49 protein-coding genes (2 of these 49 cut by a window edge) are annotated in these 57,671 nt (G+C 42.4%); 25 read left to right on the top strand and 24 right to left on the bottom strand.

The features are described 5' to 3' along the window. Both waaA and L1272_RS01400 read left to right on the top strand, forming a co-directional pair. Window positions 1–819: the 3' portion of a lipid IV(A) 3-deoxy-D-manno-octulosonic acid transferase gene (gene waaA / locus L1272_RS01405; RefSeq protein WP_235372602.1), read on the top strand. Its footprint begins 441 nt before the window's first position; 819 of the gene's 1,260 nt are visible here — the last part of the coding sequence; its start codon lies beyond the left edge, outside the window; the stop codon is at window positions 817–819. 50 nt (window positions 820–869) lie between these two features. Next, window positions 870–1,412, top strand: a complete 543-nt coding sequence (locus tag L1272_RS01400) for a DUF1415 domain-containing protein (RefSeq protein WP_054561196.1) — start codon at window positions 870–872, stop codon at window positions 1,410–1,412. Window positions 1,413–1,486: 74 nt separating this feature from the next. Here the strand turns inward: L1272_RS01400 and L1272_RS01395 are convergent, their stop codons facing one another. The 4 genes from L1272_RS01395 to purL form a co-directional block, all read right to left on the bottom strand. Further along, complete coding sequence (locus L1272_RS01395) at window positions 1,487–1,822, bottom strand: YdbL family protein (protein WP_054551056.1); 336 nt, start codon at window positions 1,820–1,822, stop codon at window positions 1,487–1,489. A gap of 9 nt (window positions 1,823–1,831) precedes the next feature. After that, a complete protein-coding gene (locus L1272_RS01390) occupies window positions 1,832–2,014 on the bottom strand; it encodes a YnbE family lipoprotein (RefSeq protein WP_054551055.1) in 183 nt (60 codons plus the stop codon). Then, window positions 2,007–4,490 carry a YdbH domain-containing protein gene (locus L1272_RS01385; protein WP_235372601.1) on the bottom strand — a complete coding sequence of 828 codons (2,484 nt, stop codon included), beginning with the start codon at window positions 4,488–4,490 and terminating at the stop codon, window positions 2,007–2,009. Before L1272_RS01385 ends, L1272_RS01390 begins: the two co-directional genes overlap by 8 nt. 175 nt (window positions 4,491–4,665) lie before the next feature. After that, a complete protein-coding gene (gene purL / locus L1272_RS01380) occupies window positions 4,666–8,550 on the bottom strand; it encodes a phosphoribosylformylglycinamidine synthase (RefSeq protein ID WP_194441824.1) in 3,885 nt (1,294 codons plus the stop codon). 311 nt (window positions 8,551–8,861) lie between these two features. On the opposite strand from purL, the gene mltF reads away from it, so the two are divergent. Together mltF and L1272_RS01370 are read left to right on the top strand one after the other, a co-directional pair. Then, the gene (gene mltF / locus L1272_RS01375) at window positions 8,862–10,331 is read left to right on the top strand and encodes a membrane-bound lytic murein transglycosylase MltF (protein WP_138599644.1); all 1,470 of its coding nucleotides are present in this window, start codon (window positions 8,862–8,864) and stop codon (window positions 10,329–10,331) included. Between the two features lie 102 nt (window positions 10,332–10,433). After that, window positions 10,434–10,604 (top strand): hypothetical protein, encoded by a 171-nt coding sequence (locus L1272_RS01370; RefSeq protein ID WP_165385080.1) that lies wholly within the window; start codon window positions 10,434–10,436, stop codon window positions 10,602–10,604. On the opposite strand, the gene tadA is transcribed toward L1272_RS01370, so the two are convergent. Next, window positions 10,605–11,102 carry a tRNA adenosine(34) deaminase TadA gene (gene tadA / locus L1272_RS01365; protein ID WP_194441825.1) on the bottom strand — a complete coding sequence of 166 codons (498 nt, stop codon included), beginning with the start codon at window positions 11,100–11,102 and terminating at the stop codon, window positions 10,605–10,607. It abuts the gene before it with no gap. 180 nt (window positions 11,103–11,282) lie between these two features. On the opposite strand from tadA, the gene L1272_RS01360 reads away from it, so the two are divergent. Next, window positions 11,283–12,587 (top strand): inosine/guanosine kinase, encoded by a 1,305-nt coding sequence (locus L1272_RS01360; RefSeq protein WP_054551050.1) that lies wholly within the window; start codon window positions 11,283–11,285, stop codon window positions 12,585–12,587. 6 nt (window positions 12,588–12,593) lie between these two features. Here L1272_RS01360 and glsB read toward each other — a convergent pair whose 3' ends face one another. From glsB to ftsY, 5 genes are all read right to left on the bottom strand, one after another. Beyond that, a complete protein-coding gene (gene glsB / locus L1272_RS01355) occupies window positions 12,594–13,514 on the bottom strand; it encodes a glutaminase B (RefSeq protein ID WP_166340525.1) in 921 nt (306 codons plus the stop codon). A gap of 80 nt (window positions 13,515–13,594) precedes the next feature. Beyond that, window positions 13,595–14,458, bottom strand: coding sequence for an RNA polymerase sigma factor RpoH (rpoH, locus tag L1272_RS01350; RefSeq protein WP_054551048.1), 864 nt, complete (start codon window positions 14,456–14,458; stop codon window positions 13,595–13,597). 272 nt (window positions 14,459–14,730) lie between these two features. Next, on the bottom strand, window positions 14,731–15,717 hold the full coding sequence (gene ftsX / locus L1272_RS01345; RefSeq protein WP_054551047.1) for a permease-like cell division protein FtsX: 987 nt from the start codon (window positions 15,715–15,717) through the stop codon (window positions 14,731–14,733). Then, window positions 15,714–16,391 carry a cell division ATP-binding protein FtsE gene (gene ftsE / locus L1272_RS01340; protein WP_194441826.1) on the bottom strand — a complete coding sequence of 226 codons (678 nt, stop codon included), beginning with the start codon at window positions 16,389–16,391 and terminating at the stop codon, window positions 15,714–15,716. Before ftsE ends, ftsX begins: the two co-directional genes overlap by 4 nt. 53 nt (window positions 16,392–16,444) lie before the next feature. After that, on the bottom strand, window positions 16,445–18,451 hold the full coding sequence (gene ftsY, locus L1272_RS01335) for a signal recognition particle-docking protein FtsY (RefSeq protein WP_194441865.1): 2,007 nt from the start codon (window positions 18,449–18,451) through the stop codon (window positions 16,445–16,447). Between the two features lie 209 nt (window positions 18,452–18,660). On the opposite strand from ftsY, the gene rsmD reads away from it, so the two are divergent. The 13 genes from rsmD to L1272_RS01270 all read left to right on the top strand — a co-directional run bounded on the left by rsmD (window position 18,661) and on the right by L1272_RS01270 (window position 33,916). Next, complete coding sequence (rsmD, locus tag L1272_RS01330; protein ID WP_194441827.1) at window positions 18,661–19,278, top strand: 16S rRNA (guanine(966)-N(2))-methyltransferase RsmD; 618 nt, start codon at window positions 18,661–18,663, stop codon at window positions 19,276–19,278. A gap of 145 nt (window positions 19,279–19,423) precedes the next feature. Then, entirely contained in the window at window positions 19,424–19,639 is a 216-nt protein-coding gene (rpsU, locus tag L1272_RS01325; protein ID WP_002957797.1) for a 30S ribosomal protein S21, read from the top strand. A 21-nt stretch (window positions 19,640–19,660) separates the two neighbouring features. Continuing rightward, window positions 19,661–20,107 carry a GatB/YqeY domain-containing protein gene (locus L1272_RS01320; RefSeq protein WP_054551044.1) on the top strand — a complete coding sequence of 149 codons (447 nt, stop codon included), beginning with the start codon at window positions 19,661–19,663 and terminating at the stop codon, window positions 20,105–20,107. Between the two features lie 136 nt (window positions 20,108–20,243). Then, window positions 20,244–21,995, top strand: coding sequence for a DNA primase (gene dnaG, locus L1272_RS01315; RefSeq protein ID WP_194441828.1), 1,752 nt, complete (start codon window positions 20,244–20,246; stop codon window positions 21,993–21,995). Between the two features lie 123 nt (window positions 21,996–22,118). Continuing rightward, window positions 22,119–23,978, top strand: a complete 1,860-nt coding sequence (gene rpoD, locus L1272_RS01310; RefSeq protein ID WP_054551042.1) for an RNA polymerase sigma factor RpoD — start codon at window positions 22,119–22,121, stop codon at window positions 23,976–23,978. A 65-nt stretch (window positions 23,979–24,043) separates the two neighbouring features. Continuing rightward, window positions 24,044–24,925 (top strand): 50S ribosomal protein L11 methyltransferase, encoded by an 882-nt coding sequence (gene prmA / locus L1272_RS01305; RefSeq protein ID WP_138619134.1) that lies wholly within the window; start codon window positions 24,044–24,046, stop codon window positions 24,923–24,925. Between the two features lie 270 nt (window positions 24,926–25,195). After that, on the top strand, window positions 25,196–26,167 hold the full coding sequence (gene dusB, locus L1272_RS01300) for a tRNA dihydrouridine synthase DusB (protein WP_054551040.1): 972 nt from the start codon (window positions 25,196–25,198) through the stop codon (window positions 26,165–26,167). Window positions 26,168–26,188: 21 nt separating this feature from the next. Then, window positions 26,189–26,479, top strand: coding sequence for a DNA-binding transcriptional regulator Fis (fis, locus tag L1272_RS01295; protein ID WP_002957804.1), 291 nt, complete (start codon window positions 26,189–26,191; stop codon window positions 26,477–26,479). A 179-nt stretch (window positions 26,480–26,658) separates the two neighbouring features. Continuing rightward, window positions 26,659–28,245 (top strand): bifunctional phosphoribosylaminoimidazolecarboxamide formyltransferase/IMP cyclohydrolase, encoded by a 1,587-nt coding sequence (gene purH / locus L1272_RS01290; protein ID WP_138619132.1) that lies wholly within the window; start codon window positions 26,659–26,661, stop codon window positions 28,243–28,245. A 99-nt stretch (window positions 28,246–28,344) separates the two neighbouring features. After that, window positions 28,345–29,166 carry a class I SAM-dependent methyltransferase gene (locus L1272_RS01285; protein ID WP_194441829.1) on the top strand — a complete coding sequence of 274 codons (822 nt, stop codon included), beginning with the start codon at window positions 28,345–28,347 and terminating at the stop codon, window positions 29,164–29,166. Window positions 29,167–29,181: 15 nt separating this feature from the next. Next, the gene (purD, locus tag L1272_RS01280; protein WP_194441830.1) at window positions 29,182–30,468 is read left to right on the top strand and encodes a phosphoribosylamine--glycine ligase; all 1,287 of its coding nucleotides are present in this window, start codon (window positions 29,182–29,184) and stop codon (window positions 30,466–30,468) included. A 92-nt stretch (window positions 30,469–30,560) separates the two neighbouring features. Next, window positions 30,561–33,059 (top strand): EAL domain-containing protein, encoded by a 2,499-nt coding sequence (locus L1272_RS01275; protein WP_235372600.1) that lies wholly within the window; start codon window positions 30,561–30,563, stop codon window positions 33,057–33,059. A 47-nt stretch (window positions 33,060–33,106) separates the two neighbouring features. Next, window positions 33,107–33,916 (top strand): DUF2797 domain-containing protein, encoded by an 810-nt coding sequence (locus tag L1272_RS01270; protein WP_188728008.1) that lies wholly within the window; start codon window positions 33,107–33,109, stop codon window positions 33,914–33,916. Here the strand turns inward: L1272_RS01270 and L1272_RS01265 are convergent. Further along, window positions 33,913–36,417 carry an EAL domain-containing protein gene (locus L1272_RS01265; RefSeq protein WP_194441832.1) on the bottom strand — a complete coding sequence of 835 codons (2,505 nt, stop codon included), beginning with the start codon at window positions 36,415–36,417 and terminating at the stop codon, window positions 33,913–33,915. The genes L1272_RS01270 and L1272_RS01265 overlap by 4 nt on opposite strands. A 78-nt stretch (window positions 36,418–36,495) precedes the next feature. Between L1272_RS01265 and L1272_RS01260 the strand changes: the two genes are divergently transcribed. Further along, complete coding sequence (locus L1272_RS01260) at window positions 36,496–36,786, top strand: hypothetical protein (protein WP_194441833.1); 291 nt, start codon at window positions 36,496–36,498, stop codon at window positions 36,784–36,786. Here L1272_RS01260 and L1272_RS01255 read toward each other — a convergent pair. The 6 genes from L1272_RS01255 to L1272_RS01230 all read right to left on the bottom strand — a co-directional run bounded on the left by L1272_RS01255 (window position 36,783) and on the right by L1272_RS01230 (window position 41,722). Beyond that, the gene (locus L1272_RS01255; protein ID WP_138601705.1) at window positions 36,783–37,703 is read right to left on the bottom strand and encodes a histone deacetylase family protein; all 921 of its coding nucleotides are present in this window, start codon (window positions 37,701–37,703) and stop codon (window positions 36,783–36,785) included. The two genes, L1272_RS01260 and L1272_RS01255, sit on opposite strands and share 4 nt — an antisense overlap. A 68-nt stretch (window positions 37,704–37,771) precedes the next feature. Further along, window positions 37,772–39,319 carry a serine hydrolase gene (locus tag L1272_RS01250; RefSeq protein ID WP_194441834.1) on the bottom strand — a complete coding sequence of 516 codons (1,548 nt, stop codon included), beginning with the start codon at window positions 39,317–39,319 and terminating at the stop codon, window positions 37,772–37,774. Further along, window positions 39,316–39,831, bottom strand: coding sequence for a gamma-glutamylcyclotransferase family protein (locus tag L1272_RS01245; protein WP_175082464.1), 516 nt, complete (start codon window positions 39,829–39,831; stop codon window positions 39,316–39,318). The genes L1272_RS01250 and L1272_RS01245 overlap by 4 nt, the downstream gene beginning before the upstream one ends. Before the next feature lie 7 nt (window positions 39,832–39,838). Further along, window positions 39,839–40,459, bottom strand: coding sequence for a LysE family translocator (locus L1272_RS01240; RefSeq protein WP_194441835.1), 621 nt, complete (start codon window positions 40,457–40,459; stop codon window positions 39,839–39,841). Between the two features lie 6 nt (window positions 40,460–40,465). Further along, a complete protein-coding gene (locus L1272_RS01235) occupies window positions 40,466–41,248 on the bottom strand; it encodes a hypothetical protein (protein ID WP_054551028.1) in 783 nt (260 codons plus the stop codon). A gap of 3 nt (window positions 41,249–41,251) precedes the next feature. Beyond that, entirely contained in the window at window positions 41,252–41,722 is a 471-nt protein-coding gene (locus L1272_RS01230; RefSeq protein WP_054551027.1) for a CreA family protein, read from the bottom strand. Window positions 41,723–41,825: 103 nt separating this feature from the next. On the opposite strand from L1272_RS01230, the gene L1272_RS01225 reads away from it, so the two are divergent. Together L1272_RS01225 and L1272_RS01220 are read left to right on the top strand one after the other, a co-directional pair. Further along, a complete protein-coding gene (locus tag L1272_RS01225; protein ID WP_166340506.1) occupies window positions 41,826–42,413 on the top strand; it encodes an outer membrane beta-barrel protein in 588 nt (195 codons plus the stop codon). A 10-nt stretch (window positions 42,414–42,423) separates the two neighbouring features. Further along, window positions 42,424–42,753 (top strand): 5-carboxymethyl-2-hydroxymuconate Delta-isomerase, encoded by a 330-nt coding sequence (locus tag L1272_RS01220; protein WP_194441836.1) that lies wholly within the window; start codon window positions 42,424–42,426, stop codon window positions 42,751–42,753. A gap of 1 nt (window position 42,754) precedes the next feature. Here the strand turns inward: L1272_RS01220 and L1272_RS01215 are convergent, their stop codons facing one another. Beyond that, the gene (locus L1272_RS01215) at window positions 42,755–44,884 is read right to left on the bottom strand and encodes a winged helix-turn-helix domain-containing protein (protein WP_194441837.1); all 2,130 of its coding nucleotides are present in this window, start codon (window positions 44,882–44,884) and stop codon (window positions 42,755–42,757) included. 330 nt (window positions 44,885–45,214) lie between these two features. Between L1272_RS01215 and L1272_RS01210 the strand changes: the two genes are divergently transcribed. Further along, window positions 45,215–48,235, top strand: coding sequence for a TonB-dependent receptor domain-containing protein (locus L1272_RS01210; RefSeq protein ID WP_235372599.1), 3,021 nt, complete (start codon window positions 45,215–45,217; stop codon window positions 48,233–48,235). Window positions 48,236–48,283: 48 nt separating this feature from the next. Here L1272_RS01210 and zapE read toward each other — a convergent pair whose 3' ends face one another. After that, window positions 48,284–49,393 (bottom strand): cell division protein ZapE, encoded by a 1,110-nt coding sequence (gene zapE, locus L1272_RS01205; protein ID WP_194441839.1) that lies wholly within the window; start codon window positions 49,391–49,393, stop codon window positions 48,284–48,286. Between the two features lie 58 nt (window positions 49,394–49,451). On the opposite strand from zapE, the gene rsuA reads away from it, so the two are divergent. Beyond that, on the top strand, window positions 49,452–50,150 hold the full coding sequence (rsuA, locus tag L1272_RS01200) for a 16S rRNA pseudouridine(516) synthase RsuA (protein ID WP_187489807.1): 699 nt from the start codon (window positions 49,452–49,454) through the stop codon (window positions 50,148–50,150). A 154-nt stretch (window positions 50,151–50,304) separates the two neighbouring features. Further along, on the top strand, window positions 50,305–51,879 hold the full coding sequence (locus L1272_RS01195; RefSeq protein ID WP_138601746.1) for a methyl-accepting chemotaxis protein: 1,575 nt from the start codon (window positions 50,305–50,307) through the stop codon (window positions 51,877–51,879). A gap of 61 nt (window positions 51,880–51,940) precedes the next feature. Here L1272_RS01195 and L1272_RS01190 read toward each other — a convergent pair whose 3' ends face one another. Beyond that, entirely contained in the window at window positions 51,941–52,723 is a 783-nt protein-coding gene (locus tag L1272_RS01190; RefSeq protein WP_194441840.1) for a YggN family protein, read from the bottom strand. Between the two features lie 105 nt (window positions 52,724–52,828). Continuing rightward, entirely contained in the window at window positions 52,829–55,258 is a 2,430-nt protein-coding gene (locus tag L1272_RS01185; RefSeq protein ID WP_194441841.1) for a zinc-dependent metalloprotease, read from the bottom strand. 160 nt (window positions 55,259–55,418) lie between these two features. Here L1272_RS01185 and L1272_RS01180 point away from each other — a divergent pair, with 160 nt between their 5' ends. After that, a complete protein-coding gene (locus L1272_RS01180; RefSeq protein ID WP_138619101.1) occupies window positions 55,419–56,387 on the top strand; it encodes a class 1 fructose-bisphosphatase in 969 nt (322 codons plus the stop codon). 146 nt (window positions 56,388–56,533) lie between these two features. Here the strand turns inward: L1272_RS01180 and L1272_RS01175 are convergent, their stop codons facing one another. The 3 genes from L1272_RS01175 to cgtA all read right to left on the bottom strand — a co-directional run. Continuing rightward, window positions 56,534–56,911, bottom strand: a complete 378-nt coding sequence (locus L1272_RS01175) for a DUF3718 domain-containing protein (protein ID WP_054551017.1) — start codon at window positions 56,909–56,911, stop codon at window positions 56,534–56,536. A 79-nt stretch (window positions 56,912–56,990) separates the two neighbouring features. Then, entirely contained in the window at window positions 56,991–57,470 is a 480-nt protein-coding gene (gene folA, locus L1272_RS01170; protein ID WP_082389164.1) for a type 3 dihydrofolate reductase, read from the bottom strand. A 79-nt stretch (window positions 57,471–57,549) separates the two neighbouring features. Further along, on the bottom strand, window positions 57,550–57,671 hold the end of the coding sequence (gene cgtA, locus L1272_RS01165) for an Obg family GTPase CgtA (protein WP_054551016.1). The gene runs 1,033 nt beyond the window's last position; only the last 122 of its 1,155 coding nucleotides appear in the window; its start codon lies off the right edge, out of view; its stop codon occupies window positions 57,550–57,552.

Below are 57,671 nucleotides of genomic sequence, written 5' to 3'. Positions count from 1 at the left end.
CTTGTTTTAAATGCCCGGCTTTCAGCTAAATCACAGCAAGGCTACCAAAAGGTAATGCCTTTAACTAAGGTGATCATGCACTCTATTAGCGATCTAGCCAGTCATAATCAAGATGATGCAAAACGCTTTATTGAACTTGGTTTAAAGCCTGAAAAGGCACGCGTATTTGGCTCAATTAAATTTGATATCATGCCTACAGATGAGCAATTAAATAAAGTCGCAGCACTTAAAAACCAATATAACAACGAGCGATTTATCTGGGTTGCAGGCTCTACTCACCCTATTGAACACGAGCTTATTTTAACTGCTCATAAGAAGCTGTTAAAAGCGTTACCCAACGCTCTTTTGATTATTGCTCCACGTCACCCAGAGCAATTTGATAAAGTCGCTGAAGTTTTAAAAAGTTCAAATTTGAGCTTTAGTCGTCGCAGTGAAGATGACTATAACAACCAACAAGTTGTGTTAGCTGACACGTTAGGTGAATTACAATGCTTATATGGTGTGGCAAACATCAGCTATGTTGGCGGTAGTTTAATCGAGCGAGGCGGCCATAATCCGTTAGAGTCAGCAGCGTTTTCTGTTGGCGTATTAGCAGGCCCTCATACCTATAACTTTGACCATATTTATCCTGAGCTGATTAGTGCTCAGGGAGCTAAAACCGTTACCGATGAAAATCACCTTGCTGACACACTTGTCGCTTTGAGTAGTGATGTACAAAAGACGATAAAGCTCGGTCAGCAAGCTGCGAAATGCATTGCTAACAACCAAGGCGCCATCAGTAAAACGGTTAATTTAATTGAGCTTTACTTAGAAAAGTAAGATAGAAAAGTAAAATAGAATAGAGAAATAATGTGACTTCAAAGCAAGCGATGAATCGCCCAGAAATACAAATGCGCGAATGGGTATCAAGCGTAATCGTAAAATACAATTTCTGCCCGTTTGCCCGTAAAGAAGTTGAAAGCAATTGCATTCATTATCAAATTAGTCAGTCTATTACGCTTGATGATGCAGTAATGGATATGCTTGAGCAATGTAGCGCGTTAGACCAACAAGCAGAGCGCGAAACCACTTTGTTGATGTTTGAGCAAGGCTTTAAAGATTTTGAAGAGTTCTTAGATTTAGTCGATTTAGCCAATGCGCTTTTAGCTGCGCAAGGCTATGAAGGTAAGTATCAAATAGCCAACTTTCACCCTGACTATGTATTTGCTGATAGCGATGACAGCGATGCTGCAAACTATACGAATCGTGCACCTTACCCAACACTGCATTTAATCCGTGAAGCCAGCATGAGCGAAGCGTTAGACAGCTACGATGAACCTGAATCGATCCCAGAGCACAATATTAAGCTTGCAAGACGCAAAGGCATCGACTTTTGGCAGCAGCTGCTGCAAAACTGCATCGATAAGCGCTAACACCTACCGGCGTTATAAAGATAAAAGCCAGCAATGCTGGCTTTTTGTTTTTTATAGCGATTAAATTTAGTGAGTTATTTTTTTACCCACTCACCGTTCACTTCAATGTAGTGACCCGGCTTCGTTTTCTCGATAGTTTTAGCAGCTGCAAGGGCTTCAACTTGCGCTAACGAAAGATTGTTCTTTTTCGCAAGTTTTAAATATTGCTCTTTACGCTTTGCATTAATTTCATCAACGACCGCTTTTGCTTCGCTGTTATTAACCACTAAACCTAAATAGCCGGAGCTGTCTTCACCCACTAGGCCTTGGCTTTTTGCATCATCAAGGCTGATAGCCCAAGCAGAGAAAGATAAACAAACAGCACTGATCAAGGTGATCACATTTAGTTTTTTAAGTTGTAATTTACGCATGTGTGCTCCTTAGAATAATTCGCTGTCATCACTGAATAAGGTATCTAGTTCTTTATCCACTTTTACGCGGATCTCATGGTCAACTTTTACATTTAAGTTGATTGTAATCGGCTCTTTTGCTGCCACCTCAACACGGTGGGTACAGGCACTCAGCATGCCTACCGCCGTGAGCATTACTAACCACTTAGCCATCATTGCTTCCTTTTTTTGCATACTCTTTCTCAACTCTTTGAGTAATTTCATCACTTAAACGCAGCGCTCTAAGTAAAGTAAATACATTCTCTTCATGATTATAATTAAAGTTCACTGCTTGCTGCTGCGCTTCATTATAACCCTCTAAATTTACACCTAAATGTAACCAACCATCCGGTTTGAGATTAACATTGCTGCGTAGTTTTTTAATATCTAAATTCTCAAGTAAACTCAGCGTGGTACTCAGCTCTTGTTGCTGCGCTTTTACCGCTTCAAAGCCCGCATTATTAGTGATCAGTAATTTACCATCACCCTGATTAACTAACTGCCCTTGCTTTACCTCGATGCCCTGTTTATTTATTACAACGGGTAAGGTGCCTGCTAAGCGCCCACTTAAGCTAATTCCTGATTCAGCATCAAGGGTGACCAATTTACTGGCATCAATATTTTCAAATTTAACAGTCGCGGTTTGGCTATCACTGAGTGGGCAGAACTTATTCACCACAAATGCCCCACCCATAACCTGACCAGTTAGATTAGCTACGCAAGGCTGATTAGCTGTTACCTGCAACTGACCTTGTATATTTTTGACCACGGCACCTGCGCGCAGTTCATTGAGTGTAAATTTAGTCGCTACAATATTAAGCTGCCCTGAATTAAACGTGCCGTTCAAATTCACTGCGAAATCATTCGCTAGATAATCATTATAAAGCGCAGTGAATTTACTTATTTGCACGCGCCCTTGTGCTTGTTGAAGGTTTACATCCCCTTTTATATTGCCCGAAACGACTCCATCAGTGACTGTAGCAAGCGGCTCAAACTGAGCAATTATCGGGTTTAGCTTGGATACTGCCTGCTCTGGTATCACTAATTCAAATGGGTGAGCAACCTCAGACATATGATGGCTAACAAGCGCTTCAAAGCCATCTGCAAACACATGATGCGTTGCCTGCAAGGCGCGGCTTTGAAGAGCTTTTGACACAACAGACAACTTATTTAAGCTAAGCTCTGCTGTTGATAATTTAGCGGCCGTGGTTTTGGCATCAATATCAGCAAATAACTCCCCCACACTGAGATCTGTACTAAGAGTAAGCTCATTGCTAATTTTTGCTGCGTTCATATCATCATAAGTTAATGATTTAACCTTGCTATTAGCTTTAACAACGAGGTGCTGCTGGGCATTATACTCAGCGTTAATTGCGCTGCTAAAATCAGTTATCTGAGCACCCGAAATTAGGGCATTTTTAACACTTATATTAGTTTTCAGTTTAGCTGTAGGGCTAGTAAATAACCCTTCAATATTTAGCTTTCCTTTAGCCCCAATATCTTCAACCCCAAAACCCTCAGTCAAGGCGCCATCAGACTGAAAATCTAAAAATGCAGGTAGTGAATCCACCGACAGTTGATAATCAGCGCTAACGCTGCTTTCATGCAAATGCGCGTTGAACTTAAGCTCATCTATATCTTTACTATTGAAATCAATGCTAACTTGACTATTAAGTGATGCCAGCGGATCCTGTAAAGAAAGGGATGTATTACTGACTGTCACCTCACTTTGCCCTTCTATAGCTTGCAGCTTTACAGTTGGGATTGATAGCAACTTACTTTCTACACTAACTGGTTTTTCAATGTGTAACTGCCAAGTAAGCGGTAACTGCGCTTCAACAAATGATTGATGCTGCTGGTCTGCGATGGTGTTTAAGCAGTCTCGCTTTGCACTAAGTTGATTTTGTAAAGCTGATAAATCCGCGTATAAATGCTGTTGATTTAATTGATACTTAGCACTCAATTGCCCTTCACTAGCAAAACCTAGGTCACACTCCCCTACAGCATGCTGATAACTTGCATTGATTGAGCTTTCAATTGCAACTGTAATTCCATCAAACTTAATCTGTGATTGAGTGGTAAAATGGCTGCTTGTTGGCAATGTTACGAACCGCTCAGCCACTTGCTCATCAAAGGTGATGTTGGCTTTGACTTCATAATTAGATATTACAACGTCAGCATTGAGATCCCGTGAAATCGTAAAATGATTTAGGCGTTTTTCTTGTATCGCCAACCTAACAGGATTTTGGGTAAACGGTGAGACTACATCAAGCTGCTCAATACTTATTAGCGGTCTTTGCTCGGGTAATACCAAAGCAAGCTTTTTAAATTCAGTTTGTGAAGTGTCAGGTTGGTGATTATTACTCTGATTGCTAATTATAAGATTGGCTCGAGAAATACTAACCTGTTGCTTATTCGCAATAATGCCAGCTAACTCAATTTGCTGCCCTTGGTAGGTTAAGCATAATTTCTCGATATTCAAATCAAGCTTGCGAGTTAATGACCAATCAATGCAGTGAAGCTCAGCGCCATTTTTACTGAGCATAGGTGTTAAATACCACGATGTCAGTGGTAACCTGAACAGATACGCCAACAGCACCATGCTTAGCACGATACCTAGTAACCCAACACACGCTCGCTTAAAACTCAAAAAACTCTCCTTGCTTCTCGCTTCTCGCTTCTCGCTTCTCGCTTCTCGCTTCTCGCTTCTCGCTTCTCGCTTCTCAGATCATTATAAACAAAAAGGCCACACATGATAGTGCAGCCTTTTTAGTTTAAAGGGTTTGTATGAACCTAGCTTGTATATCTAGGTACATAACTAAGTTCTAGCCAACGTTTTTACGAGCGTTGCGGAACATACGCATCCATGGGCTATCCTCAGTCCACTCATCTGGGTGCCATGAGTTAGCAACAGTACGGAATACACGCTCTGGGTGCGGCATCATAACCGTTGCACGGCCATCAGTAGAGGTAATACCTGTGATACCTTCTGGCGAGCCATTCGGGTTAGCTGGGTATTGCGTTGTTGGGTTACCGTAGTTATCAACAAACTTCACTGCCACAGTACCTGATTCAAGCGCTGCTTTAACTGCATCACCGTTTGCGAACTCAGCATGACCTTCACCGTGAGAAACAGCGATAGGCATACGTGAACCTGCCATACCATTAAAGAATACCGATGGGTTTTCTTGCACTTCTACAAGGCTAAAGCGAGCTTCAAAACGCTCTGACTTATTCGTTACGAAACGTGGCCAGTGCTCAGTGCCCGGGATCAATTCTTTCAATGTTGAAAGCATTTGACAGCCATTACACACACCTAAGCTGAATGTATCTTCGCGGTGGAAGAAGCTTTGGAACTGCTCACGCGCCATCTCATTAAATAAGATTGACTTAGCCCAGCCTTCACCAGCACCTAATACGTCACCGTACGAGAAACCACCACATGCCACTAAGCCTTTAAATTGCTCAAGTGTTAAACGACCTTCAAGAATGTCGCTCATGTGCACGTCAACCGCAGCAAAGCCTGCACGGTTAAATGCCGCCGCCATTTCTAAGTGAGAGTTAACACCTTGCTCACGTAAAATAGCCATTTTCGGCTTCGCACCAGTTGCAATGTAAGGTGCTGCAACATCTTCGTTTAAGTCAAAGTTTAGTTTTACGTTAAGACCTGGGTCTTTTGCGTCAAACTTAGCGTCAAACTCTTGCTTAGCACACTCAGGGTTATCTCGACGTGCTTGCATTTGGTAAGTTGTTTCTGCCCAAATAGTACGAAGCTCAGTACGCGTGTGGTTAAGAACCACATCATCACCACGAGTGAATACCACACGGTCATCAGCGTTTAGTGCGCCAATTTCATGGCTGATAGCTGCTAAGCCGTGGTCTGCAAGAACGGCTTTCACTGCGTCTAAATCAGCGTTTGCCACTTGGATAACCGCACCTAGCTCTTCATTGTAAAGCGCTTCGATGTCTGAACCTGTTAAGCCAGCAAGGTCTACTGTTACACCCGTGTGACCAGCAAATGCCATTTCAGCAACCGTAGTGAATAAACCACCATCTGAACGGTCATGGTAAGCAAGTAGCTTGTTATCAGCAACAAGCGCTTGCATTGCTTCGTAGAAGCCTTTTAATAGTGCTGGGTTATCAACATCAGGCGTTACATCACCTAGTTGCTTATAAACCTGTGCAAGGCTTGATGCGCCCATACGGTTTTGACCCGCACCTAAATCAACTAATAATAGTGATGACTCACCTTTATCAGTACGTAGCTGTGGCGTTACTGTTTTACGAACATCTTCAACACGACCAAAGGCAGTAATGATCAATGATAATGGTGCAGTAACCGATTTTTGCTCGCCGTTTTCATCCCATTGAGTTTTCATCGACATTGAGTCTTTACCCACAGGAATAGTTAAACCAAGTGCCGGACAAAGCTCTTCACCCACCGCTTTAACAGCTTCGTAAAGACCCGCATCTTCGCCTGGGTGACCTGCTGCAGCCATCCAGTTTGCAGATAGCTTGATATTTTCAAGGCCACCTATGTTCGCACACGCGATGTTCGTTAGTGACTCAGCCACAGCTAAACGAGCAGAAGCACCGTAGTTTAAAAGTGCAGCTGGTGTACGTTCACCTAATGACATTGCTTCACCGTGGTAAGTATCAAACGCAGCGGCTGTTACCGCACAGTTTGCTACTGGCACCTGCCAAGGACCTACCATTTGGTCACGCGCAACTAAACCCGTTACCGTACGGTCACCAATGGTGATTAAGAATGTTTTCTCAGCAATCGTTGGTAAGCGTAATAAACGCTGTGCAGCGTCTGCAGCATCAATGTTAGCAACGTCTAATGGTTGAGATTGCGCTTTTTTCGATTCAACTTCACGGTGCATTTTTGGTGCTTTACCAAGTAAAACATCAAGCGGAAGATCAACAGGGTTGTTACCGAAGTGGCTATCTTCAACCGTTAAGTGACGCTCTTCTGTTGCTTCACCAATAACAGCGTATTCTGCACGTTCACGTTTACAGATTGCTTCAAAGCGCGCGAAGTCTTCTGCCGCAACTGCTAATACGTAACGCTCTTGAGATTCGTTACACCAAATTTCGTGTGGTGCCATACCCGGCTCATCGTTAGGAATGTCACGAAGTTGGAATTTACCACCACGACCACCGTCGTCTACAAGCTCAGGGAATGCGTTAGAAAGACCACCTGCGCCCACATCGTGGATGAAAGCGATTGGGTTTGCATCACCTAGCTGCCAACATTTATCAATAACTTCCTGACAACGACGTTCCATTTCTGGGTTTTCACGTTGTACCGATGCAAAGTCTAAGTCTTCGTTTGATTGTCCTGATGTCATACTAGACGCAGCACCACCACCTAGGCCGATGTTCATTGCCGGACCACCTAGTGCAATTAGCTTAGCACCTACAGGGATTTCGCCTTTTTGAACATGCTCAGAACGAATGTTACCTAAACCACCTGCAAGCATGATTGGCTTGTGGTAACCACGTACCTCGATACCATTATGGCTTGATACTTTCTCTTCGTATGTACGGAAGTAACCAAGTAAGTTAGGACGACCAAATTCGTTATTGAATGCCGCACCACCTAATGGGCCTTCAGTCATGATATCAAGTGCATTTACGATACGACCAGGCTTACCAAAGTCTGTTTCCCATGGCTGCTCGTAGCCAGGAATTCGTAGGTTAGATACAGTGAAACCAACTAAACCTGCTTTAGGCTTAGAACCACGGCCTGTAGCACCTTCATCACGAATTTCACCACCAGAACCTGTTGATGCACCTGAGAATGGCGCAATCGCTGTTGGGTGGTTGTGCGTTTCAACTTTCATCAAGATTTCGATGTTCTCTTGATGGTATGCGTACTCGCCTTCGTTATTTGGGAAGAAACGACCTGCTAGCGAGCCCTTCATTACCGCTGCGTTATCTTTATATGCAGATAGTACGTTTTCAGGGTTTTGCTCGTAAGTGTTTTTGATCATTTTGAACAATGATTTTGGCTGTTCGATACCATCAATTGTCCAATCGGCGTTAAAGATTTTGTGACGACAATGCTCAGAGTTTGCTTGTGCAAACATGAATAATTCGATGTCGTTCGGGTTACGCCCTAACTTTTGGAAGTTTTCTACCAAGTAATCAATTTCGTCATCTGCAAGCGCAAAACCTTGCTCAACGTTTGCTTTAGCAAGCGCTTCACGGCCACCACCTAAAATGTCAACTGATGACATTGGACGCGGCTCATCGTGACGGAATAATTTAGCTGCATCAGCCATATCCGCGTGCGTTGCTTCAGTCATACGGTCATGTAATAACGCTGCAACTTCAGCTGTTTGCTCAGCTGATAAGTTACCTTCTACGTAGTATGCAATACCACGCTCAACACGGTGAACTTGGCTTAAGCCACAGTTATGTGCGATATCAGTTGCTTTTGATGCCCAAGGCGAGATAGTACCTGGACGCGGCGTTACAAGAATTAACGTGCCAGCAGGGGTATGCTCGGCAATTGTTGGACCATAAGTAAGCAGTTTTTCCAGCTTGGTTTGCTCATCAGCTGAAAGCTCGGCTGTAAGATCAGCAAAATGCATGAACTCAGCATAGACGTCAGTGACTGGAAGTTGTGCCTGTTGGCAACGCGCTAAAATTTTCTGAACTCTAAAATCGGAAAGTGCTGGTGCACCACGAAGGATCAACATAGGTATTTTCATCCGGGGTTAGGGATTGAACGATATTTTAGGCGCATATTATAGTGCAAATAACGTCTAGATTTAACTCAAAATTACGCTTTTATTTAAATAATCTTCATAACCGCTTTTAAGGTTGCAACAATTAACTAGCTTAGTCGTCTTTATTTCTCTGCAGGTTCTTGTTCTGTATGACTTATCTACCAGCTGCCTTGTTATAGTTATTAATTTTTAAATAGATCTATAACACTATTCGCCAAGTGACGTGGCTTAGAAGTTTTGTTATAACACTAAGATAATGGTTTAAGGGGCATTTATAATTTATGCAAAAGTTACTCGCTATTTTTAGTTTAGTGCTCATGTTATGTGCGTGCGATATGCAACAGCAACCGTCGCAACTTGCTCATATCAAGGCGCAGAACAAAATTAGAGTCGGCACATTAGCTGGCGCGAGTAATTACTATCAGGCTCCACAAGGTGTGCAAGGCTTTGAATATGAGCTCGCCCAAGAATTTGCTGACTATGTTGGTGTTGAGCTTGAAATGGTGCCTTTTTTTAATCTATCCGATATGTTCGCACGCTTAGAAAGTGGCGATTTAGATATTATAGCGTCAGGTCTTACCTATAATACGATTCGGGCTGAGCATTACCGCTTCGGCCCAACCTATCGCACAATAAGCCAAAAATTAGTTTATAAACAAGGCCGTAATAGACCCCGTGAATTTGCGGATTTAACCGGCAATCTGACTGTTCTCGCCAAAAGCAGTCACTCGTTGGCACTACAACAATTAAAACAACTTAATCCAGAACTTAGCTGGAACGAAACAGAAGATATGGATGAAGAAGAGCTTCTGCAAGCTGTTATCGACGGTGAAATTGATTACACCCTAGCAGACTCGCACACCTTATCGCTGTTTCGCCGCTACCACCCAAACTTGAGTATCGGCTTTTCGGTTACCCGTAATGATCCTATCGCTTGGTTACTAAGAAAAGATGGTGATGACTCTTTATATGCCCTCATGGTGCCATTTTTTGGCGACGTAAAACAAAGCAACCAGCTTTATGTGTTAGAAGAAAAATACTTCGGCCATGTTCGCCAGTTTAATTATGTGAACACACTTGCTTATATCGAAGCCATAAAAGACACCTTACCCAAATATCAACCTTGGTTTGAGCAATACGCAGGTAACATAGACTGGCGATTACTGGCAGCTTTGAGTTATCAAGAATCGATGTGGAACCCAAGGGCTAAGTCACCAACTGGTGTTCGCGGTATTATGATGCTAACCCAAGCAACGGCAAAACAGGTCGGCGTAACAAATCGCCTAGAGCCTGAGCAAAATATTAAAGGCGGTGCGCAGTATCTTGCCAAAGTAATTTCTTGGATCCCTGAACGCATTCCGCAGCCCGACAGAACTTGGTTTGCCTTAGCCTCTTACAATGTTGGCTGGGGACACGTCAACGACGCACGCATTATTACCGAGCAAGAAGGTGCAAGCCCCGATAAGTGGGCTGATGTTAAAAAGCGCTTACCGCTTTTAATTAAAAAGCGTTACTATCGAAAAACCAAATATGGTTATGCCCGTGGCGATGTTGCAGTAAAATACGTTGATAATATTCGTCGCTATTACGACGCACTGGTTTGGCTTGATGAAAATGATGCGATTGCTAACCCAAGCGAAGAAGAGCAAAGCACTGAAGAAGCTAAACCTGAAGCGCAAGCGAGCGAACCAAAGCCAAATGACAACACGCAACAAACCGACTCAGAGCAGCAAGAATTAGAAAACAACTAACCTCAAGCACCGAAATCTGTTTACTTGTCATCAAATGATCATTATCTTTTAGTAGAAATGGAACGGACCATGCCATGCTTTACTCTCACTTAAGGAGCACTCATGTTAAAAAGAAGACGCACGACACATAAGTTCAAGCGTAATGTTATTTACTCAACGGCGACCCGCCGTCGTATCATGCTACGTAATACACACAAAAAAGTTATTTGGCGTCGCCGCTTATTTGCGATGCAGTTAATGGAAGCACAAGTTCCTGCAACGCCGGTTGTATAACTAGGCGTTGCGAGCAGCCAGCTTTGCCGCCTTTTTCTCTTCTCTACGACGCTTAAAAAACGCTGAAATTACCGCCCCACACTGCTCACTCAGTACATCACCGGTTACTTCAACTTGATGATTAAGCCTAGGTTCTTGCAGCAGATTCATAATTGATCCTGCCGATCCCGTTTTGGCATCTTTAGCACCAAATACCAATCGCTTAATACGGCTATGCACCAACAGACCTGCGCACATAGAACAAGGTTCTAACGTTACATACAGGGTGCAATCGATTAATCGGTAGTTATTAAGAGCTTTACCTGCTTCGCGGATTGCCATCATTTCAGCATGAGCGGATGGGTCGTTATCGATAATTGAGCGGTTATAACCATAGGAGATCAGTTGATTGTCTTTTACCAGCACAGCACCAACCGGAATTTCATTAATAGCAGCCGCTTCATTGGCGTAGTTTAATGCTTTTTCCATCCAATATTGGTCGCTAAATTGTTCGCTCATATATCACACAAATATTGTAAAACTGTGAGTAATTATACCTAGTTAGTGAAAAATGTCGGCATTAAATACTGCTACACTTAAAAATTAACGCAAAATTTAGTGGCTTTTTCATGGCTCAATGGACCCATATTGCGCTATAATCTCGCGCTTTTTTTATTTAGCTTACAACACGGGTAGCAAATGAAATTTCCTGGACGCCGCAGGCATAAACATTATTTTCCGGTGGAAGCCAAAGATCCACTGACGAATCAACTTAACTCAACCGACCGACTACAACGTAGTTATATTACGGGTATCGACCAAATTGTGGTAGATATTGAAGCGAAAGTTGATCAAGCTTTCCTAGATGAATTTCAATTGCGCCGTGGCATGTCGCAAGTGATCGATAACGATATTACCAACGCACTATACGACAGACTAAAACTCGACAATATGATCGATTATGAGTTTGCCGGTGGTACGGTAGGTAACACCATGCACAATTACTCTACCCTAGCTGATGACCGATCAGTACTTTTAGGGGTAATGAGTGAAAATATCAAAATCGGCAGCTATGCATACCGTTTTTTATGTAACACTTCTAGCCGCGTTGACCTTGACTACCTTCAGCCTGTAGATGGCCCTATTGGTCGTTGTTTTACTTTAATTGACGAGACCGGTGAACGTACCTTCGCAATCAGCGCGGGGCTTATGAATCATCTGCGCCCTGAATCAATCGATCAGGCACTTATTGAGAATTCATCAGCACTGGTGATCAGCGCATACCTAATGCGTACTCAAGGTGATGAAACCATGACAGAAGCCACCATGCAGGCAGTGAAATATGCCAATGATGCAGGTGTCCCTGTGGTTTTAACCCTTGGTACTAAGTTCTTGATTGAACAAGACCCTACTTGGTGGGCTGACTTTGTAAAAGAGCATGTTGATATTCTTGCTATGAACGAAGAGGAAGGCCTTGCGATTACCGGCTTTGAAGATCCGCTTCTAGCTGCCGACAAAGCGCTTGATTGGACTGATTTAGTTATTTGTACAGCTGGCGAAAAAGGCTTGTTTATGGCCGGTTACGTCGACGACTCATTCAAGCGTGAAACAGAATACCCGTTATTACCAGGCGCGATTGCTGACTTTAACCGTTATGAATTTTCGCGCGCAATGCGTAAAGACGACTGCCAAAACCCTATTCGTGCGTACAGCCATACAGCACCGTTTATGGGCGGCCCAGATAGTATTAAAAATACCAATGGCGCAGGCGATTGTGCTCTGGCTGCGGTACTGCATGACCTATCAGCAAACGTTTACCACAAACTTAATGTGGCAAACTCAGCGAAGCATCAGCAACCTGCTATGACCTACTCATCGCTTGCACAAATTAGTAAATACGCTAACCGTGCAAGTTATGAAGTACTTGTTCAGCACTCGCCACGTTTATCGCGTGGTTTACCTGAACGTGAAGATTGTTTAGAGCAAGTTTACTGGGATCAATAATCTCCACTAAAAAATCGAAATATCCAGTTTCTGGGATAAACGCTCAAGAGCCGCTATCCCAGCCACTGAGTTACCATACGAGTTAAGTCTAGGCGCCCACACAGCCACAGTAAATTGATTTGGTAACACAGCTAAAATAGTACCCGATACCCCTGACTTACCCGGCATACCAACACGGTAGCCAAAATCCCCAGCTGCATCGTATAAACCACTGGTAAACAGTAACGAGTTTAACTGCTTATTTTGCCTTGCACTAAGTACTTCATGGCCATTGGCATCTTTACCTTGGTTTGCTAAGTAATTGTAAGCTTTTGCTAATTCTACGCAGTTTAGCTCTATGGCACAGAAGTTAAAGTAAGCCCATAACACATCATCAACTTCATTATTAAAGTTGCCGAATGACTTCATTAGATGCCCCATCGCGGCGTTGCGATGACGAAACTCATATTCAGAATTTGCCACTTTCTTATCAATAACAACCTGAGCATTTCCTGATAACTGACGAAATGACTCAAGCATAGAGTGCATCGGCGCAGATAAACGGCTATATAACGCGTCACAGGTGACAATCGCGCCGGCATTAATAAATGGGTTGCGTGGTATGCCCTGTTCAAACTCAAGCTGTGTAAGTGAGTTAAAAGCGGTGCCTGATGGCTCTTTACCGACTCGCTGCCAAAGCTCATCACCATAACGCTGAAGTGCTAAGGTTAAGGTCATTACTTTCGAAACAGATTGAATCGTAAAACGCGCACCACAATCACCCGCGCAATAGGTTTGCCCATCAACTGTATGGATAGCAATGGCAAACTGGTTTGGCTCAACTTCTGCAAGCGCAGGAATATAATCAGCAACCTTACCTTGGCTCAGTAATGGTTGAACTTCTTTTGTGATTTCATCTAATACATGTTGATAATCAATCTGTGACATACCGCGTCCTTTAAAACAAAAAGCCCCGCATTTGCGAGGCTTTATAGTCTACTAAAGATGGTTTGCTATAGCGATTGCTATTAGCTCATAGCTGATTGCAGTTTTTTCATCGCTGTTTTTTCTAGCTGGCGAACACGTTCTGCTGAAACGTTATATTTCTCAGCAAGCTCTTGTAATGTTGCTTTATCGTCAGCTAACCAACGTGCACTTACGATGTCTTGAGAACGTTCATCAAGGGTTTTTAACGCGCTGAATAAACGTGCATGAGACTGTTCTTGCCATTGCTGCTCTTCGATATCATCAGCAAGGTCAGCACTGCCATCTGTTAAATACTGTACTGGCGAGTATGTGCTTGTTGGTGCGTCGTCATTGTCGTCGCCCGTTAAGTCAAAGCCCATATCTTGGCCACTCATACGTGATTCCATCTCACGTACTTCTTTTTCACTTACACCTAGCTCATTAGCAACGGTGCTAACCTCAGCTTGGTTAAACCAACCTAAACGTTTTTTGTTTTTACGCAGGTTGAAGAATAATTTACGTTGCGCTTTTGTTGTTGCAACTTTCACGATACGCCAGTTTTTCAGTACGTATTCATGAATTTCAGCTTTGATCCAGTGTACTGCGAATGAAACTAAGCGAACACCTACACTTGGGTCGAAACGTTTTACCGCTTTCATCAGACCGATGTTACCTTCCTGAATTAAATCAGCTTGCGGTAAGCCATAACCTGAATAGCTTTTCGCAATATGAGCAACAAAGCGTAGATGCGACATAATGAGTTGCTTCGCAGCTTCAAGATCACCTTCTTCCTGAAGACGTGTCGCCAACTGCTTTTCTTTCTCTGCATCAAGCATAGGAATAGTGCTAACCGCTTGAAGGTAGCCGTCCATACTTGCGCTCTGTTGACCTGCAGTAAGTGCCATTGCGTATAAATCTTTACTCATTTTTCACCTCAGTGATAAACATTTGAAACCATCTTAGCACTCTTTAAGCGAGAGTGCTAACTTCAATTAAAAACTTTTTTAAAGTTCAAATCAAGTGGTTTTTTTAAGATAATTTTATTTTACTTTAAGGCGCTGAATAAGCGATGAATTCTAGCTTTTAAAGGTATTTTGAAAGATATATAGCCCACCATTCAAAATCTAAACAAACAGCATAAAGGCTTAATATGACAAATTAACGACAAGCAAAAGCGCTAAAATAATAGCGCTGATAGCTACACTTTATCGGGTTCAATTTCTTTTATATAGCGGTTAACTGATAGGTAAGAACCAACAAATCCTAACCCTGTTGCAAGAGCGACTAAAATGCCAAACTCTGTGAGTGTTAAACCAATTAAGTCAAAGCTGGTTTCATAAACACCCGCAACATCACTTACAGCAGCACCAAGCCACCACATCATTAATGCAACACAAATAAAAGAGAACAAACCGCCAATAATACCGTACCAAATCCCTGTCCATAAAAATGGCGCATGAATAAAGGTGTTTGTCGCCCCAACTAACTTCATCACCTGAATTTCATCTTTCTTATCCATGATTGATAAGCGGATAGTATTACCAATGATCAGGGTGACGGAGGTTAATAATAGTAGAGCAATGGTGATCACGCTTTCTTTTAATAAACTTAAAAGTGCATTTAATCGCTCAAGCCAAGCAATATCGAGTTTACCAAAATCCACTTCTCTTTCGCCTTCAAGCTTTTGCAGTAATTGTTTTGCTGTATTTGGCTGACGGTATCGTGCTGTCGGCGTTACGATAACAACATCAGGTAACGGGTTCGCATCTAAATATTCAAGTGCTTGGCCAAATCCTGATACTTGTTTAAATTCAGTGAGGGCATCGCCCTTTGATATAAACTCTACTTTATCTACTTCAGGGTAGAGTGCTAAACGCTTAACCAAGGTTTGCGTTTGCTGTTCGCTCATAGTTTCTTTTACGAATAACGAAATCTCTGCTGCATCTTCAAAACCACTGCTCACTTGCGAGACATTTTTAACCACTAAATAAAGCGTCGCTGGCAGTGTTAAGCTTAATCCTAATACGGCAATGGTCATCAATGAAGCTAAAGGCGTTCGCCACATTTCACCGAGGCTATGCACACCTTGGCGAATAAGATTAATAAAGAAGAAATAAGGCGCTGCTAAAAATGACTTTTTCTGACGTTCGTTTTGGCTGTTGCGGCTTTTAAACAATAAACTCATAGTGCCACCTCAGCTAACGGATCCTCAATCATGCGGCCATCTTTCAGTGTTAGACTGCGATAACGCATACGCGCAATTAAGCCAATATCATGGGTTGCAATCAGCACGGTTGTGCCATGATTATTAAAGTCTTCGAATAAACGTAATATGTCCATTGAAAGCTCAGGGTCTAAGTTACCGGTTGGTTCATCAGCTAATAGAATTGGCGGTGAATTAACGATAGCGCGAGCAATACCCACACGCTGCTGCTCACCACCTGATAAGGTTGCAGGATTACACTTCGCTTTATCAAGTAACCCGACTTTATCAAGCGCACCATGAACACGCTTAGCTATTTGCTTGTGGTGCGTACCTTCAATAATTAAAGGTAAGGCAACATTATCAAACACTGAGTAACGTTCTAGTAAGCGGTGATTCTGAAAGATGATACCAATATCGCGGCGCACGTAAGGGATCTGACGTGATTTAACAGCATTTAAATCAACACCATTAATAAGCACCTGCCCTGCCGATGGACGCTCCATCAAACTAATAAGCTTCAATAGGGTACTTTTACCTGCGCCACTGTGCCCAGTTAAAAAGGCCAGTTCGCCAGGCTTAATATGAAAGCTGACTTTTTCAAGGGCACGATGGCCACCTGGGTATGTTTTACTGACTTGCTGAAAATTTATCATTTTAGTTATCAATCATCTTGCAGCGAAAAAGGGAGCAAACTCCCTTTAGTTAATTATGCGTCATCCTCGTCTTGGCTAAATAGTGCATCAATAAAGTCACTACTATTAAAGGTACGTAAATCATCAATACCTTCACCAACACCAATGTAACGAATTGGGATATTAAATTTATCTGCAACGGCGAAAATCACACCACCTTTAGCGGTACCATCTAGTTTAGATAAAGTAATGCCCGTTAAACCAACACATTCATTAAATAATTTAACTTGGCTAATTGCGTTTTGACCTGTGCCTGCATCAATAGTTAGCATAACTTCATGCGGCGCATCTGGGTCAATTTTCTTCATTACACGGGCAATTTTCTCAAGCTCTTGCATTAGGTTATCTTTATTTTGCAAGCGACCTGCTGTATCAGCGATTAACACATCAACATTACGGGCTTTTGCCGCCTGAAATGCATCAAAAACCACTGACGCACTGTCTGCACCTGTATGCTGGGCAATCACAGGAATGCTATTACGCTCACCCCATACTTGCAGCTGCTCAACCGCTGCAGCACGGAATGTATCACCCGCAGCAAGCATCACTGACTTACCTTCGTTTTGGAACTGCTTCGCTAATTTACCAATCGTGGTAGTTTTACCTACCCCATTTACACCCACCATTAAGATAACAAATGGCTTTTTGTCACCACTTACAACCAGCGGCTGCTCAGCGGTTTTAAGCATACTTGCCATTTCTTGCTTCATTAACTCATATAAAGCATCGCCATCTTTTAACTGCTTACGATCAGCGGCATCGGTTAGGTTATCAATCAACTTCATTGTTGTATCAACACCTAAATCGGCTGTTAGTAATTGTGTTTCTAGTTCTTCAAATAACTCATCGTCAATTTTCTTACCACTAAAAATAGACGCAAAGCCAGAACCAATATTAACGCGAGTTTTTAATAAACCTTTTTTAAGGCGTGCGAAGAAACCTTCTTTCTTTGGTTTTTCAGCAGCGGCTTGAGCTACTTTCTCTTGCTCTAAACGCTCCGCTTCTGCTTTCTCTGCCGCGATACGCTCTTGCTCTAAACGCTCCGCTTCCGCCTTTTCTGCTGCGATACGTTCTTGCTCTAAACGTTCCGCTTCTGCTTTTTCTGCAGCAATGCGTTCTTGCTCTAAGCGTTCCGCTTCCGCCTTTTCTGCTGCGATACGTTCTTGCTCTAAACGTTCCGCTTCTGCCTTTTCTGCAGCGATACGTTCTTGCTCTAAGCGCTCCGCCTCTGCCTTTTCCGCTGCAATGCGCTCTTGTTCTAAACGTTCAGCTTCCGCTTTCTCTGCCGCGATACGCTCTTGCTCTAAGCGCTCCGCCTCTGCCTTTTCTGCAGCAATACGTTCTTGTTCTAAACGCTCAGCTTCCACCTTTTCTGCTGCGATACGTTCTTGCTCTAAACGATCCGCTTCTGCCTTTTCTGCCGCGATACGTTCTTGTTCTAAACGCTCCGCCTCTGCCTTTTCTGCTGCAATGCGTTCTTGCTCTAAACGCTCAGCTTCCGCCTTTTCTGCTGCGATACGTTCTTGCTCTATACGTTCAGCTTCTTCCTTTTCTGCTGCAATGCGTTCTTGCTCTAAACGCTCCGCTTCCGCCTTTTCTGCCGAAATACGCTCTTGCTCTAGGCGCTCCGCTTCCGCCTTTTCTGCAGCAGCTTGCTCTGCTTCACGCTGCGCCTGTTCTGCGGCAGCACGTTCTTGCTCTAATTTCATTGCTGCTTCTTGCTCAGCAAGTCGAGCTTGTTGTTCTTGACGTTGCTGCTCTGCCGCTTGCTGCTCTTGAGCTAAACGCTCAGCTTCTGCCTTTTCAGCAGCAATGCGTTCTTGCTCTAAACGCTCAACTTCTGCCTTTTCTGCCGCAATGCGTTCTTGCTCTAAACGTTCAGCTTCTGCCTTTTCGGCTTCAATTCGCTGTTGTTCTTCTATTTGCTTCTGGTTATCAGCCTCTTTTGCTGCTTGCTCTGCTTGTTGCTTATCTGATTTGCCAAAACCAAACCAAGACAGGAATTTACTTTTTTTTGCCATACTTGCTAATAACCACTTATAAAAATCTGATAAACTTACATGAATAATAGTTTGGTGACAGTTCAGCTTTTTAGCCAAACATAAACAGGTACCATCTATCGCTAAGGTCGCAATACTATCACTTTTAGCGCAGTAGAAAAATGACACGCTAGCTATTGCATACAATATTATCTGAGCTAGGGGTCAGTTACCAATGATTAGTGAGTTAAATGAGAAAAAAATCAACAGCTAACCGCCAAGCAAAAGCAGCGAACAATAAATCAGCAAATGGTTTTATTCGTATTATTAGTGGGCAATTTCGTGGTAGAAAATTACCAGTAAAAGATGTGCAAGGCTTGCGTCCAACCACAGACCGTATAAAAGAAACAGTATTTAACTGGCTCATGCAAGATACCCGAGGCGTAGCTGTTCTTGACTGCTTTGCTGGTTCTGGCGGCTTAGGGTTTGAAGCTTTATCGCGCTTTGCTGATCATGCTGTGTTTTTCGAACTAGATAAAAGTGCCGCTAGCCAGCTAAAAGAAAACATTAGCACGCTTAAATTGGATAATGCCGTCGTAAAACAAGGCAATAGCCTTTCATTATTAGAACAAAACACGCAAAACGAGCAATTTGATCTAATTTTTGTTGACCCGCCATTTCGACAAAACTTGGCTGAAAAAAGTTGTTTTTTACTCGAAAAAAATAACTGGTTATCTGCCCAAGCACTTATATATGTTGAGGTCGAAAGCGAACTAAGCGACCTAAGCTCACCAGATAACTGGATGCTTTTAAAAGAAAAAACTGCCGGACAAGTAATTTGTCGGCTATATCAACGCCAGACAAATTAACACTGTTTTGCAAACCTAGTTTCTGTTAATATTATTCTTTACATGTGGTGTTGCTTCGGATTACAATACCGCACCATTTTTGAACCACTTGGTCGTTATTCGATCAACTTGAGCAACGCTCATTATTTAGGTAGGTGAATTTTTAATGCCAGTAATTAAAGTAAGAGAGAACGAACCGTTTGACGTAGCACTTCGTCGCTTCAAGCGTTCATGTGAAAAAGCAGGTATCCTTTCAGAAGTTCGTCGTCGCGAGCACTATGAAAAACCAACAGCTGAGCGTAAGCGTAAAAAAGCTGCTGCAGTAAAGCGTCACATGAAGAAGCTTTCTCGCGATAACGCACGTCGCGTTAAATTATACTAATCAGTATTTGGTCTTGTATAAATGAGCCTTTTATTAACGCTAAAAGATGCGCAAAAAGATGCGATGAAGGCAAAAGACAAAGAACGTCTTAAGCCTATCCGCATGGTACTTGCTGCAATCAAGCAACGTGAGATTGACGAGCAAATTACGCTTGACGACGACGGTATTACCGCTGTTTTAGTAAAGCTTGTTAAGCAACGTCGCGATTCTTACACCCAGTACATTGATGCGGGTCGTGAAGATTTAGCTGAAATTGAAGCCAGTGAGATTAAAGCACTTGAAGAATTCTTACCTCAACAATTGAGTGAAGAAGAAATCATTGCTCTTATTGACTCGGCTATAGCTGATACAAACGCAGCGGGTATGCAAGACATGGGTAAGGTAATGGGAGTTATCAAAAGCAAAGCTGAAGGTCGTGCCGATTTAGGTAAGATTTCTGGCTTAATTAAGCAACGATTAACTGCTTAACCCCCACATACAGATGTATGATTCAAGCAAACCGAGCCTAGTGCTCGGTTTCTTGCTTTTAGTCTTTCATAAACACAGTAATTGTGTTCAAATCTTATTTTACAACGCATAGATAGCGCAGGAAAATACAACAGCTATGGCCGGAAAGATCCCTCGACAGTTTATTGATGATTTACTCGCTCGCACAGATATTGTTGAGTTAATTGATTCGAGAGTTGGCCTTAAAAAAGCAGGTAAAGACTATCAAGCCTGTTGCCCATTCCATAACGAAAAATCACCTTCATTTACCGTTTCTCAAGATAAACAGTTTTACCACTGCTTTGGTTGTGGTGCCAATGGCAATGCAATTTCATTTGTCATGGAATACGACAAATTAGAGTTCGTTGACGCCATTGAAGAATTAGCGAGTATGCTCAATTTAGACGTACCTCGCGAACAAGGCACAAGCTCAGGCCCGCAACGCACTGCAGAACAAAAGCGCTCTGATTACGATTTAATGTTACATGCTGCTCGCTTTTACCAACATCAATTAAAGCATCATGCCAACTCGAAAACGGTTATCGATTATATCAAGGGTCGTGGTTTAAGCGGTGAAACAGCGAAAAAATTCATGATTGGTTATGCGCCTAGTGAATGGGAAGCGCTATGCCAGCAACTTGGCCGCAATAAAGAACAAAAAGAGCAGCTTGTAGAACTAAAGCTAGCCTCTGAAAAATCGCCTGGTCGTCAATTTGACTTCTTCCGTGATCGACTCATGTTTCCTATTCGCGATAAACGCGGTCGGGTGATTGCATTTGGTGGCCGTGTTATGCAAGCGGATCAAGGTCCTAAATACCTTAATTCACCAGAAACCCGTATTTTCCATAAAGGCTTTGAGCTTTATGGTTTATACGAAGCCAAGCAAGCTCACAAAAAGCTTGAACATATTTTAATTGTTGAAGGTTATATGGATGTTGTTGCTTTAGCTGAGCAAGGCATCGAATATGCCGTTGCCGCCCTTGGCACAGCAACGACCGCAGAACATATGCACACTTTATTTAGAACCACAGATAAAGTGATTTGCTGCTACGACGGTGACCGTGCAGGTCGCGATGCAGCTTGGCGTGCACTAGAAAATGCACTGCCTTATCTTGGTGATGGTAAGTCGTTAAAGTTTGTGTTTTTACCAGATGGTGAAGACCCTGATTCACTGGTACAACAAGAAGGTAAAGACGCTTTTGAAGCTAGGTTAAGCGAAGCGGATGATTTTACTAAGGTGCTGTTTAATAAGCTCAGCCAAGAGATAGACCTAACTCAAGACGCAGGTAAAGCAAAGCTCCTTAGTGATGCCCTGCCACTAATTGAAAAAATCCCTAGTGATTTTTACCAAGAAAATATTTTGGAACATCTTGGCCGCTTAATTGGTCGAACAAGAGAGCAATTAAATACTCGCGTTAAGTCGCCAAAGCAACAGCATGCGATTGAGCGTAAATTTAAAATAACGCCGATGCGCCAAGCGATTGGTATTTTATTGCAACACCCAAATTTGGCGACCAGCATTGCTTATATGCCAGAGTTAGCTGAGATGAAAATAGCCGGTATTGAGCTATTTTTACGCATTCAGCACTTAGCACTAGAACGTGAAGGTATCACCACCGCACAAATTTTAGAGTCATTTAGGGATGGCGCTGAATATGACGCGCTGGTGAAATTAGCCACTTGGCAGCATCAAATAAATGACGATCGTTTAGAGACGGTTTTTAAAAATACTTTTAAATTTATTGAAGACCAGTGTTTAAATTATCGACTAGAGACCCTATTAATAAAAGACAAGACCCAAGGCTTAAGCAGCGAAGAAAGGCTGGAATGCCACTTACTAACGCAAGCGTTAAAAGGCAGCAACAGCTAGTCAGAATTGAATAATGCTGTTATACTGTGCTATTCACTGCGTCTAGTTAGTTTTCGTGTCGCTTAATTAGTAAGCGAGCTGGCGCCTGTTGTATCAACTTTCAGAGTGGAAGAATAAATCTCTATGGATCCAACTCCTCAGTCACAATTAAAGCTTCTGATTCAAAAAGGTAAAGAGCAAGGTTATTTAACTTTTGCAGAAGTTAATGATCACCTTCCACAAGACATTATCGACTCAGATCAGGTAGAAGATATCATTAGCATGATTAATGATATGGGTATCAAGGTAAGTGAAAACGCACCTGATGCCGATGAATTAATGATGCAAGAAACAACGACAGACGAAGACGCAGCAGAAGCCGCGGCAGCTGCACTTGCGACTGTAGAAAAAGAGATCGGTCGAACAACTGACCCTGTACGTATGTATATGCGTGAAATGGGTACTGTTGAACTTCTTACGCGTGAAGGCGAAATCGTAATCGCTAAGCGTATTGAGGAAGGTATTAACCAAGTACAGATTTCAGTTGCTGAATACCCAGAAGCAATTACTTATCTACTAGAGCAATGGGACAAATTCGAAGCTGAAGAAATGCGCTTAAGCGATATTATCTCTGGCTTCTTTGATCCTAATAATGAAGACGAATCACAAATTTCTGCAACACACATCGGTTCTGAGTTAAACGAAGAGCAACTCGACGAAGAAGACGACGAAGACGATGATGACGAAGATAGTGATGATGATAACGATGATGATAACGATGGCGACACAGGTCCAGATCCTGAAGAAGCCCGTATTCACTTCGAAAACTTACGTGAGCTTTATAACAAAGCACGCGAAACGTTCGAAGAAAAAGGTCGCTCACACCCTGACTCACTTGTAGCTATTGCAGAAATCGGCGAACTATTTAAAACATTTAAATTAGTGCCAAAACAGTTTGACCGCATGGTTAACAACATGCGTGAAATGATGGACCGCGTTCGTGTACAAGAACGTATCATCATGAAGCAAGCTGTACAAATTGCTAAGTTACCGAAAAAGAACTTTATCAAGCACTTTGCAAATAACGAAACAGACACAAGCTGGATCGACCTTGAGATTGCTGCAAACGAGAAATACTCAGTAGCACTTGAATCAGTTAAACCAGAAATCATTCGTTGCATCAGCAAACTAAGTGCGATTGAAGAAAGCACTGGCCTTAGCATCGAACGAATTAAAGACATCAACCGTCGTATGAGTATTGGTGAAGCGAAAGCTCGCCGTGCGAAGAAAGAAATGGTTGAAGCGAACTTACGTCTTGTAATTTCAATTGCGAAAAAATACACCAACCGTGGTTTACAATTCTTAGACCTTATCCAAGAAGGTAATATTGGTCTAATGAAAGCGGTTGATAAGTTCGAATACCGCCGTGGTTATAAGTTCTCAACTTATGCAACATGGTGGATCCGTCAAGCAATCACACGTTCGATTGCTGACCAAGCACGTACCATTCGTATTCCTGTGCACATGATTGAGACGATCAACAAGTTAAACCGTATCTCTCGTCAAATGCTACAAGAGATGGGTCGTGAGCCGAGCCCAGAAGAATTAGCTGAGCGTATGTTAATGCCTGAAGACAAGATCCGTAAGGTACTTAAGATCGCTAAAGAGCCAATTTCAATGGAAACACCAATCGGTGATGATGAAGATTCGCACTTAGGTGACTTCATTGAAGATACCACAATCGATTCACCTATTGATTCAGCAACCATGGAATCACTACGTGGCGCAACAAACGATGTACTAGCGGGCTTAACAGCACGTGAAGCTAAAGTATTACGTATGCGTTTCGGTATCGACATGAACACTGACCATACATTAGAAGAAGTAGGTAAACAATTTGACGTAACACGTGAGCGTATCCGTCAAATCGAAGCGAAAGCGTTACGTAAATTACGTCACCCTTCTCGCTCTGACTTACTAAAAAGCTTCTTAGATGCTAAGTAATTTAGTATCGCGTTATTAACTAAAAGGCCGCTGTTGCGGCCTTTTTTTCTATTCGAGAGATATTCATGGCTTGGATCCAAATTCGCATCAATGCAAACGCAGACAACGCTGAATTAATCAGCGACTTACTCATGGACACTGGCAGTGCCTCAGTCACTTATGTTGATGCCAAAGATACTCCTATTTATGAGCCAAAGCTTGGTACTGTGCAGTTATGGGCTGATACCACAGTGATTGGCCTGTATGACGCAAACCATGATATGGACAGCGTTGTAGCAACATTAAATGCTGAAGCAACACTCGCCGATAAGCTCGTTTATAAAATTGAACAGCTTGAAGATAAAGATTGGGAACGTGAATGGATGGATAACTTCCACCCTATTCAATTTGGTGATCGCTTATGGATCTGTCCAAGTTGGCGCGATATTCCCGACCCTGATGCGGTTAATGTATTGCTCGACCCTGGCCTTGCTTTTGGCACAGGTACCCATGCAACCACTGCGCTTTGTTTAAAGTGGCTAGAAAGCCAAGATTTAACAGGTAAAACCGTGGTCGACTTTGGTTGTGGCTCAGGTATTTTAGGAATTGCGGCGATCAAACTCGGGGCAGAGCGTATGATCGGTATCGATATAGATCCTCAAGCCCTTGAAGCAAGCCGCGATAATGCAAAACGTAATGGCGTTGCAGATAAACTTGAAGTGTATTTACCTGAAGATCAACCAGAGTTTACAGCCGATATTGTGGTTGCAAACATCTTAGCTCAACCACTTCGTGAACTACATGAAGTGATTTTAGGTCTTTTAAAACCGAATGGTAAAATTGCTATGTCAGGAATTTTAGAAGAACAAGCTCAGTCTGTAGCCGATGTTTATGCCCCGTTTTTAGCACTTGATGAAGTGGCTGTTGAAGGTGAATGGACCCGTGTCAGCGGCGTCAAAAAAGCTTAAACAGCACTAGAGCATTTACTCAAACATAATAGGTAAAGCCTATATTTAACAGGCTTTACCTTATTTTTACAGTTAATCGTTTCGCACTTTTTTGCGAGTAAAAAAATTTCTGTTTAAATATCAAACAAATCAACCTACCCGTCAAACTGTTATCAAAAGTCAATACGAAAAGGGCAAAAAAAAGTCACTTTTGTTCAATTTATAGCCTTTGATTTTTGTCAAAAAAACCGTAAACTTAGCGCCCCTTGAAAAGAGGCCAATTGAATAACAGTGCGTATCGGTTCATACCAACTTGAGAACAATGTAATTGTCGCGCCAATGGCAGGCATTACAGACAGACCATTTAGACAACTTTGCCGTCGCTTAGGTGCGGGCCTTGCTGTTTCTGAAATGCTCTCGTCAAACCCGAAAGTATGGAAAACTGAAAAATCGATGAACCGTATGGATCACAGCGGTGAATCGGGAATTCGTTCGGTGCAAATCGCCGGAGCCGATCCTGAGCTTATGGCACAGGCAGCACAATTCAATGTCAGCAATGGTGCACAGATCATAGATATCAATATGGGGTGCCCAGCTAAAAAAGTGAATAAGAAACTCGCAGGCTCTGCCTTATTACAGTTTCCTGAATTAGTACAAGAGATACTCGATGCCGTTGTAAACGCTGTTGATGTCCCTGTCACTTTAAAAATCCGTACTGGATGGGATCAGGATAACCGTAATGGTGTCGAGATTGCGAGAATAGCTGAACGTTATGGCATTGCCTCACTGGCAGTACATGGGCGAACGCGCGCATGTATGTATAAAGGTGAAGCAGAGTACGCCACAATTAGGGATATTAAACGTTCAGTGTCTATCCCTGTCGTTGCCAATGGTGATATTACTTCACCAGAAAAAGCAAAGCAGGTTTTGGATTATACGGGTGCAGATGCCATTATGATTGGTCGAGCCGCCCAAGGTCGCCCTTGGATTTTTAGGGAGATAGACCACTATTTGCGAACTGGAGAACATTTGCCAGCACCTGAAATTGCAGAGGTGCGTAGCATTTTGATGGAGCATTTAGACAATCTTCATCAGTTTTACGGGGAGCCAATGGGAGCGCGTATCGCTCGAAAGCATGTATCTTGGTATTTGCAAACCCATGACAGTGACGGTCAGTTTAGGCGAGTATTTAATGCGTTAGATAACCCACAGGCACAAGTCGACGCATTAGAAGAATACTTTAAAACACTAGCAGCTAACTAAGAAAGAAAGAGACATATAACGATGTTCGAACAAAACGTGACTTCTCCATTTATCACAAACCCTCATGTACAGTCACACGAGAAACCACAGCCGTTGCGTGATGCAGTGAAAAAAGCTGTTCATCACTACTTAAAGCAGCTTAATGGTCAAGACGTACAAGACGTATACGACCTTGTTCTTTCTGAGCTAGAAGCACCATTACTTGAAGAAGTAATGACGTACACGCGTGGTAACCAAACTCGTGCTGCAATCTTACTAGGTATCAACCGTGGTACTTTACGTAAGAAGCTTAAAAAATACGGCATGAACTGATATAAAAGTTTTTAAAGAACTGATATAAAAGTTTTGAAAAAAGCACCTTAGGGTGCTTTTTTTATAGCTGTTAAAAACTATGCAAAATCCTCACGCTTTAAACGTCGTTTTTTAAAGCAGATTCAGTTAAAATACCGCCTTTCTAAGCTAGCTCAAACATTGAGGTAATCAAAACTACAATGGATACACATCGTCCAATTCGTCGCGCACTATTAAGTGTGTCAGATAAAACCGGTATCGTTGAATTTGCTCGCGCTCTTGAAGCACAAGGCGTGGATATTTTATCAACTGGCGGTACTTGCAAATTACTTGCTGATAACGGCATCAAAGTCACTGAAGTATCTGACCATACTGGTCACCCTGAGATCATGGATGGTCGCGTAAAAACACTTCATCCAAAAATTCACGGCGGCATCCTAGCGCGTCGCGGTCAAGATGAAGACGTAATGAGCGAGAATAACATCTCTGCTATCGATATCGTTGTAGTTAACTTATACCCCTTCGCAAACACTGTTGCGAAAGAAGACTGCAGCCTAGAAGATGCGATTGAAAACATTGATATCGGTGGTCCAACTATGGTTCGCGCTGCGGCGAAAAACCATAAAGACGTAACTATCGTAGTTAATGCAAAAGATTACGACCGTGTGATCAGCGAAATGCAAAGCAACAACGGTTCAACAACGTATAAAACACGTTTTGATCTAGCTATTGCTGCTTACGAGCACACAGCTCAGTACGATGGCATGATTGCAAACTACTTTGGCAAGATGGTTCCTGACTACACAGAGGAAGCAGCTGAAGAGACTAAGTTCCCACGTACTATCAACATGCAGTTCACTAAGAAGCAAGATATGCGCTACGGTGAAAACTCACACCAAGACGCTGCTTTTTATGTTGAAAACGACTTAACTGAAGCATCTGTTGCGACGGCAGTTCAACTGCAAGGTAAAGCACTTTCTTACAATAACATTGCTGATACTGACGCAGCATTAGAGTGTGTAAAAGAATTCGACGTACCAGCGTGTGTTATCGTAAAACATGCGAACCCTTGTGGTGTGTCAATTGGTGACAACATTCTTGAAGCTTATGATCGTGCATTCAAAACTGACCCTACATCAGCATTTGGTGGCATCATCGCATTCAATAAAGAACTTGATGCAGACACAGCTGAAGCAATTGTTGCTCGTCAATTCGTTGAAGTTATCATTGCACCTAAAGTATCTGAAGCAGCTGCACAAATCGTATCTGCAAAGCAAAACGTACGTTTATTAGAGTGTGGTGAGTGGTCTGGTAATGCAACAGGTCACGACATCAAGCGTGTTAATGGCGGTATTCTAGTTCAAGACCGCGACCTAGGCATGGTAACGCAAGGCGACCTTAAAGTTGTATCTAAGCGTCAACCAACTGAGCAAGAATTAAAAGATTTATTATTCTGCTGGAAAGTAGCTAAATTCGTTAAGTCTAACGCAATCGTTTATGCACGTGACGGTATGACGATTGGTGTAGGTGCAGGCCAAATGAGCCGTGTTTACTCAGCTAAAATTGCGGGTATCAAAGCCGCTGACGAAAACCTTGAAGTAAAAGGTTCAGTTATGGCATCGGATGCATTCTTCCCATTCCGTGACGGTATTGATGCAGCTGCAGAAGCTGGCATCACCGCTGTTATTCAACCAGGTGGCTCTATGCGCGATGAAGAAGTTATCGCTGCAGCTGACGAAGCTGGTATGGCAATGGTATTTACAGGTATGCGCCATTTCCGCCACTAATCACATAAAGGGTTAAGCAAATAGCTTAACCCTTTTTGTTTGCCACAAATTCACGTATTCTGATTAATAATAATTACCCATATAATGAAGGAATAGATGATGAAATTTGCCGTAAAAACGTTACTTGTTGCCAGCCTTGCACTGACATCAGCACAGGCTCTAAGCCATGGCCATGAATCAGCGCTTACACAAGCCGTGCAATCAAGTGAACGTGATGCTAAAAATAGCGCACGTGATAAATATCGCCATCCAGTTGAGACACTTGAGTTCTTTGGCTTTAAGCCAAACATGACCGTTGTTGAAATTGCGCCGGGCGGTGGTTGGTACAGCGAAATCCTTGCGCCAGCTGTAAAAGGCCATGGTGTTTACTACGCGGCACATTTCCCTGCTGATTCTGAGGTGGGTTATTACCAACGTTCATTAGCTGGTTTTAAGAAAAAGATGAGCGATGACGCACGCTTCAGTGAAGTTAAACTAACTGAGTTTGCGCCAGTGACGCATCTTGATATTGCACCAGCGGGTGGCGCAGATCTTGTCTTAACATTTAGAAATGTACACAACTGGTACATGGGTAAAGATAAAGAAGGCGCGTTAAGTGCGTTTAAAGCATTTTATAAAGCACTTAAACCAGGCGGCACTTTAGGTGTGGTTGAACACCGTCTACCTGAAGCGCGCAGCGATGAAGATCAGAAATCATCAGGTTATATGAAGCAAAGCTATGTAGTTGATATTGCAAAGCAAGCTGGCTTTGAACTGGTGGCAAGCAGTGACATTAATGCAAACCCACTTGATACAGCAGATCATCCTAAAGGGGTGTGGACACTACCTCCAAGCCTTCGTTTAGGCGAGCAAGATGCCGCGAAGTATAAAGCGATTGGTGAGAGTGATCGTATGACGCTGAAGTTTAAAAAACCGCTATAAATAGGATTATACGCCATGAATGTACTTGTCATCGGCAGTGGCGGCCGCGAACACGCTCTTGCGTTTAAGGCTGCACAAAATACTAAAGTAAACACCGTTTTCGTAGCTCCTGGCAACGCAGGTACTGCACTAGAGCCAAAACTTGAAAACGTTGCTATCAACGTTGAAGACCTAGCAGGTTTAGTTACTTTTGCTAAAGAAAACAACGTTGAGTTAACTATTGTTGGTCCAGAAGTACCGCTTGTTTTAGGTGTAGTTGATACATTCCGTGAAAACGGTCTAGCTATCTTTGGCCCAACAGCAGGTGCTGCACAGCTAGAAGGCTCTAAGTCATTCACTAAAGACTTCTTAGCACGTCACGATATTCCAACAGCTGATTACCAAACGTTTGAGCAAATCGACCCAGCACTGGCTTACCTAAAAGAAAAAGGTGCGCCAATTGTAGTTAAAGCTGACGGCTTAGCAGCAGGTAAAGGCGTTATCGTTGCGATGACAGAGCTTGAAGCTGAAGAAGCTATCCGCGATATGCTTGCAGGCAACAGCTTTGGTGAAGCGGGAAGCCGTGTAGTTATCGAAGAGTTCTTAGAAGGTGAAGAAGCTTCTTTCATCGTGATGGTTGATGGCAAAAACGTACTGCCATTTGCAACTAGCCAAGACCACAAACGCGCTTACAACGGTGACCAAGGTCCAAACACTGGTGGCATGGGTGCATACTCACCTGCTCCAGTGGTGACTGATGAAATTCACCAACGTATTATGAACGAAGTGATCAATCCAACAGTTGAAGGTATGGCAAAAGAAGGCCACCCTTACACTGGTTTCTTATACGCTGGTTTAATGATCACCGCTGATGGTACGCCAAAAGTAATCGAATACAACTGTCGTTTTGGCGACCCTGAAACACAACCTATGATGCTTCGTCTTAAGTCTGACCTTGTTGAACTTATCGAAGCGGCTAACCGTGAAGAACTAGATAAAACAGCAATCGAGTTCGACCCACGTGCAGCAGTCGGTGTTGTATTAGCAGCTAAAGGCTACCCAGATAGCTACCCGAAAGGTGACACTATCAATGGCTTGCAAGTTACTTACCCTGAAGGTGAGAAAGTATTCCACGCAGGGACTAAGCAAGACAGCGACAACGTAGTAACAGCTGGCGGTCGTGTACTGTGTGCTACGGCACTTGGCAACACTGTAACTGAAGCGCAGCAACGTGCTTATAAACTAGTTGATCAAATCAGCTGGGAAGGCATGGAATATCGTACTGATATCGCCTATCGTGCAATTGCTCGCGAACAGAATTAAGGTCAAACCAGTCTAATTCTGAAAAAGCGCAGTTTATCTGCGCTTTTTTAATGCTACACTATGAGAATATTTACCTAGATAAAGAACTAATTTTGAATAATAAAGCACTGAAATATAACTTTGTTTCATTTCTTATTCTGACAATTTTGTTTTTTATCATTGCTACCCTAGCTGTACATTTAGCCAGCCCTACCCGCTACACCATAGATAAAACAGCCCCCATCTACAGTAATACGGCGTATCGAATAGATAGCAGTAAAGCGCTAACACTCGAGCAGTTTTTAGCTGAGCCAGACAAGCTTAAACATCGCCCTTTTAAAGATGTTGAATGGGATTTAGCAGCGCAAGATTATTGGTTAAAGCTTGATTTAGAAAACCGTCAAGCTAAGCCTGTGGAGCTGGCGATTCACTTTGACAACCCTATGGTTGATTACCTTAGCGTTTATCATGTTGATGATACAGGGCAGCTTATAGATACAACCGAGCTAGGTGATAAAGTCTCTGGCCTTAGTTTGTTTCAATACAGTACACCGCACAGCATGCTCACCATGCAGGGCTATGAACAAACATCCCTCATTATAAAAATAGATACGGTTGGGATTAGCAAAACACCTATTAATATTTATGGTGAAAAAGAGTTTCAAGACCTACTACGTTCGCAATCAGGAATTTGGGGGATCTTCATTGGTGTGCTGATCATGGCAGCTCTGTATAACTTGGTATTATTTTTAGGGATCCGTGACCGCGTCTATCTTATTTATATAGGCTACATCATCTCAGCACTACTACTTATGGGCTCAGTGCTAGGCTTTGGTTTTTATTTATGGCCGTTATCGTGGCAAATCTTTTTTAATGAGCAAGTGGTCTTCAGTAACTACGCGATTGCATTTTTCACCGTCGCCTTTTGCACCATGTTCTTACGCTACCATAAAGACAATTGCCGCTTATACAAACTCAGTATCAGCTTTTTAGCCTTGCTGTTCAGCCTCGGTTTGCTCAGCTTTTTTATGTTGGAATACCATTCCTCGAAAATCTTTTTTGCCATCATGGTGCCGTTATACATTTTATGTATTTGCATGATTTACAAAAAGTTGGTGAGTGGTTTTCGGTGGGCAAAGTTTTACGTCATGTCGTGGGTGCCACTGATTGTAGGCGCTGCCATTCAGCCGTTAGAACTAACGGGCTTTATTCCCTACAGTTTTGCTGTTAGGCACATATTTTTAGTCGCCATTCTCTGTGAGATTGTGCTTATGGCAATGGCGCTGGCAGATCGTGTTTGTTATCAACGTGAAAAAGCGCTGTATCATGCAACCCATACGCAACAAACTGAGCTACTCAACCAAGCAATGCTCAAACAAGCCTATATGGCGATTACCTCGGAGCAAAGACTAGCTAACCTTTGTTTAGTGAAAATAGAGCAATTCAATGCCCTTATGAGCATTCTAAAGCCAAGCCAAAGCAGCCAAATAATTATCACTGTTGCCCAATCGCTAGAGCATCAAATTAATAAAAATAGGCAATTTATTAATTTAGAATCAGCGTTAGATAACAGTCCAAAAGTGGCTGACTTAGGCAATGGTGTACTGGCTTTTATTTCGACCAAAATTCAATCGAAAGCAGAAATCTATCAAGAACTTAGCAATATATGCAAGCAGCTACCTAAGCAATATAAAGTGGCAGGCTTAGACCTTCAGCTTTATTACCGCTATAGCATTACTGAACCGGTGAGTGATGATGGCTTTGATATTTGGCTGCAACGTGGCTACTTAGGTTTATCGCAAAAACATCAAAATATAGACTTTAGTAAAGCTCATATTGATATGGATGTGAGCCTTGCTGCTGAGTTACAACAAGCAATGCGAAGTAATACCTTAGCTATTTACTTACAACCCATTATTAGTTTACGCAGCGGTGCTATTTCTGGTGCAGAGGCATTATTACGCTGGCCAACAGCAGGTAAACATCTTGATATTGAGCAACTCATTTTATTGGCTGAGCGCACTGGTTTAATTAACGAATTGAGCTTATGGGTGATTGATCAGGCTTGCCTAGCCGCTGCAAAGCTTAATCGACAAGGCTATCGCGACCATACCATTAGCGTTAATTTAAGTGCTAAGAATCTCGCGATCCCTAAGCTGGTCGAAAAAGTCGAAAACACCATTCTAAAACATGGCATTACTGCGGATCAGTTAAAGTTTGAATTAACTGAGTTTGCGCTTATAAAGAACCATGATGAAATGGTCAGCTTTATCAGCGAACTCAATAAACTCGGTAGCAAGGTGGTACTCGATGATTTTGGTACTGGTTACTCGTCGTTAAACTACTTAGTAAATTATTCTTTTAGTACGATTAAAGTCGATAAGAGCTTTATTCTAGATTTAGTGAATAACACTACCAACCAAGTGGTGGTAAAAACGGCCATTGATATGGCCCATAACCTTGATATGAATATCACCATCGAAGGCATTGAAGACCAAGAAACAGAAAAAATGCTGATCAAGATGGGCGCAGATCAAGGGCAAGGCTATTATTACAGCAAAGCGGTGCCGATTAATGAGTATCTAAGCTTTATTGCCTCACAATTTAAATAGGCCGTGTTACACTGCCCTTTTTTAACATCTTTAGGGGCCATGTAAAGATGCAAGGTACGATCAGAAAATTAAAGTCGACACTGACCTCTCCTGTCGAATATCAATTACCTATCGGTGATGAGCTAGTTTCATTAAATGACTATATTGGTAAGCCGCTCACGCTGACTTTCACCGGCAATATTTTTTGCTGTAACTGTGGTAAGAAAACCAAGAAAAGCTACTCTCAAGGCCACTGTTTTGTGTGTATGCGCAAACTGGCTAGCTGTGACATGTGTATCATGAAACCTGAAACGTGTCACTTTGATAAGGGCACCTGTCGTGAGCCACAGTGGGGTGAAGAAAACTGCATGATCCCGCACTACGTATATTTAGCCAACACTTCAGGCCTAAAAGTAGGTATTACCCGCCATACTCAAATTCCTACACGCTGGATTGACCAAGGTGCGACGCAAGCTTTACCTATCTTCAAAGTACAAACCCGCCTTCAATCGGGTTTAGTTGAGGTTGCTTTAGCCGAGTTTATTGCTGATAAAACCAATTGGCGAAACATGCTAAAAGGCCAATCTGAAGCGATTGATTTAAAAGCTGCGGCAGCAGAGTTGATCCCACAAATTGATGCTAAGCTGAGTGAACTTGCAGAGCTATTTGGCGCAACAGCCATTGAAAAGCTCGATGAAGAGGTGGTCGAGCTAGACTACCCAGTAAGTGAATACCCAAGCAAGATCAGCTCTTTCAATTTTGATAAAGCACCAGAAGTATCGGGTATTTTAAAAGGCATTAAAGGCCAGTACTTAATTTTTGATACTGGCGTCATTAATATTCGTAAATTCACTTCTTACGAAATTAGCCTAGCTTAGGCTCTTTTTTCGGTATTGAGATAAAAGTCATACCATTGTTGCTTCGCTATTGGGCGGCAAAAGTAATAGCCTTGAATGGTATCGCAGTTAAGTGAACGTAAGTAATTTAACTGCTCTACCTTCTCTACCCCTTCCGCGACAACATGAATACTCAAGCTTTTCGCCAGGCTAATAATCGCCGTGACAATTTCACTATTACCGTATTCATCTGGCACTTTTGCGATAAAGCTGGCATCAATTTTTAACGTATCAATTGGCAGTTTGGTTAAGTAGCTTAAAGCCGAATAGCCCGTGCCAAAGTCATCTAACGTTATATGCACGCCTAACTTTTTAAGCGCGAGTAACTCTTGCTTAGCCTCACTAAAGTGGCTGATAAAACAGCTTTCAGTAAGCTCTACTTCAAGCTTGTGTGGGTCTACATCGTAACGCTCGAGTAAGCGCTCAACATTCGATGCTAACTGCCCCTGACGCAAGTGATTAGCCGAAATATTAATTGCTAAGCGCCCTGCTTCAATGCCTTGTTGATGCCATTTTTCTAACTCTTTACAAGCTTGCTCGATGACCCATAAATCAAGTTTCACAATTAGGCCAAGCTCTTCAGCAAGAGGAATAAATTTACCGGGTGATATCACCCCAAGATTTGGCTCATGCCAACGTAAGAGCGCCTCTACCCCTAAAATTTTGCCAGAATTTAACTGCTGCTTAGGCTGGAAATAAAGCTCAAACTCATCGCTTTCGATGGCGTTTTGTAATCGGCTCATCATAGCCAATCGCTCTAAAGAACGTGCATTCATCGCAGGTTTGAATAATTGAAATGAATTACGCCCCACTTCTTTAGCACGGTACATAGCAATATCGGCATGCTTGAGCAACGTAGCGCTATCTACGCCATCATCAGGGAAAACTGCAGCGCCAATTGAGGCTGTAATTGCAACCACATGCTCGTTAATAGCAAGCGGCATACTGACTTGCTGTAATACTTGTTCTGCAAAGTTGAGCAGTGTTTCAACCCGATTTACTTCACATAACAGGACAAACTCATCGCCACCTAAGCGTGCAAGGGTATCCCCTTCAGGAAGAATTGATAAAATACGCTCTGCCACTTGCTGTAATAAGTTATCGCCAGCGTCATGCCCTAAACTGTCGTTCACCTCTTTAAAGCGGTCTAAGTCAATAAACATCACTGCTAATAGATCATGGTTTCGTTTGGCGCTGCTAAGAGCTATTGAGAGTCGGTCATGAAATAAGCGCCGATTAGGCAAGCCTGTCAGTTCATCGTAATAGGCGAGCTGGGCAATTTTTTCTTCTGCACGCTTGCGCTCTGTAATGTCGCTAAAAATTGCCGCATAAAGTACTTCATCAAAGTTAGGATCTTTAATCTGGATAATGGTGAGCCACTCAACAAACTCTTCACCATCTTTTTTGCAATTGCAGATCTCCCCCTGCCAGACCCCTTCGTATTCAATGGCATGCCACATCTTTTGATAAAACGAACGGCTATGTTTTGTAGAACTTAAAATATTAGGGCGCTTTCCAATTACTTCATGCTCAGCAAAGCCGGTCAATTTAGTAAAAGCAGGGTTAACTTGAATAATCGTGCCGTCTTTACGGGTTAGCATTATGCCATCGAGTGAGGCATCAATAATTTTATTTGCCAAAAACAAGTTACGTTGTGACTTTTGCAAAGCAATATCACGCTGCTCAATTGCCCGCTCAAGCTCGCAGCAATAAGCTGACTCGATCTCAGTGATCAAATCAGCAAATGAAATCACCCCGCAAATTTCATCATCTCTGACCACCAAATGACGCACATTACGATCTGTCATAGTGCGATACGCATCAAATAAACTGCTTTCACAATCAATTTCAATGAGCGGATAGCTGGCATATTGCCAACAAGGATTTAGCCACTCGGTTTGAATGATCAGCTCAACAATATCACGCTGAGTAATAATACCGTGCAGTTCAAGCTCTCGGTTATAAACCAGTACACTATCAAGGCGGCCTGCACGCATCAGCTGCACAACCTCTTCTATTGGAGTTTGCGCATCAACTATCTCTAAGTCAGTGCGATACTGCTCATGAATAGGCCGAAATTGTAGGTAGTGGTCCAAACCTTGGTTATGCACAATATCAGATAAGTTCAACATACCTGCAGGCTGATTCTCGCTATCCATCACCAATAAATGACGAATACCATGCTGTTGAAAACGCAGGGTTGCATCACTGACTGAGCATTGATTCGGCACTGTAATAACAGGCGCAGACATGACCTCGTGAATGGCTAGGTTTTTATAAAGCGGGCTGCTGATGTCAATTTTCAAACAATCAGCTTCCGTCCAAATCCCAACCACGGATTGCTCATGCTTGATAAAAATCGCCGTCACATTGTGAACATGCATCAACCTCACCGCATCGACCAAAGGCGTATGCGCAGGACACGATACCAACTTTTGCGAAAAGACATCACTGACCTTTTGATGTCGTCTTGGTTGATTCATAAGTCGACTTTCCTAGTTCTTACATGAATTGGCAATTATAATCATTTCAACCTTGGCAACTTTGACACAGGACAATAAATGCACTCATCATTTCCTAAGATTATTTTTTCAGACCATGAATTAGCATTAGTAGAAGATGAAGCCGATATAGAAAGCTTTGTATATGGTTTGAGTGAAGAGCAGCAAGAAACTATCTTGCTTTTAACAACAGGGCAGTATGTCAACTTGCAGGGAGAAAGCGTGAAAGCGTTAACTGACGTTGAACTTGCGAATAGAGTGACAGAATATCTAGCACAAGAAGGAGTGTGCTGCTTAAGTAAGGTTACTCGGCTTACACCACCGCAAGCCTTTGCGATGCTGGTAGATTAAGGGGCATCCACCAGCGCTTTAATGTGCGCAACGGCACTGCGACCAAGGGCTGATAAAGCATAGCCCCCTTCAAGATAAGAGATAATCCCTTTGCAACCTTGCTGCTGACAAAATTCAGCTAATTGCGTGGTTAGCCATGCGTAATCATCTTCAACAAACTTCAGGCTTGCCATGTCATCTTCAAGGTGAGCATCAAACCCGGCACTAATAAACAATAGTTCAGGTTTAAATTCATTGAGTTTTGGTAGCCACTGCTCAAGGTAAACAGCTTTTAAGTCATTACCATCACTGGCAATTGGCAGCGGTGAGTTCACTAACGTCGCGTTATTTTCAACGGCGGTATTTGGGTAAAACGGGTGTTGAAACAAAGAGCAAAACAACACAGTGTCATCATCTAAAAATATATCTTGTGTGCCGTTGCCGTGGTGTACATCAAAGTCCAAAATAGCGATGCGTTTTACACCTTTGCTTTGCGCGTACTTCACGGCAATGGCTAGGTTATTAAAAACGCAAAATCCTGCAGAGGTGCTGCGGTTTGCATGATGCCCAGGTGGTCTAACAGAACAAAACGCGGCATCCAGCTTATCAGCAAGGATTTCATCAACGGCGAGTAATCCAGCACCAACGGCTCGTTCAATCGCTTTCATTGAATCTGGGCACAACCAAGTGTCGCCGTCTAATTCAGCAAGTCCTTCATCTGGAATTGTTTGCTCTACATGGCTTACCAAAGGTTCATCATGAGCACGTAAAAAGTCGTCGCGGCTGGCTTTAGGAGCTTGTAAGTGAGTAATTGCTATATCAACACCACTTGCTAGCAAGCGGTCGGTGATCACATCTAAACGCGCAGGGCATTCGGGGTGATCCTCAATCATTTTATGTTTACGACAAAATGGATGTGAGATAACTGCCGTTCTCATAATACGCTCCTTGAATTATTTTCCCCCAGTATAACAAAGCCACCTAATGGTGGCTTTGCGACTTTGGTTTACTTTTTAGCGCGTAAATCTAAATTCCTAAAGTCAAAACTAAAGTCTGTCACCGCCGTTGAGACAGCGCGCATTTTTGCACTACTCACTCGGTTATCAGGGCTCATTTGAAACTCAATGTAAGCATCTGCTTCGAGTAACTTTTCATCCCACTTCACAATAAACGTATTGCCGGTGTAATGCTCCAGCTGACCTTTCAAACGCTTTGTATGTGTAAAATCAATACGTAGCTGCTCATTTAACTCCTCGATTACCACATCACCATACCAGTTATCGTGCAGCGTGCCTGTGTAGTTGATGTTTGGTAGTTTCGCTTGATAATCAGCAGGTGTTTCTGGTTTTGCGTTTGCGTAAGCTTCTTTTTTACCTTCAAAGTGCTTTTTAGCAAGGTCTTCAACCCAGTCTTTATCTTCAAGATCTAATGCATCTTCTAATACTTCGTAAGTCACCGCAGAAAGCGCGCTGAATGCTTGCTGGTTACTCAAAATAACAATACCGAGGTTTTTCTCTGGTAATAATGTCACTTGAGACACCATGCCTAAGATACCACCACCATGGCCTAGCTTTTTAATGCCGTGGAAATCTTCAATGCTCCAGCCTAAACCATAACCTCTAAATTGTTGGTGGTAAGCTTCATAAGCACTTTTTGATGCCATTGACGTAATGTGCGGGTGCCACATTTGTTGCTGCTGCTTTTCTGTAAATAACTGCTGGCCATTTGGCATTTTGCCATGAGCAAGCTGCGTGCGTAGCCATTGGCTCATATCGCTTACGCTTGATGCAATCGCACCAGCGCCACGAAAATCTTCAAGGTAGTTCACAAAAAATGGATGTAGTTGGCCATCCATTGGAATATGACCCGTCGCCCAGTTTTTATTGCTACTAGGAATGCGTGAAAAACCTGCACGTGAGTTTTTCATATCAAGTGGCTGAAGAATATTCTTCTCGATGTAATCATTCCAGCTCATGCCTGAAACACGGGCTACTACCTCACCGGCTGTTACAAACATTAAGTTGTTATAGGCGTATTTACTACGGAAGCTACTCGCTGGTTTTAAGTATTTAAGACCTGCGATAATTTCATCAATCGATTTGTCAGTATCTGGCCAAATCATTAAATCGCCTTGCCCTAAACCTAAACCGCTACGGTGGCTTAATAAATCGCGAATGGTCATTTCACGTGTTACGTAAGGGTCATACAGACGAAACTCAGGAAGATGATCAATTACTTTGTCATCCCAGCTAAGCTTACCTTCATCAATTAATTTAGCTAACGCTGCTGCGGTAAATGCTTTGGTGTTTGACGCGATACCGAATAAGGTGTCTTTATTTACTTTTTTACCGGTATCAAGGTGAGATACACCAAAACCTTTTGCTAACACGACCTGGTCATTTTCAACAATCGCTACAGCCATACCCGGTACGTCAAAACGTGCCATTGACGTTTCGATTACTTTTTCAATTTTTTTAGTATCAATATCGGCATAACTGTAAAACGAACAGCTCGATAACAGCGCCGCTGCAACGGCTAATTTACGAAATATCATAATATCCCTTGGTGATTTTTATTGTTGTGAATAGCGAACTCTTTCGCTGCTCGGGTTTTATCTGGATCATCGCAACTTGGCCTTGCGAGTATTGCTTCACTGTAATGATTTGGTACACCTGCTTCAAGCGCTCCGCGATGAACATGCTGAAGATACCAGTCGAATGGCAGTAAAGACTCATCCAAGGTGTTAGCGATATAACAATGGGCAGCAAGTTGCTCGCCATCTAGTAGTTCAACAGTGATATCTACACAGTCATAACGCGGCCCTTCGATATCATCAAGAATCGACTTTTCAGCTTCGTTTAACTGATACACAACACCATATACCAAGGCATCTGCCTGATCTGTTTTACGCACGCTACACTTTGCAGAGCCGTCGGTACTTACCATATCAAACGTCAACTCATAGCCCTTTAAAGTAGCTGTGCCTACCCGCTTTGCTTCAGGTAACCTTGCCAGCAATCTGCTCGATGACATATTTGAACCAAATGAAAAGTTATATAGCGCCATACTTACCTCACACAACAACGCGAATAGCTAAGGCAATTAAGATCACACCAATGCCTCTATCAAACCAGTATCCGCTTTTTAAGAAAAATGCTCGCACTGATGCTTTTGATAACACCAATGATAAAAATGAAAACCACAGCCAAGTCGCCATTGCCATATACACGCCATAACCAGCCTGCACTACAACAGGTGTTTCAGGGCTTATTACAAGAGTAAACAACGACATAAAAAACAGTGTTGCTTTGGGATTAAGGGCATTGGTAAAAAAGCCGCGTCGAAATGCTTTATACACAGATTCAGGCTCAGCAGGAGAAAGGGTTTGCTGTTCACTATCGCTAGGTTTTGCGCTTCGTAAAGCTTGCACACCCAAGTATGCCAAATAAGCCCCTGCAAGGTATTTTAAAGCCATGAATAAGCTAGGTGACTGGGATAAAATTAATGCCACACCTAATACACAATAAGCAATATGCAGCAAAATAGCCGCACCAACCCCTGCACTGGTCCAAAGCGCATTTTTACGACCTTGTTGAATACTTTGCTTTAGTACAATTGCAAAGTCAGGGCCTGGGCTTGCTACCGCAAAAAAGTGAGCAATGGCTATCAATAAAAACTCATCTAAATACTGCACTCAATATTACCCTACTGCTTGTTCATCTAATGCTAATAACAACGGATTTGCACTGTCACTCACCAATGCTTTAATTTGCTTTTGCGCTTTTTTATATTGGCTGCGTAAATGGGGCTTTAAAAACTTCTTCGACTGATTATCCCCTTTAAAATGCGTAACCAGCGCATGCATAAATAGCGTTTGTGGCTCAGTCAACGCCGCTTGGCGATTAGCATAAGGGTTATAACCGCAGCCGCAGCCTCCTTTAAATTGATACACCGTATTACTCATCATCACCCCAAAGCCTAAATAGCATGCCAACGCATCGCTCGCTTGCGGTAAGTACTCTTTACCACCGGGCGGTAATACACCTACATGGTGAATCAAAATGGTTGCTAAGGTACCAGCAAAACTTGCCACTAAATCTTGCGGTTGATTGATTTGGTTCGGGTTAAACGAGATATTCACCGGATGATTTGCCGGCACAATTAAACTCGCCTCGCTACCGCGTAAATTGTCTTGAAATTCAAAATGCGGAAACACCTGAGGTGTAAGCCCAGATGGCGCAACTAAGTTAATTGGCCACGCCTGCATCCCCGCATAATCAACAACTCGGCTAAATACTTTTTCAGCCATTTCACTGACGCTCGATACCCTATCCGGAAAGAACTGCCCGTTAGGTAAAATGATTTGTGTGTGTTTTAAAAAATATTCACTATCAAAGTGTTCAACAGCCCATAAAAAGGTATCGATTAACCACTGCTGCTCTTGCTCATCAACAAGTGGGGCTGACTTAAATAACGCTAACATAAATTACTCTTGTGATTGTGCCCACTGCCATGCATCCGTATTGTAAAGAGGCACGGTTGATAAAGCATGATGATGGCTGCCGCTCGACTCTTTCGTTGAATAAGACAAATATAATAAAGTGCGTGTTGGCGCATCATAAATACGACGCACTTTTAACGACTTAAACAAAATACTTTTCGATGACTTAAACACCACTTCGCCCGATTTACTGCGGTCAATTTGTTGTAATTGTTCAGCGGTTATAGGTCCTGTTTGACGACAAGCAATAGACATATCAGATGGATCAGCAAAATCAAGATTCGCTTCAATATGGCTAATATGGCAAGTAACACCGCTTATAAGCGGGTCTTGTTGTGATACCACTTTAATATCTTTGGTAGTGAATAGCCCCAAACTCACCGAAGCTGCATCATCCGAGCAACCGCTCAACAAAATCAGTGGCGCAGTAAGTGCAGCTAATTTTAGTAACTTCATCCTAGTGTTCCTTATTAAAAAGCGATAGTTGTCCGTTTACAACGATTTGCTTGCTATGTTTCAATACTATCTCAAAATATCTTCAACAACGAGCACCTAAACAATGAAAAAATCGCTTGGTTTACTGTGTTTAATGTTCTTAAGTAGTACCGCTCACGCTGACTACTCTATTAGCGCTGGTTTCGGCAAAAACTTTACTAACTCGGTGCAAACCGAAGAAAACCTTAAAATTGAGCTTGAGGATGACAGCCATTTTACTGTCAGCCTAGATAGAACTATTGATAATGCTCGTTATGGGTTCTTTTATTCTGCAACCGAACTTGATATGAAAGACCAAACCAACAAGCAAGTCGAGATGCAATACCTGCTATTTCAAAGTGCCGTTGAAGTGCCATTAGCTGACCGTATAGTTGGTTTTGTTGGTGCCCAAATTGGCGCAAATCACGTCAGCACTGACTTTGCCGACTCTGATACATATTTTACCTCTGGCCTTTATGCTGGCGCAGATTATTTATTTACTGAACAAGCACGGGTTTATGTTGAAACTCGCTGGCTGGCAACTATTGTAAATAATGCAAGTAACGTATCGTGCACATTGCCAACATCAGAAGACGACCAATGTCTATGGCACTTTGATGGTGATGTGTTAAACCAATTTCAGACAAACATCGGTTTTAGTTACCGCTTTTAAGGAAGACCCCATGCCGCACATTGTTATAGAACACTCAGAAGACTTGCCAATTCTGCCACAAGTGTTAGTTGAAAAAGTTCACCAAGCCGTTTTTGACTCAGGCTTATTTGATCTTTCGACCATAAAGACTCGTGCAATCGCTTATCAACATTACGAATTAGGTGAAGGTAAAGATGGCTTTATACACATCGGCGCATCAATTATGGCAGGAAGAACCGTAGAGCAAAAGCAGATGCTTAGTGAGCAATTATTAAATTGCTTAAGAACATACTGCCGCCGCTCGTATAGTCTAAGCGTTAATATTTATGATATTGATGCTGATATCTATCGTAAGTGCTAGCTTACTTTGGTAAATAAGCTGCGGGTAAACGCTTGATTTCTATCTCAGGCGATAGATACGCAGTGTAAACCAACCAACGTTCATCGGGTATGTAGGTCAGACCCGATGAACGGCTATATGCGCGCTCAGGCAAAGCAATTAAATCATGATGTTGTTTACTAGCTAAGTCATAGTAGCTAATACGATAATCACCTCGGCGCTCTTTATAATAATAAATACGCCCTTCATGATACGCGTTTTTTGCTACTCGTAACCACGCATATTTGCGCGCCAACTTAACATCGTTCACCAGCATTTCTTCAACACCTGTATCATGATGTTTAATCCAAATAGCATGGCGCGAATTGGTAAATAAAATATCGCCCGATTGTGTTTCAACGCCATACTGTGCTGGCATTTCAACAGCTTTTCCTTGGTTTTTTCCTGATAAATCATAACGGTAAAGATAGTCACCATCAGAGACTAAAAAATGCTGACTATCAGCACTAAACTTAGGTTTAGCAGCATAGCTAAATGGCAGTTCGATTTGTTGGCTTTGCTCTACTTTGAAATCATAAAAATATAAACGAGCGCTGCCGTTATCGTTCAATGAAAACAAGATATAACGTCCATCGGCTGACCAGGTCGGGTCACGGATCTCAGCGATACTATGTGAAATATTAGTAAGCTGTTTTCGCGAGCTACTATCGGGGTTTACAATCCAAAGCTGCGAACTGCCTGACTCATTCGACACATACAGCAGTTTATTCTGTTGCTGATTATACTCGGGAAAGAGCGAGCTAAAGTTAGTCGACAACATAGAAAATGGCGAGCTTGCCACCTGTTCGTCTATTTTCAGTCGCGTGATTACCTTATCTAAATCCCATTGATGATAATAAACACTCCCATCGCCACTGAAGTTAGGTGAACTCATACCAGCAATTTGCGTGTTGATTAAGGTTTTATTCTTAATATCATAAAAATAGCCATAACGCTTAGCGCCCTCAACTGCACTAAACGCCAATTGCTCTTTAGACGGATGCCAATCTACACCATGAATATCAACAAAATCATGAGTTAGCCGTTGGCTTTGCCCTGTTTTTACATCTATTAAAAACAACGCTTTTTGGTTGTTTTTAACATTACGCGTAACCACAACTCGCTGTGCATCGGGCGAAAACGACACTGACTCATACACAGTTTCGCAGTCATCATTACAAGGAATAACTGTTTCTTTTGTTTGTTTTTCCTGTAACCCAAGTAGCTTGATACGAGTCACCCTGTTGCCTGACTGCCCAGTGTGATCTGCAATATAGGCTAGAGTTTTGCCATCACTACTGATATCAAGATCTGCTGCATAGCTATTACTGCACTCGCCAAGTACAACACTGGTGGCATTCACCAAAGACAGTTTTACAATTTCACAAACATCTGACGCCATTCGGTAATAGTATAAAGTATTTGAGTCTGGGCTAAACACAGAGCGTCCTTCGGTAAAAGGTGAGTCTGTTAATTGCTTGGCTGGGTGTTCAGGAAAATGTAAATCGCGTAAATAGAGGTTATTTTGTTTACCAAGTTGTCGCCATGAATACACCAAATAGTGTTGATCATCTGAAATTGAAGGATAAATCTCACGACCAGGGCTTGCCGTCACACTCTCGATGCTATTAAGTGGCAACACAAAGCTTGAATTGATTTGCTCTGAGGGCGATAAAAACAACCAATACATTCCCACTAGGCTTATTAAACAAAAAGCCACAAACAACTGCCTTATTTGTACTGCTGTGATACTAAAGCCCTCGGTTTTTACTTCATCGGCTGTAGCTATTGGTTCAGGCTTTAACAGTACCCGGTAACCCGTTTTACGTAATGTCTCTATATAAGTTTGTTCTGGGTCGAGTTCTTTAAATGTTTTTCGTAAATGCCAAATAGCATTCGTTAACGCTTTTTCCCCAACATAAAAATTACCTTCCCACACATGGTTAATAAGATCTTCACGGGTGATAGGTTCAGGGTAGCGCCCAACTAAACAGCCTAATAGCTCAATGAATTTAGGCTGCAAAAGCTGTTCACTGCCATTGCATATCAGTTTATTTTCGAGCGGGTTAACAACACATGGGCCCAGCTGATAAGCGCGATTCGATGTTTCCATTAACTCTAAATAAAACCTCATTTTAGATAAACAGCAGTGTAAGCCCCTACCAATCTAACGTAAAAGCCAAGTATTAACCAGTCTAGAATTGCAATTTAATTAACAATAAGAATTTTCCTAACGCACTGTTTTTAAATGAATAGATATTCAATAGATATAAAATAGAGACATAAACGAGCAACCTAAGATTGTAGTTAAGTTCACATTTCTATAATTATTTTAACGTCAATACCGACCAACCAGAGTGTTGTTCGCTGTAAATTTTAACTGCCCTTAAAAAGAGCATCACTCTGGTTCTAAAAACTAAAAATATAACAACTAGGAACGCCTGTGAGAAATTTACTAACCAAACCTTGTGCCATTGCACTTGCCGTTGCCAGTGGTTTTAGTCAACATGCTTTTGCAGATGAGGCTGAAATAGCTCGCACTGCCAATACCACCCCAACAGCCAATGAGCAAACTGAAGAACCTGAAAAAATTGTCGTGACAGGTTCACGAATAAAGCGTGATAGTTTTTCCATTTCAACCCCCTTAGTAACGATGGATCGTGACGCTATTTCCGATACAGGATTAAGCAACTTATCAGATATTTTAGTTGATAACATGCCAGCTCTTAGCGAGAGCATCGGTAACACCACCAGCCAATCAAGCGTTTCAACTACCGGTCTATCAACAGTTGAACTACGTAACTTAGGCCCTAATCGCACCTTAACGCTGATCGATGGCCGTCGTGTAGTTTCTAATAGCTACAGCGGCAACTATGTCAGTTTAAATACTATTCCGAGCGGCATGGTTGATCGCGTTGAAATAATAAGCGGCGGTGCATCTGCAACTTATGGTGCCGATGCTGTGGCCGGTGTTGTTAATATCATCACTCAATCAAAAAAAGAAGGGTTTGATTTTAAAGCTAAAACTGGCGAGTCAACTGAAGGAGGCAGTAAAGAGTTTAGCCTCGACTTAAACTATGGTACGTCATTCGATGATGGTCGCGGCTATGCTTATTTCAGTTCAAACTGGGACCGTGATTTCGGTATGACTTTTTACGACCGTAAACGCGCACAAATAGAAGATAGCTACGATTACGATAAAGAGCGCATGTGTAATGTAATGCAAACAGCAGATGGCGATCAATGTATGCGCGACATCACGCAAGCTGATTGGGTGAGTAAAAGTGATGGTCTTTCTGGTGGTGTGTTTTTAGAAAATGGCAAAAACGACACACAGTTCTGGTACGACGGACAAACCCTGCGTGATGATTGGAAAGGTAATGAAGAAATTTATGGGATCAATTCAAATCAGTATGTAATGCTTGATGTACCAAGCGATAACTTCTCTACTGCAGTTAAAATTGATTATGACCTTACTGACAATGTGATGTTTTACGCGCAAGTGCAATACAGTGACAGTGATTCGTTCAATCATAAATCACCAGAAGACGAATATGAGGGTGCCACAGCACCGCAGTTTGATCCGGCTACAGGTGAGCCTTTAGGGCTTGTAAAACCGGGTTATATTCCAATTGACAATCCGTATGTTCCACAAGAGATTCTTGATGCAAACCCATACAAAGACCGTATTTATTGGGATCGTCGCTTTCATGAGGTTGGTAACATCACTACTGACAATAGTCGAAAAACTATTCGCAGCTGGGCTGGCCTTCAAGGCACTCTATTTAATGACGAGTGGGACTGGGATTTTTCAGTCAGCTATGGTCGATTTAAACAACATCAAGTACGAAGCAATGAATTAAATACAGTTAGACTTAATCAAGCTTTACAAGCTGAAGAGTTAGCTGATGGCACAATTCAGTGTATTGATGAAGCGGCTCGCGCAGAAGGCTGTGTAGCAATTAACTTATTTGGTGAAGGCTCTATTACCGAAGAGATGGCCGCTTGGATCCGCAGCAACCCAATTATTGATACCGAGATAAAACAATATGGTGCGGTAGGCTACATTACTGGTGACCTGTTTGAGCTCCCTGCAGGGCCAGTTGCAGCTGTGTTTGGTGGTGAATACCGCAAAGATAGCCAAGACCTCAAAACCAGTGATGATATAAGAGCAGGCGGTATTACTTTTAATTATGTGCCTACTTTTTATGGTGAAGTTGATGTATATGAAGCTTTTGCTGAGCTTGCACTACCGCTTTTAAGGGATGCAACATTTGCAAAGTCACTTGATACAGACCTATCTTTACGTGTAGCTAACTACAGTATGAATAATGTCGGGACTGTTGCCAGTTATAAATTAGGCGTAATGTGGGAAATTACTAACGGCTATGCTTTTAGAGCTAACTATGCCCGTGCTCAACGTGCCCCAACTATCACAGAATTATTATCACCACCACGCGGCGACTATGACAGCTATGATGATATCTGTGATGGTCTAACAGCTACATCAACTGACGCAGGGCATGATAACTGCCGCAAAGAGCCAACACTTGCAGCCCTAATTGCAGAAGATCCTAACTTTGAATTTGATGATGATAACAACCGTTATTCACCGGGTGTGGGTAATAAAGAGCTCAAAGAAGAAACCGCTGATACCTATACTTTCGGTGTGAGTATTGCCCCTCAGTTTATCCCTGATTTTAATCTTGCGATTGATTTTTATGACATATCTGTCTCAGATGCTATCTCTGAATTAAGTAATGATAATATTCAACGAGAGTGTTATGACTCAGGTACACAATGGGGTGAAAATAATTCTTTTTGTAATGATATTACCCGTAATGATGAAGGTAATATCATTGAAATAGTACAACGTAAATACAACCTCGATGAGCTAACTGCACGTGGTTATGATGTTTCAGCTCAGTATGAATATGATTTACAAAGTTTAGGTCAGTTGGCATTTAAACTTGACTACAATCATGTCATCGAGAACTCGCAAACATACCAAAGCCCTGATGGCGGTAAAGTGACTACACATTATGCGGGCTATGGCGAAAGTAAAGATAAAGCTTCAATGTCTTTAACTTGGCGAAAAGATGAGTTACGGATCCGTTGGCGTACTAAATACTTAGGCTCATTTAAAGCAAGCCAAAGTAGAGAAGAAGAATACTTAGGCTACTTAGCAGATAATGATGAACGCTGCGCAGAAGGAAGCGATGAATGCGTTACGAACCCTGAAAAACTAGCTTTTCAAGATTACGGCTCATACCTAAGACATGATTTGTCAGTTTCTTATAAATTAGGACTGTCTAACAAAAGTGATTTACGTTTATTTGGTGGTGTGAATAACCTTTTTGATAATAAAGGGGACTTTTACCCATCAGGCCGCGGTAATTATTATTCAAAATACGGTGGTGGCAAGGGGCGCTATGCATACATAGGTGTATCATACAGCTTCTAGCCTCAGCGCTCGAAAATAAGAAGCACGCCTCAGTGGCGTGTTTCTTTATCAATGCCAGCTTTGCATCTCAACTAATCGAGACTCGGTACGCGCATATTCAAATGCCAGCTTTTGGCCTTGATATAAATCGCTAATGCCCACCTCAGCCGAAATCACCAGCAATCGGCTGCGATCATAAAACTCATCAATCAAAGCAATAAAGCGCCGCGCTTCATCATCTAAAAAGTGTTCTTGTAAATCTTGCTTTTCTCGCTGGTAGCTATCTTCAATACCATGCACAATTTGTTTGCCTGTGGCTCCGCGCCCCATTACTGGCACATTGAGTAAATACACCCGCTGAAAACGCTCTGCCAAATCAATATAATCCGCGGTGCTTCTAGGTCCTGAGCAAAGCGTCATAAAATCAAACATAATGGCGTCTTGAGCGAGCAAGATACAGCTAAGCTCGCGGTGGCAAACCTCTATCGTTGTTTGCCTTTGTATTACTTGCTCTTGCTTTAAAAAGCGCTCTGTTAGTGCCTCTTTGTTATTAATAAAATAATGTTCGGTTTGTTTACCAAAGCGAAAGCGATGATCTGTATCGCCTTCAACACTTAAAACATGGCAATACTCATTTAATAAATCGATAGTGGGTAAAAATCGTGCGCGCTGCAAACCGTTACGATATAACTGTTCTGGCTGACAGTTTGACGTTGCCACTAACACTACTTGTTGCTCAAACAGGGCTTTGAATAAGCCACCTAAGATCATGGCATCGCCAATATCAGACACAAAAAACTCATCAAAACAAATCAAGCGAATGTGCTCTGCCCACTCTTTAGCAATCACCGTCAGCGGATTTTTCTGCCCTTGCAGCTGAGTTAAGCGCTCATGCACTTGCTTCATAAAATGATGAAAGTGCAAACGCTGCTTAGCTTCAATATCAACAAGCTTGAAAAACACGTCCATTAACATGGATTTACCACGCCCTACTGGACCATACAAATAAACCCCTTTTATTGGCTTAGCGCTTTGCCACCAATGGCTTGGTGCAGCCAGTTCTATGGCTAGATTATCCAGAGCATTAATCGCTGTGCGCTGGGCACGGTCTTCTTGCAAATCACCTTTGGCTATTTGTGCTTGGTAATGCTGTAATATTTGTCCTTGCTGTACTGTCATAGGTAACTAGTATCCGCTATACTCGCCGCCATTGTAGCCGACTAAAAATGTGATCCCAATGAAATTTCCATGCCGTTTAGATAAATTTATTAGCCATATTGCCGAGTTACCTCGCAGTAAAACCAAAGCAGGTATCAAACGTAAATACGCCACCGTTAATGGCGAGGTGATCACCTCATTTGATTATTCAATCAACCAAGATGACGATGTGCGCTGGCAAGGCGAGCCACTGGTATTTTTAGGCAAACGCTACTTCATGCTCCATAAACCAGCTGGCTATGTATGTGCCAATAAAGATGACCTTCACCCGACTGTATTTGATTTACTTGATGAACCAAATATGAGCGACTTTCATGTTGCAGGCCGTTTAGATATCGACACCACAGGGTTAGTGATCATCACCAATGACGGCGACTGGTCACACAAAATTACTGCACCAAAGCATAACAAATTCAAAACCTATTTAGTTGAAACTCAAGAACCTATTGATGAAGAAGCCATTGCAGCATTAGAGCAAGGGGTGCAATTACACAACGAAAAAGAACTAACCCGCCCTGCTATTGTTGAAAAGCTTGCAAGTTACAGCTTACGCCTTTCAATTTGCGAAGGTAAATACCATCAAGTTAAACGAATGCTTGCAGCTGTAGGTAATAAAGTTGTTGAATTACATCGTGAAAAAATAGCAGACATCACCCTTGATGAAAACCTTGCAAGCGGTGAATATCGTGCCCTGACAGAAGCCGAACTGAAGCTCTAAATAGGTACTTGAGTAAAAATCATGATAACGCTGTCATTTTTCCTTAATAAAACCAGACAAACGTGGTAGAAGTTAACAGGGGAAATAATAAAGGAGGCTGACTGTGTTATCAGGATTAGCTTTAAAAACAAAAATCACCTTATTTGCTATCGCTATGTTTATTGCGTTATCGGCGATAGCATTACTTGGCTTACAATCTTTACGCCATGCCAGCGAAAGCGACAACATCGCGCGTATCAACCAGCTCATGAAGAGCACCACCAATATTGTTGAGCAATTTGAGTTGATGGTTAAAAGCAATCAACTCGAAGAAGCACAAGCAAAGAAACTCGCTATTCAGGTACTTCGAGAAAATAAATACCACGACTCAGAATATGTGTATGTCGTCGACAACAACTTAGATTTTGTCGCCACTCCGCACGACCCAGAACTACACGGCACCAGCTTTAACGATTTTAAAGATGCCAGCGGCAACAGTATCGGCCGTATGGTCGAAAATCTCGTGGGTAACACGACCAATAAAATCATCACCTATCACTGGGATTCAGTGCGAGATGGTGAAACCGTTGATTTAACCTCTGTAGTACAAAAAACACCGCTGTTTGGCTGGTATGTAGGTACAGGCATTAGCGCCAAAGAAGTTGATGAACGTTATTGGAATACTGCAAAGTGGCTGCTGGGCTTATCTATGCTTATTGCCATTGCGCTGACCTTTGCCATTGCTCGCTTTGGCTCATCACTCACCAATGCCTTAGGCGGCGAAATTGATGAAGTAATTGGTATTGTTAAGAATGTCTCTCGTGGCAACTTAAACTCACATATTCGCCAAGATACCCCACCTGAAAGCATTATTGCAGCCATGCATTATATGCAGCAAGGGTTACGCGGCGTTGTTGGTGGCATTAAAGGGGTTACAGATAGCTTAAAAAATCAAAGTGTCGATAACGAATATCGCTCTGTTGAGCTCGACAAACTCACTCGTAGCCTAAACGAAGAAACTCAAATGGTAGCTTCAGCTATTACCGAGTTAACAGCCTCAGCACAAACTGTTGTAGAACATGCTGAGCAAGCCGCTTACTCAGTGCAAGAAGCTGAGCAACAAGGTCAAAGTGCCAGCCACTTAACCAGCGAGGCTGCTGATACCATCGCGCTTTTAGAGCAGCAAATTGACAGCGCTGGTAATAATATTCAAGTGCTTGATGATGAAGTAAATAACATCGCAAATGTGCTGAGTGTTATTCAAGGTATTGCCGAACAAACTAACTTACTTGCGCTTAATGCGGCAATAGAAGCTGCCCGTGCAGGTGAGCAAGGACGAGGTTTTGCTGTGGTTGCTGATGAAGTTCGTGGGCTTGCCCAACGCACACAGACCAGCACTGAAGAAATCCGCAATATGATTGGCAAACTACAAGCTGCAACCCAAGATGCCAAGTCATCTGTTTCGCTCAGTATGAGTACCAGTGAACAAACCGTAGAAAAATCGACTAAAGCCAATGAAGAACTAAAACGCGTTGCCAGCTCACTCAGCGCAATCGCGCAAATGAGCCATCAGATAGCTATTGCTGCAAAAGAGCAGCTTGATGCTGGTGAAGACACCGCCAAGCGCATCGTAACTATCTCAGACACGGCTTCACAAACGGCTAATGTATCTAATCAGGCTCATACAGCAACCGATTTGATCAAAGGCCTTACTAGCGATTTAGAAACTGAAACCGCTAAGTTTAGCTAATTCAAACAAGTAAAAACGAAAAAGCCCAGCAACTGCTGGGCTTTTTCGTTTTAAGTTCGTATTAAGACTTTATTTGTACCAAATCAAAATCGGCCATCCCCGGCACCATTTGTTGTAATCGTGACTCAGTGACATCTAATGAGTTCAAACACTCACAGTATTCTGAGGCTTTCATCTCTAATTGCTCTGCTTTCTTTTGTAGTGATTTATCAATTTCTTTTGAGATGATGTCCATACGCTGCCCCATATCATTGATACGGTCTTCGATGTTACCTTCGCGCGATTTAAAGGCATCACCTAGCGAAACTAAAATAGCGCCAAGTGAACCGTGAACTGCAGAGTGAATTTTTTGGCTGATTTCTTTGGTAAAAAAGTCATCGATTTTCGACAGCGACTGCGGAGCAATAAAGAAAAAATCATCGCCACGCTTAAATTTATCCATTAGTGCACGCTCAACATATTGCAGTTGAGTTTTTAGCACTTCAGGCTCTTTGTCTGACATGCCCTCAACAACTTGCTCGATAGCACTTAAGCCAAGGTTTACACCATCGGTCGCCAGGTCAACAAGTTCAGGGACGGTTTGCCTGATACCGCGGCTGAACTGCTCTACAACTTGGCTTTCTTCTGGGCTTAAATCAACCCAATAACCACGTATAAACAATTGGTTATCGTTGTTGATTTGTACGCGAGTTTGACCTTTATCAACAATACGAATGACATCATCAGTGATGATCAAGCCATGGCTTAGCTCTACATCGCATTGTTTTTTTTCTAGGGTTGCGTAACTGGAAAAGCTAGAGAATGTAATGGCCGCTGCTAACAACGAGCGAAAAAAGAACGCCATATACACCTCAAAAAGACAAAAAAGGAAGGCCGCTAGATTAGCAAATATCCAATTTTATGCAAGTAAAACGCCTAGCTATGCTAGGCGTCTTAAAAGAAAGGTGAGTTAAATTGGCGAACCCGGTGGCATTGGCAACACTTTAAAGTTTGCAGGCCATTCACCGCTTTCTAAAAAGTGACTGATTTGCTCGCTTAAATATTGCTTAAATGCACTGTTGCCAACGGATACACTGCCTAGCATTGATTCTTGCTGGTAACTCTTTGCAAGTTTAGCTAAGTAGTAACGAAGCTGTGCTTGTACTTCGGGTGCCACCTCATTGCTTGCCACTAAATCGGCAAACTGTTTTGCAGTTAAAAGCTGTACACGTTGGCTAATTTTACCTGCCATCCCTGAAGCAATTTTTTGCTCAAAAACTTGCTGATAAGTTTGTGCTAATAACGCATCTAAACCATAAAATGCATCGCTTCGTGCTTGCTGCTGTGCTAAACGGTTAATGCGTTGGCTATTAAAAAGTAGGCTCAAGCTATGTGCTGCAGCAACTTCAGGCAGCGCCATCGCATCAAGCGTTAGTCCTGTGCGACCAACAATACTTTCGCGTGATTTAGATTCACCATACGCTTTTGGTGGAATAAGCGCTAATACCGACTCAGGCAAAACAAGGTTCTCAGCTTTTAATGTCGCAAGTACGGCATCCACTGCCGCTTGTTGTGTTTGCTTTGCCACAACCTGCGCCCCTTTTGGTTGTGAACCATCACGAACTTCGTATTCGTAATTTACACCGGCAATTAATTTAACCGCCGCTTCAACTTGATAGCGGTGGAACAAATAAAGTGGCACCAGCATTTCTTCTAGTTGTGATAAAGCTGTGCCCGTTTTGATGTTTTCGATACCAAAGCTCGTCAGCGCTTGTTTACGAACATCTAGTACCCGCATAAGCTCATCACTCGGTGAACTGCCGTTATCCCATAAATGCCCAGTTGGGTGAGCGCCCCCTTGAGCGCGGGCATCACTGTCTGAGATAAACTCCAACCCTTTGCTTTTGTTCTCGGCTAAAATAGCAGCCAATTGCTGTGCTTCATCTTGATTAGTGAAATCGCTATAACCATATTTAATAACTTGGGTATCCCACACGCCCATGCCAGCAGCATAGCCTCGGCTTACATCTAATTTACCTTGCTCATCAAAGCTCAGTAGTGGGTGTGGATAATCCATTACAGAGGCTCTGTCTGCCACTGACGCTGCAAAGTTATGCGAAATACCTAAAGTATGTCCAACTTCATGTGCGCTTAATTGACGAATACGATCAAGTGCCATGGCTTGTAAGCGCTTAGCCATTTCATTGCCTTCAAAATAGGGAGCTGCTAATGCTTCTGCAATTAAGATATCTTGACGAACACGCAGTGAACCCAGTGTCACATGGCCTTTGATAATTTCGCCAGTTCGAGGGTCAATCACTGAACTGCCATACGACCAACCACGGGTTGCACGGTGCACCCATTGAATTACGTTGTAGCGAATATCCATAGGGTCGGCATCATCAGGGAGCACTTTAACGATAAATGCGTTCTTATAACCTGCTGCATTAAAGGCATCATTCCACCATTTAGCACCATCAAGTAACGCTGTTTTAACTGGCTCTGGTACGCCCGGATCTAAGTAATAAACAATCGGTTCAACGGGCTCGCTGATTGGCAGGCTCGGATCTTTTTTTGCTAAACGATGACGCGGGATGTAACGCACATACATAGACTCACCCAGCGCTGCCGCATAATCTTTGTGTTCAATGCTCCAAAAACCTGCTTGAGGGTGGAACTTGCGCGGGGTGTAGTTATCATCAGGTAATTCAATTAATGAGTGATGCATATGTACTGTCAGCGCATAAGGGTCTGCGCTCACTTGGCGTACATACTTTCCTGGGTTATTACCATGAAAAGTAAGCACGGCTTCTAATTCTGTATTTTTTTCAAACGCTTTTGAACGTGCTAAATATACCGCACTGCGGTTGCTATCTAGATTAAAACTTCCCTGCCCGGTTGCCGATAAACGACGGCTTACACCATGAACATCGCTTAATAAATAAGGGGTGTAATCCACAAGTACCGCAGTATCTGACTGAGCTACAACACTAAAACCCGCTAAAATACTCGATGCGAACGCCTCTTTAATACTTTGTTGTTCCGCAAGGTTATTAGTATTAGCGCGGTAATAAGTATTGATGGCTCTTAGCATTACCTTATCGCCAAAACGCTCAAATTGAACTAAGTGAGTATCGCCTAACTGACCGCGATCTAAGCCAATATCATTTGAACCAACACCGTAAGGTAGGCTTTGTTGTAGTAAAAATTGTTGCTCGAATTTATCCACCTCAAGATACAATTTGCCGTTTTCTGTGTCGTAGTAAAATGAAAAATAGCCTGAAAAATGAGTCATTTTTTCAGTAAAATCATTTATAGACTTAATTGCTGCGTGTGCTTGAGTTATCATAGTAAGTAGCACAGCTAAGAGCAGATATCGTAGTAATGGTATTTTTTGCATAATCTTATCTTTGTTATTCGCGTTTTAAATACTGTATAGGTATTAAGCAGTATAAAGTACCGTTTATAAAAATCAGCTATTTAAGACGAAATTCAGCGCTTGCTAAGACATTCTCTCTCACACTAAAAATGTCTGGCTACAACGTTATCAGGAAAATAGAATGCGTAGACTCCCACCGGTATTGTTAGAAGATGGTTGCCCTCGTGAACTGATCTCATTGATCAGAACGGTACTTGCGGCATGTAAAGAAATTTCATTTCGTGTTGGTCAAGGCGCCCTATCTGGCGTATTAGGCTCAACCCTAGACGAAAACATTCAGGGTGAAACTCAGAAAAAACTCGATGTTCTAACTAATCAACTTTTAAAAGATATTTTATTAGAATCGGGCTACGTAAAAGCCATTGCCTCTGAAGAAGAAGACTTCACCGTTGCGGGTAATCCAGATGCCAACTACATTGTTGCATTCGACCCACTTGATGGCTCATCAAATACTGATATCAACTCACTCGTTGGTACGATTTTCTCAATTATGGCGGCGCCTGAAGGTTCAGATCCAGCTGATCCTAGTATTTTTATGCAACCGGGTAAAAACCAAGTTGCAGCGGGTTATGTATTATATGGCCCATCAACCGTGCTGGCGTTAACAACCGGCAAGGGCACACGCTTTTTCACCTTAGATAAAACGCACGGTACCTTCTTATTAACACAAGATTTTGCAAGCGTACCTGAAGAGACCAGCGAATTTGCTATCAATGCTTCAAACCAACGCCATTGGCAACCGGCGATGCAAAATTACATCAATGACTTAATTGCTGGTGACACAGGCCCACGTGGTCGTAACTTCAACATGCGCTGGATTGCTGCAATGGTGGGTGATGTGCACCGTGTATTATGTCGTGGTGGTATTTTTACTTACCCAACCGACACGAAAGATCCAAATAAACCTAACAAATTACGTTTATTATACGAAGCAAATCCAATGGCAATGTTAATCGAACAAGCTGGCGGCATAGCTTCTACAGGCACTGAGCGCATCATGGACATTCAACCTGACGCTATTCACCAACGTGTGGCGGTGATCTTAGGTTCGAAGAACGAAGTAGAAACCTGCTTAAGCTACCATAAATAACAAGCAGTAAATGCCTCAAACTGGAAGGCTTCAACTTTAGAAGCTTCCAGTTTTTAATAAACGAGAGATTCTCAACAAGTTACTTACCTTACAGGCACAAAAAAACCGCAACGAGTGCGGTTTCTTAAATTCTTTTGGCGCTTAAATTAAAGGCCTGCGCGGTCTTTAATAACAGCGATTAGTGGTGAACCACCGTGACCGTTCGACTCAGCCCAAGCAATATCAGCACCATCTTCTAAAGAGCTTTTTGATAAGTTCTTAACAATATACTCACCAGTATCTGCCGCGCCGCTTTCGATTGCATGACGAAGCATGTTATTGCCATTGCATTTCACAGCATCAAAAATGTTACGAATTTTCACACGTGAGCTTTTAAGCTTACTACGCAAACGGTTTTTATCATCAGCTGCGATATATTCACAGATAGAAACCGCTAATTGATCATCAGCTTTTGCTGGTGCTGTATACGCAACTGACGCTGATACAACAGCCGCTGCAAGTAACATATTTGGTAACTTCATCATATTTTGCCCTTATGTAATACTTTTTTCTTACCAAGATTGTGTAATATTGTACCAACTAATTAATTTTACCGCAATAATGTTACGAATTTTTGTACAGGGTTACAAAAGTATACGAGTGAGGGTTTTTGTTATCAGGCTGATGCTTTTCTTGCTCGGCAACTGTCCAATTAGCAACACTTTCGTAATCTGGGAACTGCGTATCACCTTCCACTTCAAGGTCGATAAAAGTTAAGTATAGACGATCTGCTTGAGACAGGAATTGTTCGTATATATTTCCGCCACCTATAATCATTACTTCTTCAACATCAGCAACCAATTCCAGCGCAGCCTCTGGTGAAGTAACCACCTCAATACCTTCAGCTGTGTAATCAGCATTACGCGTGATAATAATATTTTGACGACCCGGTAAAGGCCGACCTATTGATTCAAATGTTTTACGGCCCATGATCACAGGCTTTGCCATGGTTACTTTTTTAAAGTGTTGCAGATCGGCGGGTAAATGCCATGGCATTTGGTTGTCTTGGCCAATTACTCGGTTATTTGCCATCGCAGCAATCATTGAAATTTTCACACTAAACCTTAATACTTTTTTCTTATTAATAAAAAAGGAGCGCATGGCTCCTTTTCAGTTTTAAAATTTATCGTTGGTAGATAACTTCTACGTCGTAGTCATCATCATCCCAGTCGTCATCCCAATCATCATCATCTTGAGAGGTCGCTTTCTGATGATAAGTATCCCACTTAAATTCAACTTCTTCTT

Origin of the sequence: Pseudoalteromonas sp. PAST1, assembly GCF_021532515.1 — a bacterium.
In the GTDB taxonomy this organism is placed as follows: domain Bacteria; phylum Pseudomonadota; class Gammaproteobacteria; order Enterobacterales; family Alteromonadaceae; genus Pseudoalteromonas; species Pseudoalteromonas simplex.
This window is presented reverse-complemented; position numbering and strand designations above follow the sequence as displayed.

What these genes read in the sequence shown, in the direction of transcription:
- glsB (WP_166340525.1), bottom strand. Translation starts at nt 13,514, where the DNA reads ATGTCACAGATTGATTATCAACATGTATTAGATGAAATCACAAAAGAA.
- L1272_RS01235 (WP_054551028.1), bottom strand. Translation starts at nt 41,248, where the DNA reads ATGTTAGCGTTATTTAAGTCAGCCCCACTTGTTGATGAGCAAGAGCAG.
- L1272_RS01190 (WP_194441840.1), bottom strand. Translation starts at nt 52,723, where the DNA reads ATGGCGTTCTTTTTTCGCTCGTTGTTAGCAGCGGCCATTACATTCTCT.
- L1272_RS01260 (WP_194441833.1), top strand. Translation starts at nt 36,496, where the DNA reads ATGCACTCATCATTTCCTAAGATTATTTTTTCAGACCATGAATTAGCA.
- L1272_RS01225 (WP_166340506.1), top strand. Translation starts at nt 41,826, where the DNA reads ATGAAAAAATCGCTTGGTTTACTGTGTTTAATGTTCTTAAGTAGTACC.
- L1272_RS01220 (WP_194441836.1), top strand. Translation starts at nt 42,424, where the DNA reads ATGCCGCACATTGTTATAGAACACTCAGAAGACTTGCCAATTCTGCCA.
- L1272_RS01265 (WP_194441832.1), bottom strand. Translation starts at nt 36,417, where the DNA reads ATGAATCAACCAAGACGACATCAAAAGGTCAGTGATGTCTTTTCGCAA.
- ftsE (WP_194441826.1), bottom strand. Translation starts at nt 16,391, where the DNA reads ATGATAAATTTTCAGCAAGTCAGTAAAACATACCCAGGTGGCCATCGT.
- rpsU (WP_002957797.1), top strand. Translation starts at nt 19,424, where the DNA reads ATGCCAGTAATTAAAGTAAGAGAGAACGAACCGTTTGACGTAGCACTT.
- ftsX (WP_054551047.1), bottom strand. Translation starts at nt 15,717, where the DNA reads ATGAGTTTATTGTTTAAAAGCCGCAACAGCCAAAACGAACGTCAGAAA.
- L1272_RS01185 (WP_194441841.1), bottom strand. Translation starts at nt 55,258, where the DNA reads ATGCAAAAAATACCATTACTACGATATCTGCTCTTAGCTGTGCTACTT.
- prmA (WP_138619134.1), top strand. Translation starts at nt 24,044, where the DNA reads ATGGCTTGGATCCAAATTCGCATCAATGCAAACGCAGACAACGCTGAA.
- mltF (WP_138599644.1), top strand. Translation starts at nt 8,862, where the DNA reads ATGCAAAAGTTACTCGCTATTTTTAGTTTAGTGCTCATGTTATGTGCG.
- L1272_RS01175 (WP_054551017.1), bottom strand. Translation starts at nt 56,911, where the DNA reads ATGATGAAGTTACCAAATATGTTACTTGCAGCGGCTGTTGTATCAGCG.
- L1272_RS01250 (WP_194441834.1), bottom strand. Translation starts at nt 39,319, where the DNA reads ATGATATTTCGTAAATTAGCCGTTGCAGCGGCGCTGTTATCGAGCTGT.
- L1272_RS01195 (WP_138601746.1), top strand. Translation starts at nt 50,305, where the DNA reads ATGTTTATTGCGTTATCGGCGATAGCATTACTTGGCTTACAATCTTTA.
- zapE (WP_194441839.1), bottom strand. Translation starts at nt 49,393, where the DNA reads ATGACAGTACAGCAAGGACAAATATTACAGCATTACCAAGCACAAATA.
- rpoH (WP_054551048.1), bottom strand. Translation starts at nt 14,458, where the DNA reads ATGAGTAAAGATTTATACGCAATGGCACTTACTGCAGGTCAACAGAGC.
- tadA (WP_194441825.1), bottom strand. Translation starts at nt 11,102, where the DNA reads ATGAGCGAACAATTTAGCGACCAATATTGGATGGAAAAAGCATTAAAC.
- ftsY (WP_194441865.1), bottom strand. Translation starts at nt 18,451, where the DNA reads ATGGCAAAAAAAAGTAAATTCCTGTCTTGGTTTGGTTTTGGCAAATCA.
- L1272_RS01245 (WP_175082464.1), bottom strand. Translation starts at nt 39,831, where the DNA reads ATGGCGCTATATAACTTTTCATTTGGTTCAAATATGTCATCGAGCAGA.
- purH (WP_138619132.1), top strand. Translation starts at nt 26,659, where the DNA reads ATGGATACACATCGTCCAATTCGTCGCGCACTATTAAGTGTGTCAGAT.
- L1272_RS01370 (WP_165385080.1), top strand. Translation starts at nt 10,434, where the DNA reads ATGTTAAAAAGAAGACGCACGACACATAAGTTCAAGCGTAATGTTATT.
- folA (WP_082389164.1), bottom strand. Translation starts at nt 57,470, where the DNA reads ATGATTGCTGCGATGGCAAATAACCGAGTAATTGGCCAAGACAACCAA.
- L1272_RS01270 (WP_188728008.1), top strand. Translation starts at nt 33,107, where the DNA reads ATGCAAGGTACGATCAGAAAATTAAAGTCGACACTGACCTCTCCTGTC.
- L1272_RS01285 (WP_194441829.1), top strand. Translation starts at nt 28,345, where the DNA reads ATGAAATTTGCCGTAAAAACGTTACTTGTTGCCAGCCTTGCACTGACA.
- L1272_RS01320 (WP_054551044.1), top strand. Translation starts at nt 19,661, where the DNA reads ATGAGCCTTTTATTAACGCTAAAAGATGCGCAAAAAGATGCGATGAAG.
- L1272_RS01395 (WP_054551056.1), bottom strand. Translation starts at nt 1,822, where the DNA reads ATGCGTAAATTACAACTTAAAAAACTAAATGTGATCACCTTGATCAGT.
- fis (WP_002957804.1), top strand. Translation starts at nt 26,189, where the DNA reads ATGTTCGAACAAAACGTGACTTCTCCATTTATCACAAACCCTCATGTA.
- L1272_RS01215 (WP_194441837.1), bottom strand. Translation starts at nt 44,884, where the DNA reads ATGGAAACATCGAATCGCGCTTATCAGCTGGGCCCATGTGTTGTTAAC.
- rsmD (WP_194441827.1), top strand. Translation starts at nt 18,661, where the DNA reads ATGAGAAAAAAATCAACAGCTAACCGCCAAGCAAAAGCAGCGAACAAT.
- purL (WP_194441824.1), bottom strand. Translation starts at nt 8,550, where the DNA reads ATGTTGATCCTTCGTGGTGCACCAGCACTTTCCGATTTTAGAGTTCAG.
- purD (WP_194441830.1), top strand. Translation starts at nt 29,182, where the DNA reads ATGAATGTACTTGTCATCGGCAGTGGCGGCCGCGAACACGCTCTTGCG.
- L1272_RS01400 (WP_054561196.1), top strand. Translation starts at nt 870, where the DNA reads ATGAATCGCCCAGAAATACAAATGCGCGAATGGGTATCAAGCGTAATC.
- L1272_RS01390 (WP_054551055.1), bottom strand. Translation starts at nt 2,014, where the DNA reads ATGGCTAAGTGGTTAGTAATGCTCACGGCGGTAGGCATGCTGAGTGCC.
- L1272_RS01180 (WP_138619101.1), top strand. Translation starts at nt 55,419, where the DNA reads ATGCGTAGACTCCCACCGGTATTGTTAGAAGATGGTTGCCCTCGTGAA.
- rsuA (WP_187489807.1), top strand. Translation starts at nt 49,452, where the DNA reads ATGAAATTTCCATGCCGTTTAGATAAATTTATTAGCCATATTGCCGAG.
- dnaG (WP_194441828.1), top strand. Translation starts at nt 20,244, where the DNA reads ATGGCCGGAAAGATCCCTCGACAGTTTATTGATGATTTACTCGCTCGC.
- rpoD (WP_054551042.1), top strand. Translation starts at nt 22,119, where the DNA reads ATGGATCCAACTCCTCAGTCACAATTAAAGCTTCTGATTCAAAAAGGT.
- L1272_RS01255 (WP_138601705.1), bottom strand. Translation starts at nt 37,703, where the DNA reads ATGAGAACGGCAGTTATCTCACATCCATTTTGTCGTAAACATAAAATG.
- L1272_RS01360 (WP_054551050.1), top strand. Translation starts at nt 11,283, where the DNA reads ATGAAATTTCCTGGACGCCGCAGGCATAAACATTATTTTCCGGTGGAA.
- L1272_RS01230 (WP_054551027.1), bottom strand. Translation starts at nt 41,722, where the DNA reads ATGAAGTTACTAAAATTAGCTGCACTTACTGCGCCACTGATTTTGTTG.